This is a genomic window from Nostoc sp., assembly GCF_036916985.1.
Taxonomy (GTDB): Bacteria; Cyanobacteriota; Cyanobacteriia; order Cyanobacteriales; family Nostocaceae; genus Nostoc.
Genome location: NZ_JBALFD010000095.1, coordinates 1 through 57,671, shown reverse-complemented (window position 1 = coordinate 57,671; position 57,671 = coordinate 1). Strand labels below are relative to the sequence as shown.

47 protein-coding genes are annotated in these 57,671 nt (G+C 41.1%); 13 read left to right on the top strand and 34 right to left on the bottom strand.

What is annotated here, in order from left to right:
• Window positions 1-70 precede the first annotated feature (70 nt).
• Genes V7L07_RS30460 through V7L07_RS30450 form a run of 3 tightly spaced genes read left to right on the top strand, consistent with a single transcriptional unit; the run spans window position 71 to window position 4,581 of the window.
• Complete coding sequence (locus V7L07_RS30460) at window positions 71-415, top strand: CU044_2847 family protein (RefSeq protein ID WP_334703797.1); 345 nt, start codon at window positions 71-73, stop codon at window positions 413-415.
• A gap of 9 nt (window positions 416-424) precedes the next feature.
• Entirely contained in the window at window positions 425-1,093 is a 669-nt protein-coding gene (locus V7L07_RS30455) for an AAA-like domain-containing protein (protein WP_335063067.1), read from the top strand.
• Window positions 1,093-4,581: an AAA-like domain-containing protein gene (locus V7L07_RS30450; RefSeq protein WP_335063065.1), complete on the top strand. Its 3,489-nt coding sequence runs from the start codon at window positions 1,093-1,095 to the stop codon at window positions 4,579-4,581. Before V7L07_RS30455 ends, V7L07_RS30450 begins: the two co-directional genes overlap by 1 nt.
• A gap of 74 nt (window positions 4,582-4,655) precedes the next feature.
• On the opposite strand, the gene V7L07_RS30445 is transcribed toward V7L07_RS30450, so the two are convergent.
• From V7L07_RS30445 to V7L07_RS30410, 8 genes are all read right to left on the bottom strand, one after another.
• Window positions 4,656-4,865, bottom strand: coding sequence for a hypothetical protein (locus V7L07_RS30445; protein ID WP_442936099.1), 210 nt, complete (start codon window positions 4,863-4,865; stop codon window positions 4,656-4,658).
• Between the two features lie 235 nt (window positions 4,866-5,100).
• A complete protein-coding gene (locus V7L07_RS30440; RefSeq protein WP_335063062.1) occupies window positions 5,101-6,054 on the bottom strand; it encodes a transposase in 954 nt (317 codons plus the stop codon).
• Between the two features lie 3 nt (window positions 6,055-6,057).
• Window positions 6,058-7,773, bottom strand: coding sequence for an urease subunit alpha (ureC, locus tag V7L07_RS30435; RefSeq protein WP_335063060.1), 1,716 nt, complete (start codon window positions 7,771-7,773; stop codon window positions 6,058-6,060).
• Between the two features lie 13 nt (window positions 7,774-7,786).
• On the bottom strand, window positions 7,787-8,455 hold the full coding sequence (locus V7L07_RS30430) for a Coq4 family protein (RefSeq protein WP_335063058.1): 669 nt from the start codon (window positions 8,453-8,455) through the stop codon (window positions 7,787-7,789).
• A gap of 31 nt (window positions 8,456-8,486) precedes the next feature.
• Window positions 8,487-8,801 (bottom strand): urease subunit beta, encoded by a 315-nt coding sequence (locus tag V7L07_RS30425; RefSeq protein ID WP_335063056.1) that lies wholly within the window; start codon window positions 8,799-8,801, stop codon window positions 8,487-8,489.
• A gap of 14 nt (window positions 8,802-8,815) precedes the next feature.
• Window positions 8,816-9,118, bottom strand: coding sequence for an urease subunit gamma (gene ureA / locus V7L07_RS30420; protein WP_012407584.1), 303 nt, complete (start codon window positions 9,116-9,118; stop codon window positions 8,816-8,818).
• Between the two features lie 42 nt (window positions 9,119-9,160).
• Window positions 9,161-10,000 (bottom strand): urease accessory protein UreD, encoded by an 840-nt coding sequence (locus tag V7L07_RS30415; RefSeq protein WP_335063054.1) that lies wholly within the window; start codon window positions 9,998-10,000, stop codon window positions 9,161-9,163.
• Window positions 10,001-10,293: 293 nt separating this feature from the next.
• Window positions 10,294-10,764 carry a DUF4079 domain-containing protein gene (locus V7L07_RS30410; protein ID WP_334699787.1) on the bottom strand — a complete coding sequence of 157 codons (471 nt, stop codon included), beginning with the start codon at window positions 10,762-10,764 and terminating at the stop codon, window positions 10,294-10,296.
• A gap of 623 nt (window positions 10,765-11,387) precedes the next feature.
• Here V7L07_RS30410 and V7L07_RS30405 point away from each other — a divergent pair.
• Window positions 11,388-12,671 (top strand): ankyrin repeat domain-containing protein, encoded by a 1,284-nt coding sequence (locus tag V7L07_RS30405; protein WP_335063052.1) that lies wholly within the window; start codon window positions 11,388-11,390, stop codon window positions 12,669-12,671.
• A gap of 593 nt (window positions 12,672-13,264) precedes the next feature.
• On the opposite strand, the gene V7L07_RS30400 is transcribed toward V7L07_RS30405, so the two are convergent.
• From V7L07_RS30400 to clpB, 16 genes are all read right to left on the bottom strand, one after another.
• Window positions 13,265-14,650: a PP2C family protein-serine/threonine phosphatase gene (locus tag V7L07_RS30400; RefSeq protein ID WP_335063051.1), complete on the bottom strand. Its 1,386-nt coding sequence runs from the start codon at window positions 14,648-14,650 to the stop codon at window positions 13,265-13,267.
• A 1,131-nt stretch (window positions 14,651-15,781) separates the two neighbouring features.
• Window positions 15,782-17,389 (bottom strand): signal recognition particle-docking protein FtsY, encoded by a 1,608-nt coding sequence (ftsY, locus tag V7L07_RS30395; RefSeq protein WP_335063049.1) that lies wholly within the window; start codon window positions 17,387-17,389, stop codon window positions 15,782-15,784.
• A gap of 267 nt (window positions 17,390-17,656) precedes the next feature.
• Window positions 17,657-18,298: a transcription antitermination factor NusB gene (gene nusB / locus V7L07_RS30390; RefSeq protein WP_335063047.1), complete on the bottom strand. Its 642-nt coding sequence runs from the start codon at window positions 18,296-18,298 to the stop codon at window positions 17,657-17,659.
• 402 nt (window positions 18,299-18,700) lie between these two features.
• Entirely contained in the window at window positions 18,701-19,471 is a 771-nt protein-coding gene (locus V7L07_RS30385) for a DUF502 domain-containing protein (protein ID WP_335063045.1), read from the bottom strand.
• A 526-nt stretch (window positions 19,472-19,997) separates the two neighbouring features.
• Window positions 19,998-20,906, bottom strand: coding sequence for a glycosyltransferase family 2 protein (locus tag V7L07_RS30380; protein WP_335063043.1), 909 nt, complete (start codon window positions 20,904-20,906; stop codon window positions 19,998-20,000).
• Between the two features lie 127 nt (window positions 20,907-21,033).
• Window positions 21,034-21,876 carry a hormogonium polysaccharide biosynthesis protein HpsJ gene (hpsJ-B, locus tag V7L07_RS30375; RefSeq protein ID WP_335063042.1) on the bottom strand — a complete coding sequence of 281 codons (843 nt, stop codon included), beginning with the start codon at window positions 21,874-21,876 and terminating at the stop codon, window positions 21,034-21,036.
• A gap of 269 nt (window positions 21,877-22,145) precedes the next feature.
• Window positions 22,146-22,793: a TIGR04282 family arsenosugar biosynthesis glycosyltransferase gene (locus V7L07_RS30370; RefSeq protein WP_335063040.1), complete on the bottom strand. Its 648-nt coding sequence runs from the start codon at window positions 22,791-22,793 to the stop codon at window positions 22,146-22,148.
• Between the two features lie 35 nt (window positions 22,794-22,828).
• Window positions 22,829-23,395, bottom strand: a complete 567-nt coding sequence (locus V7L07_RS30365) for a pilus assembly FimT family protein (RefSeq protein ID WP_335063039.1) — start codon at window positions 23,393-23,395, stop codon at window positions 22,829-22,831.
• Window positions 23,361-24,434, bottom strand: a complete 1,074-nt coding sequence (locus tag V7L07_RS30360) for a glycosyltransferase (RefSeq protein WP_335063037.1) — start codon at window positions 24,432-24,434, stop codon at window positions 23,361-23,363. Before V7L07_RS30360 ends, V7L07_RS30365 begins: the two co-directional genes overlap by 35 nt.
• 4 nt (window positions 24,435-24,438) lie before the next feature.
• Window positions 24,439-25,431 carry a hormogonium polysaccharide biosynthesis glycosyltransferase HpsE gene (gene hpsE, locus V7L07_RS30355; RefSeq protein WP_335063035.1) on the bottom strand — a complete coding sequence of 331 codons (993 nt, stop codon included), beginning with the start codon at window positions 25,429-25,431 and terminating at the stop codon, window positions 24,439-24,441.
• Window positions 25,432-25,452: 21 nt separating this feature from the next.
• On the bottom strand, window positions 25,453-26,412 hold the full coding sequence (hpsE, locus tag V7L07_RS30350; RefSeq protein ID WP_335063033.1) for a hormogonium polysaccharide biosynthesis glycosyltransferase HpsE: 960 nt from the start codon (window positions 26,410-26,412) through the stop codon (window positions 25,453-25,455).
• A 187-nt stretch (window positions 26,413-26,599) separates the two neighbouring features.
• Window positions 26,600-27,271 carry a type II secretion system protein gene (locus V7L07_RS30345; protein ID WP_335063031.1) on the bottom strand — a complete coding sequence of 224 codons (672 nt, stop codon included), beginning with the start codon at window positions 27,269-27,271 and terminating at the stop codon, window positions 26,600-26,602.
• A gap of 37 nt (window positions 27,272-27,308) precedes the next feature.
• Complete coding sequence (gene hpsC, locus V7L07_RS30340) at window positions 27,309-28,301, bottom strand: hormogonium polysaccharide secretion pseudopilin HpsC (protein ID WP_335063030.1); 993 nt, start codon at window positions 28,299-28,301, stop codon at window positions 27,309-27,311.
• Window positions 28,302-28,671: 370 nt separating this feature from the next.
• Window positions 28,672-29,388: a hormogonium polysaccharide secretion pseudopilin HpsB gene (gene hpsB, locus V7L07_RS30335; RefSeq protein WP_335063028.1), complete on the bottom strand. Its 717-nt coding sequence runs from the start codon at window positions 29,386-29,388 to the stop codon at window positions 28,672-28,674.
• 30 nt (window positions 29,389-29,418) lie between these two features.
• Window positions 29,419-34,128, bottom strand: a complete 4,710-nt coding sequence (gene hpsA / locus V7L07_RS30330) for a hormogonium polysaccharide biosynthesis protein HpsA (protein ID WP_335063026.1) — start codon at window positions 34,126-34,128, stop codon at window positions 29,419-29,421.
• A gap of 1,150 nt (window positions 34,129-35,278) precedes the next feature.
• On the bottom strand, window positions 35,279-37,921 hold the full coding sequence (gene clpB, locus V7L07_RS30325) for an ATP-dependent chaperone ClpB (protein ID WP_335063025.1): 2,643 nt from the start codon (window positions 37,919-37,921) through the stop codon (window positions 35,279-35,281).
• Between the two features lie 326 nt (window positions 37,922-38,247).
• Here clpB and V7L07_RS30320 point away from each other — a divergent pair, with 326 nt between their 5' ends.
• The gene (locus V7L07_RS30320; protein WP_335063024.1) at window positions 38,248-38,475 is read left to right on the top strand and encodes a hypothetical protein; all 228 of its coding nucleotides are present in this window, start codon (window positions 38,248-38,250) and stop codon (window positions 38,473-38,475) included.
• A 226-nt stretch (window positions 38,476-38,701) separates the two neighbouring features.
• Here V7L07_RS30320 and gloA read toward each other — a convergent pair whose 3' ends face one another.
• Window positions 38,702-39,136 carry a lactoylglutathione lyase gene (gloA, locus tag V7L07_RS30315; protein ID WP_335063023.1) on the bottom strand — a complete coding sequence of 145 codons (435 nt, stop codon included), beginning with the start codon at window positions 39,134-39,136 and terminating at the stop codon, window positions 38,702-38,704.
• Window positions 39,137-39,405: 269 nt separating this feature from the next.
• Here gloA and eno point away from each other — a divergent pair, with 269 nt between their 5' ends.
• On the top strand, window positions 39,406-40,695 hold the full coding sequence (eno, locus tag V7L07_RS30310) for a phosphopyruvate hydratase (RefSeq protein ID WP_335063021.1): 1,290 nt from the start codon (window positions 39,406-39,408) through the stop codon (window positions 40,693-40,695).
• A gap of 72 nt (window positions 40,696-40,767) precedes the next feature.
• On the opposite strand, the gene argC is transcribed toward eno, so the two are convergent.
• Window positions 40,768-41,826: an N-acetyl-gamma-glutamyl-phosphate reductase gene (gene argC / locus V7L07_RS30305; protein WP_335063019.1), complete on the bottom strand. Its 1,059-nt coding sequence runs from the start codon at window positions 41,824-41,826 to the stop codon at window positions 40,768-40,770.
• A 595-nt stretch (window positions 41,827-42,421) separates the two neighbouring features.
• On the opposite strand from argC, the gene ribBA reads away from it, so the two are divergent.
• Window positions 42,422-44,095, top strand: a complete 1,674-nt coding sequence (gene ribBA, locus V7L07_RS30300; protein WP_335063017.1) for a bifunctional 3,4-dihydroxy-2-butanone-4-phosphate synthase/GTP cyclohydrolase II — start codon at window positions 42,422-42,424, stop codon at window positions 44,093-44,095.
• Window positions 44,096-44,187: 92 nt separating this feature from the next.
• On the opposite strand, the gene V7L07_RS30295 is transcribed toward ribBA, so the two are convergent.
• The 5 genes from V7L07_RS30295 to V7L07_RS30275 all read right to left on the bottom strand — a co-directional run bounded on the left by V7L07_RS30295 (window position 44,188) and on the right by V7L07_RS30275 (window position 48,815).
• A complete protein-coding gene (locus V7L07_RS30295; RefSeq protein WP_335063015.1) occupies window positions 44,188-44,601 on the bottom strand; it encodes a type II toxin-antitoxin system VapC family toxin in 414 nt (137 codons plus the stop codon).
• Window positions 44,601-44,828, bottom strand: coding sequence for a hypothetical protein (locus V7L07_RS30290; protein WP_335063013.1), 228 nt, complete (start codon window positions 44,826-44,828; stop codon window positions 44,601-44,603). The genes V7L07_RS30295 and V7L07_RS30290 overlap by 1 nt, the downstream gene beginning before the upstream one ends.
• A gap of 69 nt (window positions 44,829-44,897) precedes the next feature.
• Complete coding sequence (locus V7L07_RS30285; RefSeq protein ID WP_289796790.1) at window positions 44,898-45,140, bottom strand: hypothetical protein; 243 nt, start codon at window positions 45,138-45,140, stop codon at window positions 44,898-44,900.
• 108 nt (window positions 45,141-45,248) lie between these two features.
• Complete coding sequence (locus V7L07_RS30280; RefSeq protein WP_335063011.1) at window positions 45,249-46,961, bottom strand: diflavin flavoprotein; 1,713 nt, start codon at window positions 46,959-46,961, stop codon at window positions 45,249-45,251.
• Window positions 46,962-47,090: 129 nt separating this feature from the next.
• A complete protein-coding gene (locus V7L07_RS30275) occupies window positions 47,091-48,815 on the bottom strand; it encodes a diflavin flavoprotein (protein WP_335063009.1) in 1,725 nt (574 codons plus the stop codon).
• Between the two features lie 135 nt (window positions 48,816-48,950).
• Here V7L07_RS30275 and V7L07_RS30270 point away from each other — a divergent pair, with 135 nt between their 5' ends.
• On the top strand, window positions 48,951-49,757 hold the full coding sequence (locus V7L07_RS30270) for a pantothenate kinase (RefSeq protein WP_335063008.1): 807 nt from the start codon (window positions 48,951-48,953) through the stop codon (window positions 49,755-49,757).
• Window positions 49,758-49,766: 9 nt separating this feature from the next.
• Here V7L07_RS30270 and V7L07_RS30265 read toward each other — a convergent pair whose 3' ends face one another.
• The 3 genes from V7L07_RS30265 to V7L07_RS30255 all read right to left on the bottom strand — a co-directional run bounded on the left by V7L07_RS30265 (window position 49,767) and on the right by V7L07_RS30255 (window position 51,411).
• Window positions 49,767-49,994, bottom strand: coding sequence for a hypothetical protein (locus V7L07_RS30265; RefSeq protein WP_335063006.1), 228 nt, complete (start codon window positions 49,992-49,994; stop codon window positions 49,767-49,769).
• A 439-nt stretch (window positions 49,995-50,433) separates the two neighbouring features.
• Window positions 50,434-50,670, bottom strand: coding sequence for a hypothetical protein (locus V7L07_RS30260; RefSeq protein ID WP_335063005.1), 237 nt, complete (start codon window positions 50,668-50,670; stop codon window positions 50,434-50,436).
• Window positions 50,671-51,027: 357 nt separating this feature from the next.
• Entirely contained in the window at window positions 51,028-51,411 is a 384-nt protein-coding gene (locus V7L07_RS30255) for a hypothetical protein (RefSeq protein ID WP_335063004.1), read from the bottom strand.
• 213 nt (window positions 51,412-51,624) lie between these two features.
• Between V7L07_RS30255 and V7L07_RS30250 the strand changes: the two genes are divergently transcribed.
• From V7L07_RS30250 to V7L07_RS30230, 5 genes are all read left to right on the top strand, one after another.
• Complete coding sequence (locus tag V7L07_RS30250; RefSeq protein ID WP_335063002.1) at window positions 51,625-53,229, top strand: NB-ARC domain-containing protein; 1,605 nt, start codon at window positions 51,625-51,627, stop codon at window positions 53,227-53,229.
• Between the two features lie 8 nt (window positions 53,230-53,237).
• Window positions 53,238-54,863 carry a serine/threonine-protein kinase gene (locus V7L07_RS30245; RefSeq protein WP_335063001.1) on the top strand — a complete coding sequence of 542 codons (1,626 nt, stop codon included), beginning with the start codon at window positions 53,238-53,240 and terminating at the stop codon, window positions 54,861-54,863.
• Window positions 54,863-55,792 carry a tetratricopeptide repeat protein gene (locus V7L07_RS30240; RefSeq protein WP_335062999.1) on the top strand — a complete coding sequence of 310 codons (930 nt, stop codon included), beginning with the start codon at window positions 54,863-54,865 and terminating at the stop codon, window positions 55,790-55,792. The genes V7L07_RS30245 and V7L07_RS30240 overlap by 1 nt, the downstream gene beginning before the upstream one ends.
• Before the next feature lie 81 nt (window positions 55,793-55,873).
• Window positions 55,874-56,482, top strand: a complete 609-nt coding sequence (locus V7L07_RS30235) for a tetratricopeptide repeat protein (RefSeq protein WP_335062997.1) — start codon at window positions 55,874-55,876, stop codon at window positions 56,480-56,482.
• Window positions 56,483-56,570: 88 nt separating this feature from the next.
• Window positions 56,571-57,584, top strand: a complete 1,014-nt coding sequence (locus tag V7L07_RS30230; protein ID WP_335062995.1) for a tetratricopeptide repeat protein — start codon at window positions 56,571-56,573, stop codon at window positions 57,582-57,584.
• Window positions 57,585-57,671: the final 87 nt, after the last annotated feature.

Genomic DNA, 57,671 nt, shown 5'->3' with positions numbered 1-57,671 from the left:
TCTACCAATAAATTTATTTAAAAAATACTTTACTTACCTTTTTAACAGATAGCCACAAGCTAATTGAATTATGGCTCGTAAACTTCTAGAACTGAATACAGAGGATGGCGGCACGATTTTGGTAGCAGTTGAGCTACCAGAAGCATCAGTAGTTCGTGTATCGCCAACTGGCGAGTTACCTATAGAAAAAGTAGAGGCTAACTTCGATGCAGTTAAGGAATTGATTGTTCGCGGGTGTCGCCCAATTACAAAGGCCTTTCGTACCTTGCAACAAGAATCGCAACCCGTAAGCGGAGAAGTTGAGTTTGGCGTAAATTTTACCGCCAAAGGCTCAGTTTATGTAGTCGAATCCACTGGTCAGGCATCACTGAAGGTGAAAATAACTTGGAAACTGGCACTCGAAGAAAACAAGTAATAAATTTTCATGAATTGGGAATTAGTTAAAGCTTGTACCGTGGCGATTGCTACCCCAGAAGGTTACATCCAAGGCACGGGCTTTTTTATCTCACCCAATGGACATTTACTCACCTGCGCCCATGTAGTTGAGTCAGCAGGTGGTTGGGAAGAAGTGCGAGTCAATGGGCAAGGGGTTGAGTTGGTTTATTTAGGCGATCGCACCCGTGATGATTTCGCCATATTGCAATTATCCGGTTATCAAGGTGCTTCAGTTCCCTTAGCTGTTAATTTTCAGCCGATGGATCGATTTCTGTCTATTGGCTATGGACTCAATTGGAGTTTTCCCCAAGTTGAACAACTAATGGCAATGGTGGGAGGACATCCTTATCTTGTACGAGTAGCACTTTATCACATTGCCAGGCAGGATATTACGCTCAATCTGCTTTTGCAAACAGCCCCCACAGAATCTGGCCCTTATAGCGACCACTTACGTCGGCATTTGTGGAATTTAGAACAGCGTCCAGAATTAGCTGCTGCTATCAAAAAGGTAGTTGCCAATAGTAGCCCAGTTCGGTTGGATTCGATACAATGCTTTAAATTACTCAGCATGGGCTTATTACAACAGCAAGGAAATGATGTAACGCCACGTTGTGATTTGTATCGTCAATATTTTTGCGATCGCCTGAGAGTTAGCTGATGAACATAGAACAAAATCCAGCTTATGAATATCAAGTGGGAGGGAGTTTGCCATTTAATGCTCCCAGTTACGTCAAACGACAGGCAGACAAAGATTTGTATGAGGGATTAAAAGCTGGGGAGTTCTGTTATGTTTTGAATTCGCGGCAAATGGGTAAATCTAGCTTGCGAGTACAAACCATGCAACAGCTGCAAGATAGGGGGATTGCTTGTGCTGCGATTGACTTGACACAGATTGGTAGCCAGAATCTTACACCAGATCAGTGGTATGCAGGTATAGTACGTAGTTTGGTGAATAGTTTTTATCTTGCAGGAAAGTTTGATTTACGTAGTTGGTGGCGAGATCAGGATCATCTGTCTCCTGTACAGCGATTGAGTGGATTTATTGAAGAGGTACTGCTGGTTGAAGTTTCTCAATCTATTGTCATTTTTATAGATGAAATCGATAGCGTTCTTAGCCTAAATTTTTCGACTGACGATTTTTTTGCTTTACTCCGAAACTGCTATAACCAGCGTGCTGACAGTTCACAATATAAGCGTCTTACCTTCACTCTTTTGGGAGTAGCTACACCCTCGGATCTGATTCAAGATAAAAAGCGTACACCATTTAATATTGGTCGTGCCATTGAAGTCAACGGTTTTCTTCTACACGAAGCCGAACCATTAGCACAAGGATTAGTGGGAAAAGTGAGCAATCCCCAAGCAGTGCTGAGTGAAGTATTAGCTTGGACGGGCGGACAACCGTTTCTTACCCAAAAACTTTGTAAACTCATCCCAAATAAGATGGAGACATCAGGTGTTGAGAAATTAGTGCGATCGCATATCATTACAAGTTGGGAATCTCAGGATGAGCCAGAGCATTTGCGAACAATACGTGATCTTCTTCTGAGGAATAAACAGCGTACAGGTAGGTTGCTAGGACTTTATAAGGAAATCTTGCAACAACAAAGAATACCATCTGATGACAGTCTGGAACAGAAGGAATTGCCTTTGACAGGGTTGGTAGTCAAGCGACAGGGGCACTTAGAGGTCTACAACCATATTTATAAGGCAGTTTTTGATCAAAGATGGGTTAACAAAGAATTAGCAATTCTACGGCCACCTTTCTACCACGAAGCAATAACAGCTTGGTTAGCCTCTAACTGTGAGGATGAGTCACAGCTTTTGCAAGGAAACGACCTAAAAGATATACAAAAATGGGCAGCAGAAAACAACTACAGATTAAGTAGTGAAGATAGTAAATTTTTAAATGCGAGTCTGGAGCTTTATAACCGAGAACTGGAGAAAGTTGCAGAACCAACCAACTTAAAATTTAAACATGAAAAGGCATCTTCAGTTGTAGATTTAATTTCTTTATGTGATAAGTATCCAGACATTGCAGAAGATTACTTGTTCAACAGTAATTATCTCGAAGATTGGCTGTTCCGCCGTAGCGAGACAGATTTAGCATACCTGTCACGAAAGATTGCTAGTTCATACAAGCAGGAAAGACGTAGAGGTGTGGAGATGTTTGTGCGGGGACTATGTGAACATCTAAAGCGTGTTCCATATCCAAAAATATTGTTTGAACCACCTAAGATAGAGTTTGGTGAAATCCCCATCGGATGCCAAAAAAGGGTTTCCTTGAAAGTTAGTAACAATGGACGTGGGTTCGCATGGGGAGATGTAACTAACCCTAATCTCCCAGGTGTGAGTGTACCTGAACAATTTGATTCTTCTACTGACACAACATTCGATATTAATTTTGATGCTATTGAAGTTGAACCGGATGATTATCAAGGTACTATTGTCATTGACTTGAAAGAGATGGAGTATACCTGTCGAATTCCTATAAGTTACAAAATTAAAAAACTAAATATCAGCAAGCCAGAAAAATTAGACTTGGGAGTTCTTTCACATGGTAGGCATTCATTTCCAAGAACATTAGTAATTACTTGTGAGTCTTCTGGCGGAAGACTTAAGGGAATTGCTTCAACTAAGATGAATGAAATAGAAATAATACAGCATAGTTCGCAGGGAAAATTATTAGAATTTTCGTTGACTATAGATACCACTAATCTAGAGGCTGGTAACTATAATACTGAAATAATTATAAAAACAAATACTGGTAAATTTCAAGTACCTATTTGCTTCAAAAAATCTCTAAATTGGGACATTATAACCGCATTAACCGCTAGGATTTGTATCCCTCTAGGATTAGTCATGTTTTTAATCCGCCATATTTTGGGTAACTATTTATCAGTAGGTTTAGATGATAATTGGGTTTTGTCATACCCACCAGAAGTCAGTGGAGCTTCTTATTTACCAGAATTTTTTCCTTTTTTCCATCTAAGTATATTTGGGATACCAGAGGTGCAGATTATATGTTCAATTTTTGGTAGTCTAATATTCTTTATTTGTGCGTTTATATTTCGTGAGGATTTAAATTTATTAAAAGAAAAATTAAAATCAAAAGTAGGAATATTTTATAATTCGAGAAATCAAGTAAGAGAAAGATATAAAAATCGATCTGGTTGGAGTAATCAATGGGTTTATAACCTGCGATATTCTCCCAGTAAAGGAATGATTATTTTAGTTTGGCTAATCAAAACAACATTTTTATTATTAATACTATTATGGCTAATTATATTTATCATTAATTGGATAATAAACCTTCTAGCATGGCTTGGTTCAAGTTTTCTTCTCATTACTGACTTAACTACATATCCACTTAAGGCAATTGGCATCGAACAAGCAGCAATTGGTTGGTTAGTATTGGGTTGCTTTGTCGGTGGAGCTATAGGATTAATTCAATCTCTCAAACGTATAGAACAATATTCTTATTTAGATAAAGTTTATCTAATTGCTATTATCATACCTTCCCTACTATTCATAACTGGCTTGATAAACGCTAATTTTCAACATAATATAGACTTTTTTCCAAATGTTGTACTTGTCGATGATTTTAAATATCCATCACAAAATTGGAATAAAGATACATTGCTAAGTATAAAGAATGGAGGTTTATTCCATCCTGGAACTAAAAATAATAATTTTAAAGTATCTATTTGGGGCAATAAAAATCAGATATTTAAAGACTTTGATTTTTCAGTTGATGTTAAAAAGGTTAATGGAACTGATGATTCAGCATTCGGTATAATTGCCCGAACTAGCGAGAACAATAAATCTAGTGTAAGGCAGAATTTTTATTACTTACTAGTTAAAGGTAATGGCGAGTTTGCGATGGGAAAGCTCATAGGAAGTAAAAAATGGGAAGATAAATTGGGCTGGCAACATTCTACTAGCATCAAGCAAGGTAATAATATAAATCGATTAAGAGTTGTTTGCAATGGTAAAAAGGTAATTGGATGGATTAATGGCCAAAGAGTCGGGATATTTGAAGATGACTCTTACACTTCTGGAAAAGTTGGAGTTATTTCATTACGAGGCAGCGATGATGGGGCTGCTGTATATTTCGATAATGTTATTTTTAAAACAAAGCCAGAATAGAATGCCCCGCATCACAAAATTTGCAATGACTGAGTATTAATTTGTATTTATCAAAATTAAAGGTTGTGTCAACACTACTCATCCCTAATTTGCTGCTGATATTCCAAAGGATCTTGAGTTAGTTGAATTACACCTGCATACTGGTTTAAATTAAACTCTTGTTTTTTTTGTGATTGATGAGCTTCTAATATCTTCTCAATTTGCTGCCAGTCCTGATAATCAATCAACACTGCTACCGGACGCATAGCTTCATCAGTCACAATTTTTTTCTTATAAGGTAGCACGATTTTGTATATCAGATACAACGTTTTACTATATTGATCGTAACTCCAAAAAAAATTGATGAGGGCAACTTTACTCTCATCTTTAAGAGGGATATCTGGTAATCAACCGCTCGATATCTACGCTTATTTCTCAGAGGTGAGACTATCTAAAATTTGCTGAAATTCTGCCGTGGAAGGAATTGCGTAGGCGAAGCCCGTCGTAGACATCGCATCTCACCATCAAACAAGCTTACGCTCATTTCCCAGAGGTGAGATTATCTAAAATTTGCTGGAATTCTGCCGTGGAAGGAATTGCGATCGCACTTTTGTGAAGCATTTTTAGCACAGATGGTTCTTCTATCCTATTGATAACTTCGACAATAGGGCTTGGCACTTCTCCAAATCGCGTTTCTAGGACTGTAATGATGCTTTCTCTAGCATTTTCGACAATTCCTTCTTCTTTTGCTAGCCTTTCAATACTAGTTACGTACCGCATTCTATCTGCCTCCTCGTAACTTCTAACTTCTGTTTTAAAACTAAGCGCCAACTCTTTTGGCAAAACCATTATCCAGTCGATAAACCGAAATAATTCCTGAATATCTTCCCGGCTATATCCCCGTTCGTACAGCCGTCTGACTAGGCTTAGTTTCCACTGTAGCCGATTTTCTGGGTTTCGTTGCGTTGCTTTGGTCTTGAGATGCGCCATCACAATTACACCAAAGGGGTTGGTTGTTTGCTCTAGGGTTTCCCACCTTTGCTCATAGTCCAACAGTTTCGCCACAGGAAACTCTAAGCTGACGCGACATCCGCCCAGTTGATAGCTGTAGCTGGAAGGTCGCCAATTCGCTTGTTCATCTGCTAAAACTGCTAAACTAATGACTCGCTTTTTATGGCGGTCAAACAAGCGGTAATTATATGTGTACATCCGTTCGGCAAATTGGCTGTCATATTGCCCTTGGACTTCCACATAAACCAATACCCAAGCTTCTTCACCATCTAGTAGCCAAACTTTTGCGACTTTATCGACCAAACGCCGTCCAATTTCTGCATCCGGTTCTAGCTGTTGCAGTTCTGTGTCCAGAAATTCATAGGGTCGCGTCCAGTCAATTTCGGCATAAGCTTGGGTGAAAAAGAATTCCAGAAAGCGAGGGAAATATAGCTCAATGACTTCTTTCCAAGGACTATCATAATCAGTAAGTTGCTCGGTCATGAATTAAAACAAAAAGTACCTCTGTGCCATTGGTAAAACTGTCGCAGGTTCACAAATTAGCAACTCTCCATCTGCCCTAACTTGATATGTTTCTGGATCTACTTCAATGTGAGGTAGTGCATCATTCAGCTTCATATCCCGCTTACTCAATTGGCGTGTCCCAGAAACGGCAACTGCTGCCTTTTGTAAACCTAGCTGGCGGGGAATTTCTTTCTTTAAAGCTGCTTGTGAAACAAAAGTTAATGATGTGGCATGACGCGCCCCTGCAAAACTACCAAACATCGATCGCATATACACTGGTTGCGGTGTGGGAATGCTGGCGTTAGCATCGCCCATTTGCGCCCATGCAATCATTCCGCCTTTAATCACTATCTCTGGTTTCACGCCAAAAAATGCCGGACGCCACAAACATAAATCTGCTAATTTCCCCTCTTCCACTGAACCCACATATTCAGCAATTCCGTGAGTGATCGCCGGATTAATTGTATACTTAGCAACATATCTTTTTGCTCTAAAATTGTCTGCTTTTTGCTCAGTTCCCTGTGGGTTAAGACTTCCCCGTTGCAACTTCATTTTGTGAGATGTCTGCCAGGTGCGAATTATCACTTCGCCTACTCTTCCCATTGCCTGAGAATCAGAAGAAATCATGCTAAATGCGCCTAAGTCGTGCAAAATGTCTTCGGCGGCAATGGTTTCCCGACGGATGCGAGATTCGGCAAAAGCGACATCTTCGGCGATCGCAGGATCAAGGTGATGGCATACCATCAACATATCTAGGTGTTCATCTAAAGTGTTGAGGGTGTAGGGACGTGTGGGATTAGTGGAAGATGGTAGAACGTTAGCTTGGCCGCAAACTTTGATAATATCTGGTGCGTGTCCGCCGCCTGCGCCTTCGGTGTGGTAGGTGTGGATGGTACGATTTTTAAAAGCTGCGATCGTATCTTCGACAAATCCGGCTTCATTCAGGGTATCAGTATGAATCGCTACTTGCACATCATAAGCATCGGCAACACTAAGGCAAGTATCAATTGCTGCGGGTGTGGTTCCCCAGTCTTCATGCAGTTTTAACCCCATTGCACCGGCATTTACTTGTTCGACAAGTCCTTGGGGTTGGCTGGCGTTACCTTTTCCCAAAAATCCTAAGTTGACAGGAAAAGCATCAGCAGCTTGCAGCATTCGGTAAATATTCCAAGGGCCGGGGGTGCAGGTAGTGGCATTAGTACCAGTAGCGGGCCCAGTACCGCCGCCGATCATGGTGGTAATACCGGAAGCGATCGCCACTTCAATCTGTTGGGGACAAATAAAATGAATATGGGCATCAATACCGCCAGCAGTGAGGATCATTCCTTCCCCTGCTAGGGCTTCGGTTCCGGGACCGATAATAATATCTACATTGTCTTGAATATAAGGATTTCCGGCTTTACCAATTTTGAAAATCTTGCCATCTTTAATGCCAATATCTGCTTTGACAATTCCCCACCAATCGAGAATTAAGGCATTAGTAATTACTAAATCTACAGCACCATCGGCGTTAGAAATGGGGGATTGTCCCATTCCATCGCGGATGACTTTACCGCCGCCAAATTTGACTTCATCGCCGTAGGTTGTGAAATCTTGTTCAACTTCTATAAATAATTCTGTGTCTGCAAGTCGGATGCGATCGCCTACTGTTGGCCCATAAGTTTCGGCGTAGGCACGGCGATCCATTCTGTAACTCATTATCTCATTCCTCTTAATTTAAAATATCTGAATCAATTTCTAATTCAGTTCTCCATTCTGATAAAGCTTTATCCCAATTTTCTTCCCACTTTTGTGCTAATAATGGTTTTGCTTTTGACCCCATTCTGTAGCCGACAGCTATCTGTTCTAATAAATTAGGGAGAACATCTGGTGATTTTACAAGGATGGATAATAACCCCCCTCCTACTAAGAAAACAGCTAAATTTCTCCGAGTTTGGGCTAATTCAAAAGCTTTAAGACCTAGTTCTCCTAGTCCATCAGTTTTAAAACCTGTAACTACATGCCAAATATCATGAGTTTGACGGCTGCGTAACAGCACATAACTCACATCGTCTTCTACTTGCATTTGACGATAAAAACCGGGGTCAAAACCAGATTTTTTAATATAAGATGCGTAGGCATATCCTAATGAGTCTTCAGGATATTGCAGCAATACTTCGATATCAGGATATGGTGCAATATAACGTTCTTGAATCAACAGGGATACTTCAAGTTGAGTTTTTAACCACTCAACAGCTAATAAACTCGCCTGGGTGTAACGCAACTCATCTTCAAGATTGTAAATATAGTCTAGGTTAGCTGGTTCTCTAAACAGACATACCATTGATTTCAATATAGTTTTAAAATCACGGCTGATGCGTCGCTGTTCTGCTATTAACATATAAAATCCTCAATGAATGTCTGAGTCTATTTTAGATTAGTGGCAAGTTTCCGTTAATTTTAGCGTTGAAGCCGTAGACTTGACGAGTACCAACGAGAGGAACTAGAGTTATTTCTTTTTCATCACCTGGTTCAAAGCGAACTGCGGTTCCTGCGGGGATATCGAGGCGCATTCCTCGTGCTTGTTCTCTGTGAAAGTTTAAGGCGTTGTTAACTTCATAAAAGTGATAGTGGGAACCGACTTGTATAGGGCGATCGCCTGTATTTGACACTTGCAATTTTACAGTTGGACGACCAACATTTAGTTCAATTTCACCTGCTGGTGTGATAATTTCGCCAGGAACCATAATTAATTCAAAAATTAACGAATTGGATTATGTACTGTAACTAACTTTGTGCCATCAGGAAAAGTTGCTTCTACCTGCACATCATGCACCATTTCAGGTATCCCTTCCATCACATCATCCCGCGTCAATAGAGTTGTACCATAACTCATTAATTCAGCTACAGTTTGCCCATCTCTTGCACCTTCTAAAATGGCAGCAGAAATATAAGCGATCGCTTCGGGATAATTCAGTTTTAAACCCCTTCCTTTACGTCTTTCTGCTAATAAAGCAGCTGTAAAAATTAATAGCTTATCTTTTTCCTGCGGCGTAAGTTGCATTCGTACTTCCTCCTCTGAGTTCTCCGCGCCTCTGTGGTTCGCTTAAACCTGCCACACTCTTGGTATACAATTACCACGATTCAAAAAAGAAACTCGCAGCAATTGCCAAACATCAATAAACCAGTTTCTCACCTCAGGTGTAGAAGCACCGCGATATCGACACAATAATCCATGCTGTAACCTGCTAACACCCGCTTCTCCCTCCCCATCCCATAAATTTCGCGTTTTTTCGACAATTTCTGCTGAAACTGCGCCACAAACCCAAACTAGACTACCGACGATTGGTTTTCCAGCCAAGCCGTGAGAACTGTGGAAAATGTCTTCGCTACCGGGTAAGTATTGCCGATCAATCCACAAAGGAACACCTTCTTGCCAAATTTCCGTGTGCGATCGCCATTCTCCTTGCAAGAATTTCTCTCCTCTAGCACTACGACCAAATCGGGTAATTTCCCAACCTAACCAACTGCTCCCGGTTGCTAATTCTACCCGTAAATCTTGCCGATAAATTGCACCGTTAAATAAAATTGTCTCTTGCGGCAACCACTCCAAACAAGCACCAGCATCAACCTGCATCTGGATGTTTTGTCTCGCTTGTAAGCCATTGCTGCGGTATATCTTGCTTGCAGCCGCCGTGGTAATTAAAGCTTGGGCTTGGGGTTGGAGGTGGATGTTAGAGGATAAGCGATCGCCTCCCACCATTCCCCCAGCCGTCTGTAAAATGACGCTATGACAAACTTTTGGCCCTTCTGGATAAAATGGGCGTTGTACCTTCAGAGGCGCTTGTTGGTGATTGTAAATTAATTGGGTTGCACCCTGGCGATCGGCATAGACTAAATTAAGTTTGCCATGCCAACCTTCTGCTATTTGTGAATTACAGGTCATTTATAAATTCAAGATTAAAGTTCAGATACTTTATATTTATTATTTAATGCATTATTTACTGCTTTATCTGCAATTTATTCTTCACTTGTTGGTACAGTGTGGGGTAATTATCTTTAAGGCTCAAAACATAATCAGCATTTGCGGCTATAATTTTTTGGGCAGTCGATTTCTAAATATATTTGTTAACTCTTCCCCATACCCCATTTCCCATAACCAAAAACTCCACCACAAGGGGATGGAGTTTTTCATTACCAAATTACCTACTAGGTTTGATATGATTCCTAACTACTTAACTATGCTTTAGTAAGAATTCTTTGGACAATTTGCACACCAGTAACAGCCTGCCAAGCAAAAAGTCCCAAAAGGGTGAAATTTATCAAAATGTGAGTTGCACGCGCCCAATTTGCCCCTTTCTGCATATAGGGGGACAAAGCAGCAGAAAATGCTATTAGACTTGTCATGCCTAGTCCTGCTAACAGGTGAGGCTGGACAAACAATTTACCATTATTGATGTAAGTGACAGCCATCCCACCGATCGCACCTGTGACCATTAAAGCTAGGAGTATAGACCCGATTTGGTAGTGTCTGACGTTATATCTACCTTTAATCAGTTCTTTCTTTTCTTCTCCCTGAGCATTTCTGGTACGCTGTACTTGCAGCCCCAAGTAGGCAGCATAAATTGAGAATGCTAATAGCGCCCACATCAGCACCGGATGGAAGAAGTTCAACCAATATTTCACCGAGGCAGAAAGTTCCAGACTCATTGTGTTCTCGCCTAATTCTTAAATCTTCATAAAAATTAGCATAACTCTATTTTGTGTGCCTAATGTTGCTCAAATTAAAAGAGGTTGAGGAATCAGGACAGAAGACAAGAGTAAAGCCTCACCGAAACAGTGCTGAGTGCTGAGTAATGAGTGCTGAGTAAAAAAAGTAATAATCGCACTCAGCTAACGAGTGTCTGTTCACGTAGCGTTCCCGCAGACTAGCCCCAGCATGTGGTATGGAAAAAGAAATACATATTTATTATTTCGAGATGCGTAGCGCATATTTAATGCGTCCTTACTTCAATCCCCTAGATTTATCGTGAATTCGATTGCTCATATAATATCTACCCAATTTGCTCAATCAAAAAACCTCTAAGAAGGTTTTACTACGCAAAACCGTCCCTCTCCGAGTCGGAGAGGGACAGACTTGAACTTTAGTTCAAGGCAGGGAGAGGTTCGTCGAACTCACGTTACTTTAATTTGCATCCAGTAAAGAGATAAAATGCTTGCCAAGACTGCAATTTTGAATTTTGAATTGCATAACCCTCTTGCCAAAGTGGATAAACAATCTCAGACTAAATTTTGAGGGGATACAACAAAACCCCCAGCGTGGGATCTCATTCATGACTGAAAACAACGATACTTTGCTGCTAAAAGCTGCTAAAAGTGGTGATATCAAGGGTCTGTGTGCGCTGCTGGCTGCGGGTGCGGCGGTGGACGCGTGCGATCGCCAAGGAACCACAGCGTTAATGTTTGCTGCTAATTTAGGTTATACCGAAATTGTGCGATCGCTTCTGGATGCTGGGGCAGATATCAACTTGCCCAGAAAACTTTATGGTTTGACGGCTTTGATGTTGGCGGCTAGTGCCAAACAACTTGACATTGTGCAGCTTTTACTATCCAGAGGTGCTGATGTCAATGCCACGAATGAAGATGGCAGCACAGCTTTAATGGCAGCAGTCCTCAAGGGTCATATCGATGTAGTGCGAGTTTTATTAGCTGCTGGTGCCCAAGTTAATATCGCCGATAAAGATGATGATACGGCATTGAAACTCGCTGTTAAGCAGGGAAAAATAGAAGTTCTAGAAGCAATTCTCCAAACTGGTGTCGATGTTAATATCCCAGATGAAGAGGGCGAGACACTTTTAATGCTAGCAGCAGACTTGGGACATCTGAAGATTGTGGAAGCATTGTTAGCAGCAGGGGCTAACGTGAATGTGAACAACCCTGATGCTGGAACTGCCCTATCAGCCGCCGCGGCCGCTGGACACAGTGCGATCGCAGCAGCTTTACTAGATCGAGGTGCCCAGATTAATCTCCAAGACCAAGATGGTGAAACTGCCCTACATCTTGCCGTTGTGGAAGGCTACATTGATGTCGTAAAAGTTTTACTTAACAGGGGTGCAGATGTCCAAATTAGGAACCACCTGGGTGATACACCACTGCTTGTAGCAGCATTACAGGGACATAGCCAAATTGTCGAGGCATTGCTGCATTCTGGAGGAGATATTAATGGGAAAAATCTTGGTGAAGTACCTTTAACGTTGGCGGCATCACAGGGACACACCCAAACAGTGAAAGTGTTGCTAGACTACGGTGCTGATGCCAACATTCCGGGGGATGATAGCAAAACTGCTTTGATCAAAGCAACCGAACGCAAGCACACAGAGATTATAGGTTTGTTGCTAGCAAAGGGGGCAGATGTGAATTTTCAAGACTCAGCAAAGGCAACATCATTAATGTGGGCTGCCTCAGCAGGTTATAACGAAATTGTGCAGGTATTACTGGAAGCTGGGGCAAATGTGAATTTGAAAAACCGGGGCGGTTATACTGCTTTGATGATTGCAGAATTTAATGGTTATAAGAATGTGGTGCGGAATCTGCAAAAAGCTGGAGCGCAAGAATAAGTATCGGAATTTTTCATCTAAAATATTTTCAGAAAAATCTTGACAAATCATTAAATGAAGGTTAAACAATCTTAATATCAAGAAAGTTTAAAAAAACCAAGTTTAGATAGAAGAAACAAACAAAAGCAAAACTCCGTCGTAACTGTTGTGAACTTGCTACGGCGGAGAAAAGAAAAATTAAAACGCCAAGAGGGAACAGGTTAAATGCTTGTGTCACAAGGATAAAAAGAAAGCAAAAATGAAGAAGTAAATTTACCTTTTATTTTTTACCTTGTACCATTTTACCTTTCACCTGTTCTCCCCCTTGACGTTTCCTACTGTGCTAGATGTGCAAAATATATAGTTTTTACTTGAGCAGAAAAGTATTCTAAGGATCATTTTTTATGTATAATCTTCCAGGCTAAATAAAAACAAGTCACCAAAAAAGGTTGATGTGCGACGATTTAGGCGATCGCTACGGAAAAATAAATGAAAAATAAATAAAAAATTAAATTTAGTAGAATCACTGTAGTGAATTCCCTGTCACCATAACTTAGGCGCAGCCTCTCATAGAGAAGGAAAGTTTTCATTCATAATTTTTCCCCTGCCTCCTCCTATAAAATTTGCAGAACAACTAATGTCATATCATCGGTGTTTTGCTTGTCATCACCAATGAATTGCTGAACTTGGTCAAACAGGTAATCCACAATCTCCTGTGGGCCATTGCAGTACTTGCAAGCGGTATTGAAGCTAGAGACAAAATTATCTTCATCGAAGCGATCGCCACCAGCGGCAGCAGCATCGGTCAAACCATCTGTATAGTAAATAATTGTATCCCCAGGCTCTAACTGTACCTGGGCATCCTCATATTGGCTGTTAGCATCCAAACCGATTAGCATTCCCAAAGTATCTAAACGGCTAACAGTTTTTGTCGCTGCGTGCCACCACAAAGGAGGATTGTGTGCCGCATTGCTATAAGACAAAATTCGCTTATGGGGATTATATTCTGAATAAAATAGCGTTACAAAACGGTGGGAATTTTCCAAATCCGCATACATAACTCTATTTAAGTTTTGCAGAATTCCGGCAGGGGAATTACCATGTAGCACTTCTCCCCTTAGCATTCCCCGCATCATCGTCATAATCAGCCCCGCGGGGACACCTTTGCCCATGACATCTCCAATAACCAAACCCCAGCGACTATTTTCCGTACCGCCTTTGATCTTGGGCTGAATCTTATTATTACTGGTAGCAATAAAATCGTAATAGTCTCCACCAACCCGATTGGCAGGTTTACAACGTGCCGCCAGAACTGCACCAGGGATTGTAGGACATTGACGTGGCAAAAGTCGCCGTTGAATTTCTGCGCCAATTTCTAGTTCTTGGTCTAGGCGTTCTTTTTTTCTCAGTTCTACAGCTAGTTCATCATTTTCGATCGCTACTGCTGTTTGGTCTGCCACTAACCTAACTAACTTTTGCCTAGTTTCTGTCCAACTATATTCTGGATCGCGACTCAAGACGTAGAGCCATCCCCGTTCTGTATGCTTCACCAGAATCGCCGTACCAAAGATTTGCACATCTGGCCCCAAATAGCGATGCATTTGGTCATCCAAAATTCCCGTGGCATTCGCTAAAGGGGCAGCATTGGGTACAAGTGTGATTTGACTGCTAGCTATTTCTAGCGCTTTGCGGATATTCTTTCGCTGGCGACTATCTTGCCAATGTAACTGCTCTAACCTGACTTGACCATTAGGTTTATAGAGAAACAGGGCACTACCGTCTGCATCTGTCACCCTTGTTGCCATCAGCGGTATCAGTTCCAAAAACTGATTTAAATTATTGAAACTTCTCAGGGCAAATCCTAAAGAACTTAGCAAATCTTGAATTTTGTTTTGTTCCCGGTGCAACCTTGCCACGAGTTCTTTAAGCGCCACGACTGGTGTGACATCAGTTGCGGCACTACTATTGTTATCAGTGGGTTGAGAGGGAAGTTGAGACACAGGTACGGGTACTATTGCACTTTAATATTGGCGGATTTTAGATTACTTATAAATCTTTTGGCTTTGCCATTGCTAAACCATATTTAGACAAGACTTGTCATTTTAGCAAGAGTATAAAGACGTAATAGGCAAATTTCATCAGTATTCTATTTGCTTATTCTATTTTTGATGGAATATTTCGTCATTTCAAATCATGTATTTGTAGTCCAAACCCAAACCGTAAAAATTACTAGTTTCAGCGATCGTTCAGAAAGCTTTTCATAACTTAATTCCCAAAGCATATCTCTAAAGTCATAAAAATACTTTATTTAAAGAATAATTTATAACGCTTTCAGAGTGACTGCTTGAGCAGAAGCAACTACGAGACTAGAAGTCTTTTGAGTGAAAAGCTCTAGAAGCGCTCAAATCAAACCTGGTTTGGTAAAAACCGACTTACATTAATTTCCAAACCTGAAAATATGTAAATAAGTCTTCAAATACTTAATTTGTATACCATAATTGCCGGGATAATTGCCAAGATTGAGCTTTTGAGTTCACAATAGATAATTCTCCGAAGTTTTGATAGTCGGAAACCGTACTTTTGTTGAGATAGGTGCTGGGCAAATAGCTGACACTTTGCTTGCCCGTCAAATTGCTGTAAGGTGCAAGTTTACAGGCTTTTGTGTGTCACAAAATAACCGTATTGCTACATTGAAAAAGCCCATTTTGGGTATCCAAAAGGGCATTAGCTTGAAAAAGGAATTGGAGATTAGGGACTGGGGACTGGGAAAATTGTTCGGGGATTCAGACCACTACCCAAGTTTTGTTCGCGCAGCGTTCGCACGAGAAGAAAACTCTTCCCAGTCCCCAGTCCCCAGTCCCCAGTCCCGGAGTGCCAGGATTAAGAGACTTCGGCGCAGCAAGTCTCTTAATCCTGGCACGACCCGTTGAAATGCTAGCAAAAATCACCCATTTACTGAGAGAAGGTAGGAAGCAGGAGGAAAGTGCCTCCTGAATGTTACAAATTTATGGTTTTAGTACTTGAGCCGTTTCCAGCATTTTATTTCTAGTTAGTTCAAGTGATAATACCAGATCAGTTATCCCTAAATTTATCAGTTTGTCAAGAAAAATTTTTGACCCCAAATTTTTCAATTAGCCACTTAAGAGAGCTTCAACAAACTCATAGCTCGAAAATGGTCGCAGGTCTTCAATTCCTTCGCCAGCACCAATAAAGCGAATGGGTAAACCTAGCTGTTGTACAACGGCCAGGGCAACGCCGCCTTTGGCAGTACCATCGAGCTTAGTTAAGACAACGCCACTCAGTTGGGCCGCTTGAGAGAAAACTTCAGCTTGCCGTAGTCCATTTTGCCCTAAAGTGGCATCTAGAACCAAAAGAGATTCTACTTTGGCATTTGGGGCTTTTTTGTCGATAATTCGCCGAATTTTACCGAGTTCGTCCATTAAATTTTTCTTGTTTTGCAGTCGCCCAGCTGTATCTACCAGAAGTAATTCAGTTTGACGCGCTTGAGCGGCTGCGATCGCATCAAATACAACTGCTGCCGGATCTGTATTCTTTCCCGGATTGGCAATTACTTCTACACCACTCCTACTACCCCAAACCTTCACCTGTTCCACAGCAGCGGCGCGGAAGGTGTCTGCTGCCCCAATCAAACATTTATAACCAGATTTTTGTCCCAGGTGGGCAATTTTGCCGATGGTGGTAGTTTTACCAGCACCATTTACTCCAGTGATTAACCAAATATTTAAGGTTTCTTTTTCTGGCGTAAAGCTAGTTTTGTGGGATGTTTTGCTTGGCGCATCCAGCATATCTCGGAGGATTTTTTTCAGATAAGCGATCGCTTCTTCAGGTGCAGTAACTTCTTCTCGAAGTTTTTTCTGTAGAGCATCAATAATAAAGTCTGTTGCCTCTACACCCACATCAGCTTGCAACAGTAATGCCTCAATTTCCGTCACAGCAGCTTGATTAAGCGGCCCTTGACCTACGATCGCCTTCAATTGGTTAAGAATACTACGGCGAGTTTTGTCTAACCCTTGCCGGAGCTTTTTCAGCCAGGTAATTTCTTCAAGAGAAACGTCTTCTGCACTTCTACCTTGAGCTGCCAGGACTTTTGCTGACCAGACAAACCCATCATCAAATTCCAGTCCGAGAATTTCCTCTCCTAACTCTGAGGTTGCAGGTATTGGCTGCTGTACTACCTCCAGTTCTGGGACTTCAATAGCGGTGGCTATTAGCTGATCCAGCTTGGCTTGCCGTTCTGCCGCCGCCCGTTCTAAGAATGATAAGGCGGCTGGTGCTGTCTCTGGTTCGGTGGGTATTGGTTCAACCTCACTAGCTGTGAGTTCTGGGCTGGAGACATCTGGCTGCTCGGTAATTGCTGCCACTGAGGAATCTTCTGTAATTTCCTCAGTAGCAGTTTGGATTACTTCTGGCTGTGTAGCTTCTACGGTAGTACTAGCAGGTTCCTCAGTTGCTTCTGGTTCAGTGACTTCTGCAATTGGCGTTTCTGCGGTTTCAGGTTGAGCTGATGGTGCTGGGGTTTCTACTACCTCGGCTTGTTGTTTTTGCTGAATATTTTTGTAGGCAGCTTTAGCAAATGCCAACAAATCTGCCGTTGTGTCTGGTGCAGTTTCAACTGGCTCTGTTTGGGGTTCTTGTACAGGAGGTGTTTCTTCCTGCTTCTGATCCGAGGGAGTATCAGAGGAATCATTATGTTGACGACGGAACCAATTAAAAACCATTGCAGCAGTATTGGTTATATGAGTTATGAGTTATGAGTTTAATTTAACTTGGAGTATGGGGCATTGCTTATCGTAAATTAAAGGGTTTAAGAACCTGCAATCTACAGCACCCATTTCAGTCGGGGTTTGTCTTGAGAAATCGCTCCACTTGGGATGCATCCCAAGTGGAGCGTTTCTCGCTAAATCCCCGTCTGAAATTTCTTTAATTTTGAATTTTGAATTGTTAACCCCCTCATTTTGCTCATTTTTGGAAGTAAGTATAAAAGGCTACGCTGTTTGTTTCTGCTCAGTGACTCGGCGCAAAACACCATTAATAAACCGATGACCATCGTCGCCACTGTAGCGTTTGGCTAATTCCACAGCTTCGTTGATAGCGATACTATCTGGAACTCCTAAGAACTTCATTTCTGCCACAGCGATTTGCAAGATATCGCGGTCAATTTGGGCGAGGCGAGTTACTTGCCAATCTACTAAGGCATTAGAAATGAGTTCATCTATAATGTGTCGATTTTCGTTGACGGTAATCACAAGCTCTTTAGCGTAATTCCGAACTCCCTTGTCCTGATTAGCTAACTGAATCAATACTGGAAACTCAACTGCTGTACCCAACTGATTGATTGCTGTTTGGGTACAGGTGATGGCTTCTTGAAGCATCGTTCTGGCAGTATTTAGGTCAGAAGCACGAGTTTGACTGCTTAAGAGGCGATCGTTACTGCGTTGCAGTTCACCTGCGGCATTATCAAGAGTATCTTGCACTTCTGAGGTCAGAGTCCGTACTGCTCCGAGTACCAACTTGGATACTAGTTGATCGTCTTCCAATTTATCTAATTTTTTGGGGTTGACTGGCAATTGACTAAGGCTTAAAAGCGCCAATTCACGAGCAATTTGCTGGGGTTTACGGGGTTGCATACAAATGAGGGGTGATTTTGCGAGAACAGATTAATTAGACTGGACAAACTTTTAACTATACCAATTTTGGCACAGCCAAACAATAAAATTACGGATTTACTTGTGACTTTGCCAGATAGCTTTTAACAGGTTGCGCCCAGGATTCTCCAACTTCTCTACGAGACGCTACCTAAACAGCTAATAAGAAGGTACTGGGGATTGGGTACTAGAACTTACGCAAAATAAAAAACTAACCGCATAGACGCGGAGGGGTAGGACGCAAAAGCCACAAAGGAATAAGAGTTTCAGAGAGTTATTGCGTAAGTCCTACTAAAGAAGAAATTCTTTTAAGATTTGCTTAGTGCATGAATCCACACACTCATCTTCCCCAGTCTCCAGTCCCCAATCCCCAGTACCCAGTCCCTAGTCCCCAGTCCCAAATTCAGTAATAACCTGCTGCTTGGTTTCTTCGTGCGTGACTTTTAGTGCGGATTCTTTGGGAAAAATCAAGGGTGTATTGGGAGCAACGATGCCACCTGATACAACTATTTTAAAGGCGTCTTCAATAGACATGGAGAGGTTCACCACTTCGTCTTCAGGAACGACTGCATACCATCCAGTAGTTGGATTCGGGGTAGTGGGGATAAAAACACTTAGTACGGGGCGAGGCATCTGGGCTTGGATATCACTGCTGATTGCACCAGTGACAAAGGCGATCGCCCAAATTCCTCGGCGGGGATATTCTACTAAAATTACGCGGCGAAACTTGCCATTAGAATCCTTTAGGATTGTTTCTAAAAGCTGTTTGAGAGTTTTATATACCTGTCCTGCTAAAGGAATTGCCTGTAATAATCGCTCACCAAAATCTAACAACCATCGCCCAGCTATATTACGAGCCATTAAGCCCATTAATAATATACTTAGTAAAGGTACAGCCAACCCTACTAATAAATTCAGTAGATTTACTAGAACTGGGTTTAAGCCATCAAAGGGATTCAGTTGTTTGGGAATTTGGGTGAGGAAGTTGATTACCCAATTAGCAATGGTAATTGTCAGCCAGATAGTGGTTGCTAGGGGAATTATTACCAATAAACCAGCAATCAGGTCGTTTTTTAAATCCTGTTTTAGGCGATCGATTACCAAGCCCCGATTCTCCTGTTTTAAGCTAGAGGAACTTTTGTTATCGGTATCCATACCAGCAGATTAGTCAAATTCCGAAGACTTTAACTTTAGGCAGTTTATGCCGCAAGTAACTTCCAAAATGCTAGCAGCTTGGATGCTGCCGCAAAAATACGTAGGGCTTGCTGAAAATCAGCTATTTTCCTATAAGCATACACATAGACGTTAACCAATCCGATGGCGACTGGTTATTCTCAAAGGATGTTACTTTTCTTTGTTAGACTTGTAAATGATTGTTGCAAGTCCTTGGTTATTACTAATCTACCGCGCTTAATCAAAAGCTGCTGATGATTGTGAAAGTCTCACCAGGTAAACTAAGGAATTATTTTATCTGGTCAGTCAGATTTAAGCAGGAGCGGCTTTTATGAAAATGTTCTGTTAAAAATATTAATTTATGATGGTGGGTTTATTTAGATGTAACACGCATTAGGGTAGCACAGCTGGCTGTGCTACCCTAATTCTGACAATTCTGATTTTGCGATCGCGCACCCTCTCGCTGCTTGTTGATCTTACTAAGAATCCTTCTGATCTCCAGCTTACTTTATACCACATCAACATGAGTTGTTTCAGAATCCCTGCACTGTAACTGTTGTGTACTATCTTGTGCCAAAATTACTGTTGCGTCTAAATTAGGTTTTGGTAGATACTTCATTTCCCAGACTTTGAGCAAAATCAGATATTCGTAGAATGCCTGCAATGTACACCAAGCGATTCCAGCGCGTCCATCTAAACATCCGCCTAAGATAAAATACATATATATAAACCGTAGCAACGGTCTGGCGGGCAAACGCAAAGACAAATCTTTCAAGGCGCGACGTTTTTCAACTTCCGATTTACCAAAGAATAAATCTCGCCAGTTAACCGTTCCCTGTTCTAGTTGATAAAGTGTTTCTTGAGCTTCATCTGTAGAATAACGATTATGCTTGTCAATCCAGCGGCTCAAGCCTTTGCTACAAGTGTAATGTGGGTATGTTTCTTTTAAAAAGCTAGTTGCCCCCTCACAAACTTCTCGCTCAGTATGACCATAGTCTGTAAACCATACTTTACCGTGGCGGAAGAGTCGCATTTGGTAACGGGGATATTGTGTGCTGTAGCGAATCCAACGATTCATAAACATCACACGTTCAGCCACATAGTAACCGATGTAGTCTGGATTTTGACTTGCCCTTTCACATTCCGCGAACAGTTCTGGTGTCATACGCTCGTCAGCTTCGAGAATGTAAACCCATTCGTGCTTCGGGGTGACAGACTCTAACATCCAGGTGCGTTGGCGTCCGTGGCTTTCAAAAGCGTGTTGGACAATGCGGATGGGATAGCGATTGGCAATTTCCACAGTGCGATCGCTACTGCATGAATCCACAACAATGATGTCATCCGATAGCATCGCCGATTCGATACAAGCAGCAATATCTATTTCTTCGTTATATGTCAGTATGTAAATTGAGAACATTACCCAAGTTTTATAGTGATTTTACTCAGTGATAATTGCTTTTTTATTGTTATGAGCTATTAGCTGCATGGCAGTGTCAGCCGTCAATAATGTTTAGATACGTTATTACTGCCATGCCAATGGTGGATTAGCGTGCGGCAACTCTAGGTTTACCACCTTGTACAGTACCCCTACCTCTTAACCCTGTCCAGCCAATAATAATGTAACCAATAGCCAACAGCAAACTGCTAATCCCAATCCGCAGTCCAGATTTCCAAGCAGTATCTTTAGCTTGTTGCAGCGCTTCGTCTCTGCGCTGGCGAACTTGGCTCAGTTGTTGAGTTTGCAACGTCTGAATATCTGTTTGTTGTTCGATAGCTTTGTCAAGTGCTTGGGGATTTGTTTTAGCCTTCTTCAGTAACTCTTTAATATTTGCAGGAATTTGAGGGCTTTCAAGTGCTTGCTTATATTTTTGGTCATCTTTGAGGATTTCACTAAACTGAGCTTTGGTTTGGTTTCGCAGCTGTTCTAGTTGGGCTTTTCCTTGCTCAGTATTCAGTTGTGCTTGCAATTGCGATAACCGAGTGTTCAGTTGATTTTCTGCTTGATCTGCTTCTTGAGTTATGCGGTTAAGTGTTTGAGCCTTAGCTTGATTGACATTATTCAGGTGCAGGGGAAAAATCAGCAAGAACATCAACCCTAAAATACTTGAGAGGATCAGGGCGGGAAATCTTAAATCGATACCTTGGGGGCGATCGCTTCCGGCATCAGCATTACCAACCCAATAGGCAGCAAACAGAAGCCCTAAACCTACTAAAGGAACAATTCCCCGATCGACGAGTGCTGTTGCCAAGTTGATTTGCCATACCCGATCAGTCGGTTGAAAGGGTAACAATAGAATCAAAAAGTCAACGAAAAAAGACAAAATGCAGATTATGCCAACTACCTTAAGTGTGAGGGCAGGACTTACGGAAGCAAAACGGTTAACCATAGTTTTTCAAACTGGCGGTGAATACGAGTGATTTTCATATTTCAAGCTACTTGAATATTGTGCCCATGACCGTGACTATTGTGTAAAAACACAAAGCAGATTCAATAGTAGTAAAGGCTATCTGCCTCTTGGTTTTCAACTAGACCACAGTAACATTTGTTATGTATAGTGTCTTCAGGAAATCCCTGGTGTTTTAAGATACGAAACTAATTCGGGGATTTAATATATCTTGCATCCATACAAAAATTGCTATATCTCTACTCTCTCCTTCATTTTTCCATCTGACTTGCAAGAGCTTGTTCCCAAATCGGTAAATCCTCCGGTCGGTCAACATCAGCTAAAGGCAACAAGTTCACGTATGATAAATTAAGTTTCTGAGCAATGTCCACGGTTTCCTGGAATACTCGATCGGTTCCCCAGTCGATGTTAACGAATAACTCCAGGATGGGTTGACGCAAACCAATTAAGTAATATCCACCATCGATCGCAGGGCCAAGTACTAAGTCAAAGGCGTGTAGCTTCTCAAAAGCTGTCGCGAGAATCTGGGCATTCACTCCAGGACAATCTGTACCGATGATAATTACTTCTTCCATACCAGATTGAAAAGCCTCAAAAAGCGATCGCGCCATCCGCGAACCTAGATCCCCTTCACCTTGAAACTGATAAACCAAATCCAACCCCAGCCAGTCTTCCATGAGTTGCGAATCGCCACCTGTAAATCGCACTTCTAAAGATATGTCAATAGACTTTTGCAATTCTTGAACCTGAAATATCGTATATTCACTCATTTGGCGTTGAAGATTAGCAGCACCAACACTTCCCAAAACAGGTATCAATCTGGTTTTTGTCTTACCTGGTTCTGGATAGCGAGTAAAAATAATCAGGTGCCGTTTTGGGTTTCCTGGTAAGTTCAGCACAGAATACCTTGTCTTTTGAATAAACTAAAAATATTTTAGTAACAATACTTATCGTTACTGCTTGTAGTATGCTCCTTTGCCGTTCGCATTGCCCCTAAAATTGTAGAAACTATGACACAACGTTTAACTTTACCACCAGACTTGCTAGATAGAGTGAGCCGTCCCAATGGTGGTTTAGTGACACTACCCTTGTAATCAAATTGGATTTGCTTGATGCCATTTGACTCTGATAAGGTTGTTTCCTCATCCAAGCGCACATTGGAATCTAGATTATTCCAGTTAGCGTTAGATGGGTGTACTGTAGCTGGATGAACCGCCCATTGAACTACCCTGTTTTGTTCACGAAAGCTGGCTTGCCAAGTCAATTTTTCTTTAGTGGCTTGCCTTTGGGCTTGGCGCATAGCATAATGAACCTGGTTTTGGGCAGTGTTGAGACGGCGAGTCTCCACAAAAGCTAGCCAGTTGGATATTCCCAATGTGGCTAATATACTAATTAATACAACAGCTACTAACATCTCTAATAAGGTAAAACCACTATTAGAGTGCTTATTCCAGAGATTTTTTGTATTAGCTAGAAATCGTAAATGCACGTGGGTATCCATTTTTTCTTTCTGGCCGATTTTCAACTACCCAAATGTTGAGCAATCTTTCAGGTTCTTGGTTTCTTGCATCGCGCCGATTAATAATACTGTAGAACAGGGTCGGCGAGATAAAAATTATGACAATTTTCAATAATAATTTTAAAGTGAAATTTATATTCTCAAGTTTTGAAGGATCGTTAAGAAAATATTTCCACAGAAATCTAACAGATGATAGAGATTTTTGACGATTAAACGGCTTTTGTAGGGCTTTGCAAACCAGATATTTGTATAAATTTGCTAGGCTTATATCCCAACTATTTCTAAGAGTTGTTCGCGCAGCATCTCGTAGAAAAGGTCTTTCTTTATATGCTCTCCCAAGCACTTGTAAGCAGGCTTTTTCCTGCCTGGCAAGATTGGAAGAAACTGAATTAGCACTTATGCGATATAAAATTTGTACAGATGGTACACATATAAAACCAAACTTAGAGGCTAATCGCAGCCACATATCCCAATCCTGAGCCGCATTTAGAGATTCGTCAAAGCCACCTAATGTAATTAAAGCTTTTTTACAAATTAAGGGATTGGAACCATTCTCTAAAAAGTTATTTAGTAATAATTCTTCATAAACATTTCCATTTAAATTAATGCGCTTACCTGAAAGGATAAATTTACCGTTGGTGTCAATATAATCAGTCCAGCTGTAAGCAACTTTTGCAGTAACGTTTCCTTGCAAAGCTTTTAACTGAGACTGAAGTTTATGAGGTGTCCAAATATCATCTGCATCTAAGAAACTAACAAATTCTCCAACTGCATGGTTTAGCCCTCGGTTACGGCTGACATTACCCCCAGCGTTGGCATAGGAAAATACTTTTATTCGTGAATCTTGAAATTGTGTAACAACTTCTAAAGTTGAGTCTTGTGAGCCATCATTAATTACAATTAATTCTAAGTCAGTAAAAGTTTGATTTAAAACAGATTGAATTGTCTGCCTAATAGTTTTCTCACTGTTATAAGCAGGGATGATTACAGAGATTTTTGGTAATTTTTTTCTAGCTTTCATTATTTTATAAGACTAATTTATTTTTTAATACTCTGCGTATATTAGATTTTAAGTAGTAAAAAGGACTCATCATACTAGCCAGGTAAAACTCCATCTCAAAAAGTGCAATAAGATTACTTTTCAATTGCCCTCTATATTGAATGAGATGCTGTAATGCCCGGCGTAAATTACCTAAAATAGTTTTTACAAACACTATTGGTTTTTGCCAATTTTTAGTATTTATCAAGCGTAACTGGAAAATACACAAGCCACAGCCGCGTGCCAAAGTTAGAAGGTAATCTCTCTCAAATCGCCAACGTGGTATTTGATGATAAGTATGCATGGTGGGGTTATACCAAATTTCCCAACCTGCATAATGTATATAAAGCAGTGGTTCATAGTCATCACCCTGCACCAAAATCCCAGGTAACTTACCGCTTAAATTAGGTCGCAGAGGTACATTTTCACTCCATACTTCTTTCCGAACAACAAGCGCCGCACCCGGAGGAAGTCTTAAATTATCCGCATCAAATAAATGTGGATTTGAACCATGTTCTCTGATAGCTAAAAAAGCTTGAATTCTTTCAAAATTTTCTGGCGGCTTTACTTCAAAATCACCATGAATCTGTCCACTCCAAGCACCTGCTTGAGGGTGATTTAATCCAAAATTATATGCTTCTGATAACCAATTAGGATCGGGTAAATTATCATCATCTAAAAATGCGATTAGCTGCCCTCTGGCTTCACGCACTGCCCGCAATCGTGCAAAAGCGGCTCCCTGTTCGGGTTCTAAAAAATATCTTATATGACATCTTCCATCATATATTTTTTGATAATTCTCGATTACTTCAGATGTGTTGTCAGAACTATTATTATCCACAATAATAATTTCCCAGTTAAGTTTTTCTACTCCTGTCTGGGTTAAAATTTTATCCAAAATTTTAGGTAAACGAGTTGCTCCATTATATGCAGGAATGGCTACACTAACATCTAATTTTGCAATTGGTAGTTCAGTCATAATACTTAAGGCTTTGATAATTTATTTTTTAAAATATCCATTTTTCCATAGATAAAAAGGGCTAATGAAACTGCTTGTAAAAAGTTCCATTTCGCAAGCAAGCACCAAATCTTTTTTGACCTTAGTTCTATATTTTATTAAGTGTAAAGCGATTTTACGTAGGTCATTTATCATGTAAGATAAAAGAGCAATCGGTCTATACACATTTTTTATATTTACCGTTCTAGTTACATAGCGGCTAAGTCCAATACCTCGAAAGAACGGAATTAAATAATCTTTTTGTAAACGAAATTTTGGGATTTTGTGAGAAATCTCCATTTCGGGGTTATACCAAATTTCCCATCCTGATTTTTGGATGTAAGACAACATTTCTAAATCTTCACTGGTGAGCATATTGCCTTTAACTCTCCCAGTTAAAATAGGCTTATCTGGTACACTTTCTAACCACGCTTGTTTACGGACAACAAGTCCAGCAGAAGGAGGTAGTAGTTTTTTGGCTGGTTCATATAATAGCGGTAAATCACCTCGCTCTGTAATTGCCAAAAATGGAGCAATTCGCTGAAAATTTTCTGGTGGTTCTACTTCCCAGTCAGGATGAATTTGGCTGCCATAAGCTCCGGCTTTAGGATATTTTTCACCAAAAGCATAAGCTGCGTATACCCAATTTGATACTGGATAGTTGTCGTCATCTAGAAAACCAATAAGTCTACCTTTAGCTTCTGCTACTGCTCTTTTTCGTGCATAAGCTGCTCCCTGTCGCGCTTCAAAGCAATACTTTAAAGGGTAAGGACACTGCCAATTTTTTTGATATGTTTGAACAACTTTAGCTGTGTTATCAGTGCTGTTATTGTCTACAACTATAATTTCCCAAGATAAATTTTCGGTGTGAAGTTGATTTTGTAGTCGCTCTAGTAGTTCAGGTAAACGACTTTCACCGTTATAAGTTGGGATAGCTACAGTAAAGTCAAGATTCTCAGTCATTTTCTGAAAAGAATATTTTGATTAGGACGCTTTTTATATATTCAGCCAATGGCTAATTGATGAGCGACTCTTAAATAAATCTATCAAACATTAAAACTGCACCTGATGTTTCAATTTTGCGATCAACGTGCAGTTTTATGTACAGTGTTATTACGTGTTTTTAAATAAAGATTACTACATAAACTACCTAATCGCATTTATTGTCTTTTGCTGTGAGCATTGAGCCTAAGAGAGTTGTCACAATGACGCATCGCTTTACGGTACTAGGGGATGTAGAATTTGTAGCGCTTGGTACAGCTACCACTATTTTTAACCCAGATGGATTACCTGTTCCAAGGTTTGGAGTTGGTAAAGTTGGTAAAGCCCCCATATAGTCAAAGGTAATTTTTGTTGGCGTACTTGAAGGAGGGTAAGATACAGGAGAATTAGCAGTAGAATTAGCAGCGTTTTCGCTACTGAGATTTGCGCCTAGCAGTAATTTATTAGAGCTAACGCCTATATCTGCCCCTAAAGGTTTCCATGTAGGGATTCCAGGATTGGTACGATAAACAGCAACCTCTACATTTTGGGTTGTGGTATTTTTCTGAAAACTAACACTATAGCTAAGTTTACTTTTTTTAGCTTCGCTCTGTGCATCTTGTAATGCAGCTAAAACGGCGTCATTAGCCTTATTTACTTGCTGTCGATTTACAAAGGCAAGCCAGCTGGGAGCTGCGATCGCTGATAAAATTCCGATCATTAGCACCACAACAAGCATTTCTATTAAAGTAAAACCAGCATTGTGTTCAGGATTAAATCGCTTCTCGGTGTCTTTATTACACATCCTAGTGTGGAATAACTTTAAAGTTAGGTTGCCCATAATGCCCCACTATTAGTTGTGCTGTTTATTGTGAAGTTTATTTAGTATATAAATATCCACGTCCTTGCACGCGGACACTTGCCGTCGGAAAGTAAGTTTGGTTAGTTGAAGAGTAATCAAAATTGCTATTTTGCAACCTAGCTAGTGCATTACCTCGTAAAAACACCTGTGCTGTTGTGTTGGCAACATCAACGCAAGTATAAAAGCCCATAAAACTCCCCTTGCTAAGTGTTCCAGTGGGGCAAGTAGGATATTTTGGATCTGTTATATCTGTCGGAACAGAGGTTTGATCGATATAATCAATTAGTACCGAAGCTTGTTGGTCGTAAGCTGACGAGGCTGTTTTCCATGAATTCATTTGATTCTTTATACCTGCTGCACCTGGTAAATTTAGGTTAAAACGCTGAAAACCTGGATTTGGGCAGGTAATATATGTATCATTAGGATAGTCAGTACAATTTCCATTAGTACCACTAGAAGCCAGAACTCCATCACGAATTTCAAATCTGGCAATACGAGCCGCGTTTGACCAAGTAGTACTACTATCTTTGATTAAATAGTAGGCAACTAGTGAGTAAACAAAAGTGTCGTCTGTAGTGCTGCTGGGAGCGGTAATCGCACCTGAAAGAAACTTGCGTTTCCAAAACACGAGAATTGGTTTACAAGTAGCATTAGAACTGCAACCAGTAGCACTTTTAACAGGAGGTATTTGATCTTGAATTCCTGAGCTTGCTGGGGTAGTGTTTGAAGGACGAGTCAGTCCATCTGTATCATATATATAGACAGCTTGTTGTAAATCATTGGCGATGTAATCAATTGCTGTCTGGATTTCTTGTTCAGAATTTGCCTTTGCTTGCTCTTTCTGATCTGTAGTGAGAATATTAACCATAAATCCTAGCAGTGGTGTCAGCACAAGGAATGCCAGCAATAAGGCTACCAAAAGCTCTATCAGGGTAAAACCATGAACTTGCTGAACAGACTTAGAGTGTTTCAGCTGAATGTTGAGAAGAAATCTGAGTGCATTCTTCATAACTACGGTATGCCCCTTAGTGATAGAAATACATATATTGAATGATGGTGTAAATATCCAATGTTGTAGCGTGAGTATCTTGCCTACTCGTAGCCAAAGGCGGGCAAGATGCCATTGGTGTCAACTTAAGCTGGAAATAGCTTAACTGTTGGCTTCCATGCCCGCCCAGAAATTTATTTCCGGGCTAATAGGCTAAAGTCTACTGAAGTAGACTGGAGATTTTTGGCGATATTTAGTCATCTTCAGATGACTTTAGCTATGAGACGGGAATTTCAATTCCCGGCGGACGAGCGGTTTCACGTTAAGTTGATACCAATGGCAAGATGCCCACCCCACAAAAAGTAGTTGAGTATTTTTTATTTGGAAATCACTAATTACAAGTGGTGTTACTAGTAGTGCTGCCACTAATAGCAAGACGCTGACACAGAGCATTGAAAGAAGTGTTTCTAGAACCAATTTCAGTGGTCATTTCCACTAGTGGGGACTGGGTATTTCCCAAAGTCCCAGTGAAAGCGTTTTGTTTTTTATTGATACTACTATCGCTAAGACCAGCGTAGACAGGTTTAGTAACGTCAATATCTGATCGATAAACCCGAATTGCCAAACGGTAGCCATCCTTTGGTAGACCTGTGCTATCAGTTGGGGTACTTCCTGTTGCTGTAATTCTTACAGCCTGAATGTAAAATATTTTGCTTGTGTTGCTTGTACAATCTGGGTTAGTAATAGCCAGACTGTTGTTTGCATCTTTTGTCACGCAATATAGCGATGTTAGCGATGCTGTTGTTTGAGGAATTGGCATACTTGTAGTATTAAGTAAATTATTGCCAGCTAATGTTCCAGTGGGTGCAGTAGTGGTAGCAGGAATTGTCACTGCTCCCGTTTTTACGCCGTCAATGAAAGTTCTGGCAGCTTGTGTGGCTAGTTCTACGCGTTTTGATTGGACGCGAGTTGCTGTTGCAATGACGATGGTGGGTGCGATCGCTGCTAGTAAAATAGCAACTACTAGCATTGCGACCAATGACTCAATAATCGTAAAACCAGACTCACCAGATGGTTGACTTACTTGCTGTGGTTTGAGCTTAATCATAGTTACTCACCAGTTTCTAGAAATTAAAGATTAACTACAGCTAGGACGTTGATCGGCATCGACGGCATAACTACTATCTGAGGCTTTTTTGGCACACAATAAGGTTTGCACCCAGATATCATCTCGGCCAACTTCCCGGAAGTATTCATTGGGTTTGTCATCTGGCGTTATCGCTAATTTTTGCGAAAATGCATCTGGTGATTGCGACAGCAAGGCGACATCATAACCCCACTGCCGTTTAGGAGCTAGATAAAAAGGTACTAGACCACCAGAGTTAGCGATCGGATATACTGCGCTAGATGAGGTATTTAAGAATGCTACAAATGGCCCAGTAGCATAGACACTACGGCCTCTTTGGATAAAAGAGCCGTTAATTTTAGCTGCAATAGCTGCATTTAAGTCGCTAGTTGGGTTCCAATTTTCCAGTAAGCGGACAAAGTTGTGTAAACCACCATTATCTTCTGTCGGACGAGCTGGCGTGTCTCCCCCTGCTGCGGCTAAATTAAAGGTGGTAGCTGTGGCCTGTTGCAGCCAGTTACTATCCTGTGTATTACCAGGGCCTATTCTGCTACTTGATGTTGGTGATGCATTTTCATCAGTACCGAAAGCCACTTGAATTTGTAAAACTGGCGATAAAGCTGGTTGATCGCTTGTACCTGAGCCTAGAGTAACCTTTGGAGGTTTAGTATCGTCATTAGCAGTAGTTGTTCGGAACCATAGAGCATTATCTTGGGAAGTTGGTCTATTGCTAGAACCGATAGTAAAATCGCTTAATGGAAATTCGTATATTTTTCCACCTTGGATACCTAAAATGATGGGCTGAGTATTTTTTAATTGCACCACACCACTGCTGTCACGCTTAAAGGCTACTCGACGGGGGTAAGGTTTAAATGAATCGTCAGGAAGTTTAACTGTACTACCAGATTCCATATCTAAAGTAGTATTGTCTGATTTTAATAAACTCACACTACCATCAGTTAGAATTTCCCAAGAGCGTTTATTTTTGGTTGTATCCGATATATTGTTGATATCATTTATGTCTACATACCAATCAGTACCCGGATTGCAAGCTGAAACAGGTAGTTTTGGACAGACCTCCATTAAATACTCTGGGGCATTTTTCCTTCGTTGAATGGGTGTAACAAAGTTATTGAGGTAAGAGCTACCTTGAGTACCAGTTTTAGTAGTATCAAAGTCTTTAGGCAAGCCGTCAGTACCATACCAGGCAGCATTGATGGTATTAATATTGTTAGTAGTAACTACAGCATTACTACTATTGATAAAAGCAAACCCATTTTTCTGAAATGCGGTAATAGAAGAAGTATCCCCCAGGTTATTATTTAGGTCATAGTCTCCATCACTCCGGTAGCCGCTTTGGAAGTTGTTAGAAAGAAGTGTGATGGCATCTGATAACACGCTGGCAGGTCGCCATGCGTCCCCAGTGGTACAGTTTGGTAGTCTAGCGTCACCAGTACGACAAGCAAAGTTTTTATTACGGTCTGTTGCAGCACGAGAGTAGAAATTGCTCAAATCACTAGCTAGAGCTGTATTAAATTCTTCTCCGGTATGTATATTAAAGTCGCCTTTAATATACACAGGCAAGTTAGAGGCTAAAATCAAGCCTTTTTCTGCATCTCTGTAAGCCTGAACACGCCAGAGTGGGTTGCCATTGATTAACATGATGCCGTTAGGACGGCGAGTTGGGTCAAGTATAAAGTCTACAGGGCTACTTGATTTTTGAGTATCTTTTTTGTTCTGTTTTTGTGTATCCGTGTCTGTTGATGTAATGGTAGAAGCAGCACTCAAATCTAAAAGTGCATCATCCCGCGTAGCGTAAACAATACCGCTATTGGGGATTAAGTATTCTTGTGTTGTTGCAGTACCATAAGTTTTTGTCCGCAACTTATTAATGTCTAATACAGTGGTGCGAATTTCCAGAGGTTGGCGGGTTTCTTTGGCGAGTTCGTAGGGTGAAGTCGTTGAGATTCCTACTGTCTGATTATTTGCACCAGGAACGATAGTACAGGCATATTGAAAGTAACAAAGCGTTGGTGGTGTTCCAGTTACATTTCCATTTCCATTTACACCATCAGCGTTAGTGAACGTATTTACACCAACTATTGTCCCGTCTTTATGAATTGCCTTAATCTGCCTTCCATCTAAAAAAGCAGTTTCGTAAATTGCGCCGTGAGGGATAACGGTATCACTTGGATCGCCAATACTACCGTCTAGTATTTGGATGGCACAGATAGCAGCATCAATAGCAGACTGCTCTGAGAGTGTCCGAGAGGCAGCTGCTTTTAACAGAGCATTGCTGAGTACTTCATTTACCAACCGCCCATTGGGATACATTAAACTAGCTTGGTAGTTTAGTAAATCTGAATAGTCAGAAACTCCTTTTGTTGGAGGTGCGTAGACAATACCATTATGGGATTTACCACCTGTGGCTTTGTCATAGATAAAACCAGTCGCAGATGGAAGACTATTGAGGTTCTTAGCTGTATTGCTATTAGTGGGATCGTAGAAGCTACTTATACAAGCAATAGGTGTAGGAGTTGCCGCAACGTAACCACTCGCTTGGTAGTGATAAACTGCTGTAGCCCGCATCCGTAAATACGGTGTATAAGTAGGATTGAGCAAATATATATTGCTGCTATTTTGGGTATCTTGGATCGATTTATCAGCTTTGATGGCAATAGTATTAGGTACAGGCATCATATCTGACCAAATTCTGTTTGTAGCTGCTGCCGCTGTGTTCAAATCAGTTTGGCTACTACTAACAGTGTAATCTTTAGGCAAATAAATCCCTGCACCAGTAATTACCCGTAAGCCGCCTACAGGATCTTGGGGAGTAGTTGGTACTTTAGAAGCTGCTGATTCCCAGTCTCCATCTCGGTCAACGGTTCCTAAATCAGCTAGTTGCTGTACACGACTACGACGATTGCGAGTTCCAGTTCCGTCGTCCCAGACAATACCTGTAATATTTTGAGTATCTGTGCTATCTGAACCAATAAATGTCGTTCCGTTCCACCACAATGCAGGTAGGTTATTGCCAAGCAAAACGCGATCGCCAACGTATTGTTCTTTACCTACTTGTTGCTGCTTAGTTGTCTCTGTAGCGCTAGGTAACAGCTTAGTACTATCAGAACTATTAGCTTTGAGTGTTAAATTGGCATAATTAGTCTTAGTTTTACCATCACTAGGATCAAAGGGATAAACCCAAGTGTCTGGTGGACGCAGTGAGTCACCACTTCCTTGTAGGGGTTTATTATCAGTAATATTATAAGTTCCTACCGCATCTGTACCAGAAGAAATTTCATTATAGGGTACACGGCGGGTACGTTTTTTAAAGTAGAGTCCTAACTGGTTATTACGAATACTAGCTTGTTGTGCTGTAGAAGCAGTCGAGGTGGTTAGATTTAATACTTTTAGTTGCTGTGTAATGCCATCTTTGACTTCCTGGGGGTCAGTAGATGCATCGTAAGATGCCTGCGCTTGTACTAAGAGATTGATGCGCTGTACATAAGCGGAACTATTATAGGCAATATTAGTCGGTACTCCGGCAACTGATTTGTTATCTTTAACACCATAACTGGTATTAGGATCAGATCCTTGCCCTTGGAATAAATGCACTCCAGTACTGTTACCTAAATCACCACTATCAGTGAAACCACCTGCTGCTAAATTGCCACCGACAATAATTTTGGAATTGTCTTGATCGTAAAAACAGGAATTTTTACTACTAACCTGATAAAGTGTAACAGTTTGAAAGCCGCTACCAGTCAGGAAGTTACTATTAGTCAAGATCCGTCCATTGAGGTTAAATGCAGGACCAGGGGTAAGTTCTACATCATCTTCATAAACCACCGCATTGTTAACTAGGGGTAGTTGTACGCGGTCTTGTTGATACTCTAAAGCTGAAAAACCTTTATTACCTTTGAAAGGTTCGTAATTACCAGTGGCAGATTGGTCAGTGATGGGAACATTAGCAGTGTAAACAAAAAAGCTTTTTTTGAGTTTACTAGCAATATTAAACCAGCCCGTACTCCCCACCAAAGTAGCACTGGTTCCCAAAGTATCTTGACAACCGTTGCTTATACTACCAGAGGTCATGGGCGGAGTTCTGGCCTCTAGAGGATTTCTAGCACGATTATATGCGCCGTTAGTTATAGGCGGATTTCGGAAATAAATTCCATAAAGAGTATAGGTATCAAATTTCCCATTGTTATCTGTATCAATCGGGTACATCCATGAAGTTGGTAGTGGATCTTGACGGGTTGGTGTTGCATTTGGATCGGTATAATTCAGATTTAGTTGAGTTTCATCCCCAAAAGTATATTCATTCAAATAATTTTTGAAGGCACTCTCTAAAGCTGCATCTGAAGGTGTAGCTCGTGGGAGCCGATGGTCATCAAATAGCTTGTCTAATTTTGCTCTAGCCCTGTCAAGGGCAGGTGATGCGGCGTTAAGTACAGCCTCATTCACTCGGACATTACTAGCATTTTTGGAGCGTTCAAAAGACCGAAATAAAATAACAGTGGTCAACAAGACGACTACTATTAACACCATTGCCACTGTCGGCAACAAAAACCCAGCATTCTCTGAGCCGCGTTTTCTTCGAGTGCCAAAAATAGCCCGCAGAAGCCAAATAATTTGCTTGTTAATTGTAGATAAAAACTGCTTGCTAATTTGTTTGAAGGTTTTTTGAATTGCCTTGACTAGCTGACGTTTTCGAGACATAGCTGCTTCCCTGTCAAGTGGTCTTTAGTGAGGTTTCTATTTTTTGATATCTTCGTTTATGACTGTCAAGTATTTTCACAGACATAAGATGAGGCTATATTTATGTGACTACTGCATCTGGTTTTACGAAATTCCAAATGAAGTAGATATTGCAAAAGAGAATTTGTTTAAAGTTATATCATTAATGAATTTTTGATTTTATCCGGTAAACACTGATTTTTTCAGAAATATTTAATTCAAGTCCGGTCAATAATAAAAGCATAACGTCACAGTAAAATTGCGGAAATGTATTTCATTTGAAGGCAAATTTATGAAGATGTTGTTAGCAGAGTAGACTTATAATACCCATCTGTTAAAAGAAAAATATCAGTTATTGCAAAATAATCAGATGTTAAGCGAAAATTCCCGGCTTCTCTAAGAAGAAGTCGGGAATTTTGCTGTTCACATTGTTTTTATGAAGAGGTCATTTATAAAGAAAGCCAGGGCAATCAATACGCTTAGGTTAAGGGCTACTGGCAATAATTTTGAGTTGTAGAGATGGCGATTTATCGCCGTCTCTACAAGTGTTTTGGGCTTATCTGAACTGTATTGGGGTAAATGGAATGATGCCTTCGGCACGCCAAGGCAAAGGTATGTACACAAACATAGACGCTTTGCGGCTTCCCGTAGGGTATAGCGGTTCTTAATTGCACATTATTTGTAGGGGCACAGCATTGTTCATTGGTGTCAACTTAACGTGAGCTCGTCCGCCGGGAATTGAAATTCCCGTCTCATAGCTAAAGTCATCTGAAGATGACTAAATATCGCTAAAAATCTCCAGTCTACTTCAGTAGACTTAAGCTATTAGCCCAGAAATTTATTTCCGGGCGGGCATGGAAGCCAACAGATAATCTATTTCCAGCTTAAGTTGACACCAATGGCATCTTGCCCACCCCACAAGAGTTTTAATTCCAGGCAATATGCAGGTTAAACGTCCAACAGCTTAACCGAATGGCACTAAGAAAAGCTCGAAAGCTTGTGTAGCCTCGTTCCCAGCCTCCAGGCTGGGAACCAGTTAGGGCAAGGGCTGTGTCTTAACTTAGTGCCATTCCAACTTAACCAATGTAAGTTGACATTAAAGAGAAATGTCTCTCATTGAATTTGCCAGATGCTATGTAGCAATCTGTGGTACTGACACCTTCACCAGCACTTTTTTACTAAAAGACAGACCGTTTTCATTTTTGTCAATGATAATCGTGTCTCCAGAGATAAAAGTATTCTCCAATAACTTAGTGGCGAGGGGGTTTTCTACTTCTCGCTGAATTGCCCGTTTGAGTGGACGGGCACCGTAAACTGGGTCATAACCTGATTCAACAAGGTGATCGCAAGCTGATTGGGATATCTCAAAGAAGATTTTTTGTTCGCGGAGGAGATTTTCTACTCGCTTGAGTTGAATACGGATGATCTGCCGCATTTCTGTGCGATTTAAGGTATGGAAGAGAATAATATCATCGACGCGGTTGAGAAATTCGGGGCGGAAATGCGATCGCAACCCATCCATTACCCGCTTCCGCATCGTTTCATATTTGGAATCATCACCAGATACATCCAAAATATGTTCGCTACCTATGTTACTGGTCATGACAATGACGGTGTTACGAAAATCTACTGTCCTTCCCTGAGAGTCAGTAATTCTCCCATCATCTAACACTTGCAATAAAATATTAAACACATCGGGATGCGCTTTTTCCACTTCATCTAGCAGCACCACTGAGTAAGGACGGCGGCGAACTGCCTCGGAAAGTTGACCGCCTTCTTCATAGCCTACATATCCTGGAGGCGCACCCACTAACCGAGAAACTGAGTGTTTTTCCATATACTCAGACATATCTAAGCGCACCAAGGCATCATCAGAATCAAAGAGAAACTGAGCTAATGCGCGGGCGAGTTCGGTTTTGCCTACACCTGTGGGGCCCATGAACAAAAATGAACCAATGGGACGAGAGGGATCTTTCATCCCCGCACGGGCCCGACGAATTGCGGCTGCTACTGCTTCTACAGCCTCTTCTTGTCCAATGACTCGTTGATGCAAATGACTTTCTAGTTGCAGTAATTTTTGCCGTTCTGATTCCAATAGGCGATTAACGGGGATTCCTGTCCACTTGGCGACGATTTCAGCAATATCGGCTTCGGTGACTTGTTCTCGCAGCAACGTGGAACCTTGGTTTTGAATTTCTAAAAGGCTCGCTTCTTTGGCTTCGCGATCGCGTTGTACTCCCTCTAATTTGCCATACTTCAATTGGGCAGCTTTATTGAGATCATAGGCACGTTCCGCCTGTTCTATTTGCACTCGCAGCGCATCTTCTTCTTTCTTTAAGGCGCTGATAGCCTCAAGTATCTGCTTTTCACCTTGCCATTGCTCGTTAAATGTCAGCTGTTTTTCGGTTAAATTGGCGATTTCTTGCTCAATTCGTTCTAAACGTTCTTTAGTTTGGGGAGTACCCTTTTCTTCGCCAGCTAACGACAGTTTTTCCATTTCTAACTGCATGAGGCGGCGATCGATGGTTTCCAATTCGGCTGGTTTGGAAGTAATCTCCATTTTTAACTGGGCTGCTGCTTCATCTACTAAGTCGATGGCTTTATCTGGTAGGAAGCGATCGCTAATATAACGCGCTGACAGGGTTGCTGCTGCTACCAAAGCCGAATCAGAAATTTTGACGTTGTGATGCACTTCATAGCGTTCTTTCAATCCCCGCAGAATGGAAATAGTATTTTCCACCGTTGGCTGATCCACAAATACTTGCTGAAAGCGGCGTTCTAGGGCGGCATCTTTTTCTATGTGTTTGCGGAACTCGTCGAGGGTAGTAGCGCCAATACAACGCAGTTCTCCCCGCGCCAGCATCGGTTTGAGCAGATTTCCGGCATCCATTGCCCCTTGTTGGTTGGAACCTGTACCGACTACGGTATGCAGTTCGTCAATAAACAGGACGATTTGCCCGTTAGATTCCGTAACTTCCCGGAGAACAGATTTTAGACGGTCTTCAAATTCACCCCGGTATTTGGCTCCAGCAATCAAACTACCCATATCTAAAGAGATGAGTTGGCGATTTTTTAGCGATTCGGGAACGTCACCGTTTACCATCCGCTGTGCCAAAGCTTCGGCGATCGCAGTTTTACCTACCCCAGGTTCACCAATCAATACGGGGTTATTTTTGCTACGACGAGACAAGACTTGAATTACCCGTCGAATTTCGTCATCCCGCCCAATCACCGGGTCGAGTTTTCCCGCTTTTGCCTGTTCTGTCAAATCTCTGCCAAATTTTTGTAAAGCTTCATAGCGGGATTCTGGGCTTTGATCTGTCACCTTTTGGCTACCGCGAACGGCTTTGATCGTAGCTTCTAGTTTAGCGGCATCCGCACTAAAGCCTTTGAGGATCTTTCGTCCAATGCGATCGTCTTCAGCAAAGGCTAATAGTATATGTTCTACGGAAATGTAGGAATCTTTCATCCTAACTCTAGCTTCTTCAGCTCGGTCTAGTAGAATATCCAAATTGCGGCTAAGGTAAAGTTGATCGCTTTTACCAACTTTGGGCTGACGTTGGGTAAAGGCTTCTAGCTGCTGTTGCAAGCGGATTGGATCGACCTCAGATCGCGCCAGGATGCGTATTGCTAGACTAGTGGGTTCTTCTAACAGGGCAATAATTAAATGTTCAACATCTAGTTGCTGTTGTTGATAAGCACGAACTATATCCTGAGATTTAACAATTGCTTCCCAGGCTTTATCAGTAAATTTATTCGGATCTGTAGGTTGCATCTTTAGAATTTTGAAATTTGAATTTTTAGTTTAGGAGTAGGGATTGGGAATCGGGGATTGGGGATTGGGGATTGGAAAAATCTTTCCCTAGTACAATACGGCGTAAATAAACCACCTATTCAAAATCAATGAAACGCTTACGCTGTATTAATTTTGAATTTTGTTAGCGCAGCGTAAAGCCTTCTCTATGAGAGGCTCCGCCAACGGCATGGCTTCTCTACGAGACGCTGCACGAACGCTTAGAGCGAGTGTGCGGCGAGCGTCATTTTGAATTCCGCCTTGCGGTACTAGTCCCCAGTCCCTAATTATCCAAACATTCTCAGCGTATGTCCGCGTGTATCTCCGGTGGCAATTTTAGATTGGTAATTGGTGATAGTTTAATCGATTACCTATTTTCTAATTTAAAACGAAAATACTGTTATGAGTGGACTTTAGCAGATGATGTTGTGATTGGAGTGATGTCTACGATGGGCTACGCCTACGCGATTAGTGTTACTCATCAACGACAGTATGGAGGTAATACTAATAGGATTTACGCAGAAGAGATCCCCTAACCCGCCAAAAAAGGGTAAGTCTCGCGCTTCGAGGTTTGACGACAGTGGGCGGGAATAATCAATCTCGCGGCGTCTAGTTCAACTTTTTAATATATCTCTTAAGCAAAACTTACTGCCCAGATCCCCGACTTCTTCAAGAAGTCGGGGATCTAAACCCAGCTTGGTAAGTGACATTCCACCCTAGCGGATAATTGATTTTTTGGAAATCCTTTATACCTTATAAGAATTACTGACTCACAAGTTGCTCTTGTGATTCCTGTTTGACTGCTGATCCTTGAGTTCCCAGTTGAATCAGTTCAATTTTATATCCATCTGGATCTTCCACAAAAGCAATTACTGTCGAACCATGTTTCATCGCCCCTGGTTCACGCACGACTTTACCGCCCTGACTGCGGATTTCGTCACACGTAGAATAAATATCATCAACGCCAAGGGCAATGTGACCATAAGCATTACCCAATTCGTACTTTTCCACTCCCCAGTTATAGGTTAGTTCAATCACCGCCTCGTTGCTTTCATCACCATAGCCAACAAAGGCGAGAGTAAATTCTCCTCCTGGATAATCTTTTCGTCGCAGCAGTTTCATTCCTAGAACTTCACAGTAGAACTTTAAGGACTCTTCAAGATTGACCACCCGCAGCATTGTGTGTAGTAATCGCATATTGACCTTTTCTCTGTAATTGATTTAGTGTTATTCTCTGCCAACATTTTACCTAGCTCAAAGTCTTAAGGTAAAAATGCTGTCACAGAAAGAATTAAAAGTCTAAAGGACAGGATAAACAATTACCCATTCTTGGCATTGCTCCCTATCCCTATAATGGAAATCTTCTTTAATCTCAGCCAAGAAAGCCTCTTAACAGCATAAGCTAACGATTGGGTTAGGCAACTGGACTGGATGCGTAACACACTCGAATAAAGGATAAACTACAGATGAGTAAATTTCTAGATACTGCCATTGAGGCGATCGCAGCCCGTGAAATTCTTGATTCACGCGGTAGACCGACAATTGAAGCCGAAGTACATTTAGCCAACGGTGTTGTAGGACTGGCGCAGGTTCCCAGTGGTGCATCTACTGGCACTTTTGAAGCTCATGAACTGCGTGATGGCGATAAAAGCCGTTATGGGGGCAAAGGTGTACTCAAGGCAGTACAAAACGTCAAAGAAGCACTTGCACCGGAATTGTTAGGCTTGGATGTCCTAAATCAAGAATTGCTAGACCGCACAATGATTGCGATCGATGGTTCTGCTAACAAATCCAATTTGGGCGCTAATGCGATTTTGGGGGTTTCTTTAGCAGCTGCTAAAGCTGGTGCCGAATCTCTAGAAATTCCTCTATATCGCTATTTGGGTGGTCCTTTAGCGAATTTGCTCCCAGTGCCGTTGATGAACGTGATTAATGGTGGCGCACACGCATCAAATAACGTGGATTTTCAAGAATTTATGATTGTCCCAATTGGCGCAACTTCCTTCCGGGAAGCATTGCGCTGGGGTGCAGAGGTGTTTGCTACTCTTAGTCAGGTATTAGATGAAAAGGGTTTGCTTACTGGTGTGGGCGATGAAGGCGGTTTTGCCCCTAATTTAGAGTCCAATCAAGTAGCTTTGGAATTGTTGGTTGCTGCCATTAAGAAAGCTGGTTACAAACCAGGGGAAGAAGTCGCTTTGGCGTTGGATGTAGCGGCTAGCGAATTTTACAAGAATGGGCAGTACGTTTACGATGGTAAACCTCACGCCCCGGCTGAGTTTATTGATTATTTAGGACAACTAGTTGACCAATACCCCATTGTGTCAATTGAGGATGGCTTGCACGAAGAAGATTGGCAAAGTTGGCAATTACTCACCCAGAAGTTAGGTTCGCGGGTGCAGTTAGTAGGGGATGATTTGTTTGTTACCAATGCCACCCGCTTACAAAGAGGCATCCAGGAAAAAGCTGCTAATGCCATTTTGATTAAACTCAATCAAATTGGTTCACTTACCGAAACCTTAGAAACGATTGATTTGGCAACTCGTAACAGTATCCGTTCAGTAATTAGCCATCGTTCTGGTGAAACCGAAGACACAACGATCGCTGATTTAGCTGTAGCAACCCGTGCCGGTCAAATCAAAACAGGTTCTCTGTGTCGCAGCGAACGCGTAGCAAAATATAATCGCTTGCTGCGAATTGAAGATCAACTAGGCGATCGCGCCGTTTATGCTGGTGCTGTGGGGTTAGGGCCAAAGTAAGTCCTGAGCAATGAGTGCTGAGTGCTAAGTAATTTTTTCACTCAGCACTCAGCACTCGGTACTCAGCACTGATTAAGGATAAAACCCCAACTTGGGCAACCCCAAGGTTTCATCCCAGTCCATCATCAGGTTTAGACACTGAATAGCTTGGCCCGCCTGTCCTTTAATTAGATTGTCAATTGCTGACATGACAATTACGCGACCTGTGCGCGGGTCAACTTCTACACCGATATAACAAAGATTGCTGCCGTTAGCCCATTTGGTTTGGGGGTAAATACCACTACCACAAACTTTTACCCAAGGAGAGTTACGGTAGAAGGCTGAGAAAATTGTGATTAAGTCATCTCGCACTAGACCAGGATCGCTCATTTTCGCATATACCGTTGCCAAAATCCCGCGTACCATTGGGATCAAGTGCGGTGTAAATTGAATCATGAGTTCGTGACCAGCTAAATCACTGCAAATTTGCTCAATTTCTGGGGTATGACGGTGACGACCGACGTTGAAAGCTGCGATTGAGTTGTCTGCTTCAGCTAGTAATAAGTTGGTTTGAGGCTGTCGTCCACTGCTAGATGTGCCGGACTTGGCATCGATAATAGCTGTTTCTGGTACGATTAAACCTTGCTTTAAGAGTGGCGAAAGTGCAAGAAGACTAGCAGTAGGATAGGAACCAGGACAGCCAACGAGTTGAGCTTCGGCAATGCGATCGCGATAAAGTTCTGGTAATCCATAAACTGCTGTCGCTGCAATTGTGCGATCGCTTCTCTCAATGCCATACCAATTTGTATAAGTTGTCAAATTACTAAACCGATAGTCTGCACTCAAATCTATGACTTTACATCCTTTTTCCAACAGTTTCGGCGCGATTTGGCAAGCCAGACCATTTGGTAAAGACAGGAAAACTACTTCACAGCGGTGAGCAATTATTTCTGGTTCTACAGCCTCTATTAGCAGGTTAGTTGCATGAGCTAGATGCGGGTAGAGATCCCCGAAGGATTTCCCGATACTACTCTCACCACCTAAATAAACCAGTTCGACTTCTGGATGATCCATCAGTAGTCGTACTAACTGTACTCCGCCATAGCCCGACGCGCCAACAATCCCAACGGGTACGCGTCTAAATTTGCCCATGATCTGAAATCCTTATCCCATGAATGGTTAATTCGTTCTCAGCTATCAACAATATCAGCGACTAGACGCGTAGCGCACAAAACGGGGAGATGAGGGAGCAGAGGAAGTAAATTATTCTTCATCCATCTCATCCTTTACTGTCGCTGCACTTTATCCCTACTTTTAATGACATAAATTCTTGTCACGCGATCAAATTATTGTAAATTAAAGGGTTTAAGACCCCTATATCTACATGTAGCAGCCATTTCAGTCGGGGTTTATCTTGAGAAATCGCTCCACTTGGGCAAAGCCCAAGACCGCGTTTCTCGCTAAATCCCCCGTTAGCGCTAGCGTAAAGCCTTCTCTACGAGAGGCTGCGCCAACGGCATGGCAACGCTATGAGCGACGGAGGAGCGTCAGTTGCCACAACGCGGGGAACCCGTGCAAGGCACTTCTCTTCTCTACGAGACGCTACGCGAACGTCTGGAATGTCTTTAATTTTGAATTTTGAATTTTGAATTGTTAATGCTAGTCTACTTCTCTGCCTTATAAAGGAGCTACAATCTAAAAGGAGAAATTGTAAAAAAAATTTACGTTTATAGCTGGAAATCTTTCTGTGTCACAGCCTAATACTACCCAAGCTTTTAAATTTGATTCGATTGATGCCGCCTTAGCAGACCTAAAAGCTGGTCGCGTCATTGTAGTGGTAGATGATGAAAATAGAGAAAATGAAGGCGACTTGATTTGTGCTGCCCAATTTGCCACACCCGACACGATTAATTTCATGGCGGTGGAAGCCAGAGGGCTGATTTGTTTGGCAATGACAGGCGATCGCCTAGACGAGCTAGACTTACCTTTGATGGTAAGCAACATTACAGATACTAACCAAACTGCTTTCACTGTCAGTATTGATGCCGGGCCAGAATTAGGCGTCAGCACAGGCATCTCAGCCGAAGACCGCGCCCGCACGATCCAGGTTACTCTCAATCCAGCCACAAAACCCACCGATTTACGTCGCCCTGGTCATATTTTTCCCCTTCGAGCTAAGGCTGGAGGCGTACTTAAACGCGCAGGGCATACGGAAGCGGCTGTAGACTTATCTCGACTAGCAGGGCTATACCCAGCTGGGGTAATTTGTGAAATTCAAAACCCCGATGGTTCAATGGCGCGGTTACAGCAGTTAGTTGAATATGCTAAACGTCACAATTTAAAAATTATTAGTATTGCGGATTTAATCAGTTATCGCCTACAGCACGATCGCTTAGTGTATCGTGAGGTGATTACCAAACTTCCTAGTCAATTCGGCCAGTTTGAAATTTACGCCTACCGCCATACTCTGGATAATACAGAACACGTTGCAATTGTCAAGGGCGATCCAGCTAACTTCAAAGATGAGCCTGTGATGGTGCGGATGCACTCAGAATGCTTAACTGGTGATGCTTTGGGTTCTTTGCGCTGCGACTGTCGGATGCAGTTACAAGCTGCACTAAAAATGATTGAGGCTGCTGGTCAAGGTGTAGTTGTATACCTACGCCAAGAAGGACGGGGAATCGGCTTGATTAATAAGCTGAAAGCCTACTCGTTGCAAGATATGGGGCTAGATACAGTAGAAGCAAATGAGCGTTTAGGATTTCCCGCTGACTTGCGAGACTACGGGATGGGGGCACAAATGCTCATGGATTTGGGCATCAAAAAGATTCGCCTGATTACCAATAATCCTCGTAAAATTGCTGGAGTCAAGGGCTATGGTTTGGAAGTAGTCGATCGCTTACCGTTGTTAATTGAGGCAACCGAGTACAATTCCTATTACCTGGCAACCAAGGCGAAAAAGCTGGGTCACATGCTGTTACAAACTTATCTAGTAACAGTAGCAATCCACTGGCAAGATGACCCGGAAGCGGTGACGGAACGCTATGAACGCTTAGAAAAACTGCGACACTTAGCGACAAGTAATGATTTATTATTGCAGGAAGAAGCACGTCCCTTAGCGATCGCTATATTTGACGAGCCATCTTTAACAGTACACTTGGGTTTTGATCAGGCAAAAGTTGCTAGCTGTGATTGGTATCGCCAAGATGGTCATCCTTATGTACAGGCGGTCTTTCAAATTCTGGATAACCTCGCTACTTTGCCATACATCCAGAAACTAGAATTTCTGATTTCTTCTGGTTGCGATCCTTTGAGTAATTTACAAGTCCAACTAGATCGGCAGATATTCACCGATGGTACACTGCCTTCATCGATTAGCGATCGCTTGGAAACACAGCAAATTTACAGCTTTAGCAAATAACTACAGCCCTAAGAGCTAACTTTTTTTTACGGGGGTTGTAGGATCTCTTATGCGTCAGTCCTACCTTCCCCCAAAACTTCTCACCCATTCTGTTAGATTAATCGATTTCTCATATCTTTAGGTGAAAGTACTGGAATCGGCGAACCTATGAATCCATCTAGATCGCGGGTAATGATCGCCTCCAACCCCAACTTCATCGCAGATGCTACCTGCACTGCATCTTCAAAATCAGTCAACCCCAATGCGATTGCCTGGTCTAGCACACTGCGATCCACCGCACAAATTTCCATCAGTATCAACAATTGAGTCACTGCGGCAATTGCAACTTTAGTACTCTTGGTCTGCCGTCCAACCAAATAATGTACATCCGTAACCGTTGTTGCCGATATAAATCCTTCAACTTGCCCCGATTCAACTGTCTCTAGCAAAAAAGCAGCATCTTCAACAAAAGGTTCACGCGCTAGCAAAGCATCTAGCAGAACATTCGTATCAAATAAAACTCGCATTACAGATACTTTTGCACCAACCGCTCATGTAGCATGGCTTTCACTTCTTCATCTGTAGGTGGCACGGTGTCAGTCTTGGCAATGCCGATTAAACTTGCAGCTAAACCTTTCGGCTTTGATGTTGGCTGAAGTTTTGGTTGGAGCGATCGCACTAATGTATTGATTAACTGCCAACGATCCTCGGCAGATAATTTCAGTGCTTGATCTTCAAGTTCACGTAAAGTCATGGCAATAATTTCTAACAGAGAGCGTTGGATTATCAAAATAAGACGGCTTCTTGCGATGCAACGAGATTATTATGCTGTCTCACCGTTTGCTGCTTGTGGCATTGACTCAATTAACGCCCTTAACACTTTGTTAACCGATTCTGGTGTGGTGAAAACCTGAGCCACATCTTCATCTAAGACCACAACTGTTAATTGTTGCGTTCCACTACGGGCAGCAAAGCGATTAGGCTTTGCCTTTTGATAATCGAAGCGATACTCAGCCTGAAGCTCATCGTCAGAATTTTGTGATTTTTCAAAAGGTGTTTCGTTCATAATCTTCACGTTCCTTTCGAGTAGCTAGACGGGCACTGATGATACGGATAGCATTGGAATACTAGCTATCCGCTATCGGAACTGTTTTGCCCAATGCCCCATGTCCAATTAATAATGAGTTGCCGACTTGCGATGATGCACAGCTGTAACGCCATCAGTATCTAGTAATTTGCCACTCTCCACAGTCGCATAAACTAGCCAGTGGTCGCCAGATTCCATCCGGTTTTGTACGGAGCATTCGAGATATGCTAGGGCATCCGTAAGTATGGGAGAACCGCTTTCAGTTTCTTGAGTGGCGACATCAGCAAATCGGTCTTGTCCTGGGCCAAAAGGTTTGAGGAAGTGCTTCATCAAGCCCAAGTGATTGCCTTCTTTAAGAATATTGAGGACAAATTTGTTCCCTGTATGTGTCAGTGTTTCTACTGCGCGGTCTTTGGCGACGGCGATAGTTAAACCAGGTGGATTAAAGCTGGCTTGAGATACCCAAGAGGCTAACATGGCACTGGAGCGATCGCCTTCTTTTGCTGTGAGAACGCAAAGAGAACCGACAATCCGACCAACTGCTTGTTCTACAGTTGTCGCAGGAAGACTCTGCGATCGCACTTTTCTTGCTTTCTTCAGTGCTTGGGCAAAGTCAGTTCCAGCTTCTTCACATAATTGTAAAGTGGCATCGTCGGGTTTGAATTTTACGCGGATGGTATCAAAACCAAATCGATAGCCAGCATCTTTTAATTTACTCTCAATTAAATCAACCGCTTCTCCACTCCAGCCAAAGGAACCAAAAGCACCGGCGAGTTTATTGTTAGTAGCGGTGGATAAGACAATTCCTAAAGCTGTTTGTACAGGTGTTGGTGCATGACCGCCAAGGGTAGGAGAACCGATGATGAAACCACCAGCTTTTTCCACAGCTGCCCGAATTTCTTCTGGTTCAGTAAATTCGCAGTTAATTGATTCTACAGCGACACCAGCTTTGGTGATGCCACGAGCGATCGCTTGGGCTAATGTGGCTGTATTACCATAAGCTGATGCATAAATTAACGCCACTGTCAAGTCAGCAGATGTTTGCTGTTGACTCCATTCCCGATAAGCTTTAGTCAGTTCAATTAAGCCATAGCGCACCAAAGGCCCATGCCCATTGGCATACATTCTCACGGGAAAATCGACAAGTTTATCTAGCGCTGTTTCAACTTGACGGGCGTGGGGAGCCATGAGGCAATCAAAATAATAGCGCCGATCCTCGTTATATACTTCCCAACCTTCATCAAATACCTGATCTCCACAGACGTGCGCCCCAAATAACTTATCTGTGTACAGAATTTCTGTTTGTGGATCGTAGGTGCAAAGTTGATCTGCATAGCGGGGATTGGGGGTGGGAATAAATTGTAAATTATGCCCATTACCTAAATCTAGGGTTTCTTCGCCCCGCATCACAAGAATTTGCAAATCTGGATTTTCCAGCGCTGCACGTAAATTTATCGCCCCTGGATTAGAACACACAAAGGTGATTTGCGGGGCAATTTCCAACAAAGCTTTTAAAGTTGCGGCGCGGTTAGGATTTACGTGTCCCAAAATTACATAATCTAAATCTTCAAAATGGAAACGTTGCTGTAAAGCTTCTAAATAAATTTGCGTAAACGTTTCCCCAGGAGGATCGATAATGGCAGTTTTATCGCTTTCGATTAAATAAGAATTAGCAGTTGTACCCTTAGCAAGAGCGTATTCAATTTCAAATCTGAGCCTTGACCAACTGCGCGATCGCAGTATTCTCGTATCTGTAGCTATTGGACAAACTTGAACATCACGGGGTTTATTTTGTGACATAGCTTTCTTGGGGATTGGGGATTGGGGATTAGGGATTGGGTACTGGGGAACTCGGCGTACCTAAAGGGGATAAGGGTCAATGAAGATTAGGTATTTGGAAACTTTTTCCCAGTCCCCAGTCCCCAGTCCCTAATAATGATTACCAACTTTACGGTGATGGACAGCAGTCAAAGCTTCTGGCTTAGAAACCCGTCCAGCGTAGACTGTGCTGTATACTGCCCAGTGGTCGCCACAATCCATTCTACTGGTGACTTCGCACTCCATGTAGGCGAGAGCGTCGTTGAGTATAGGCGCACCATTTTCGGCTGGCTGAGTTCTCACACCTTCAAAACGATCTGCACCAGGGGCGAACCGTTTCAAAAAGTGCTTCATTAATGGTTGGAAATTGCCTTCTTCTAAGATGTTAAGAACAAAGCGATCGCCTACCTGCATAAGTGATTCAATTGCCCGATCTTTGGCGACTGCAATGGAAAATCCCAATGGTTTGAAGCTAGCTTGAGCAACCCAGGAGGCTAACATAGCACTGGATACATCGCCTTTTTTGGCAGTGATGATATATAGTCCGCCGCTAATTCTACCTAATGCTTTATCTAAGTCAGCACCAAGAGATTTCATCGCTTTGATGCTGCGATCGCGTGTTACCCATTGAGCTAAGTCTGTACCCGCTTCTTCACACAGCTTGTAAGTATTTTCCGTAGGTGTTTCTTTAATCCGAATCGCTGGAAAAACTGTTGTCAAACCCAAATTGCGGAATTTACTCACCAAAGGATCTATCGGTTCATCATCGCCACCGCCAGTTTCAAATATGCCGATGGCTTGCTTTTCTTTAGCAGATCCTAAAACTGTGCTGAGTGCAGCTTGAATACTCGCAGCACCAGAAGCCGGAGGTAGACCAACGATTAGCCCAGCACAGCGGCTAACTAGTTCCCGTAGTTCTTGTAAATCGACTTCAGATCCCAAATCGACAATTTCCACGGCAACACCAGTTTTACCGATACCGTTGGCAATTGCTTGGGCGAGGCGATCGCTATATCCGTATTCGGAAACGTAAAATATTCCAACTGCTGTTTCTGGCTTGCTTTGGCTTTGGCTCCAAGTGCGATAACGTCCAACTAGTTCTTCAACATTATGAGATAATAACGGCCCGTGTCCTGTGGCAATCATGTCGATGGTTTTCAGTTCCGCCATCCGCTTCAGAGCAGACAAAACTGAGCGTGCATTTGGCCCCATCAAGCAATCGTAGTAATAATGAAAGTCTTCTTCGATCGCTGCCAAGTTTTCATCAAAGGTGCTATCTGAGCAATAGTGCAACCCAAAAGCATCACAGGTATAGAGAGTTTTGGTTTTGTGGTCAAAGCTGAAAATAGTATCCGGCCAGTGTAAATTTGGGGCAATCACGAATTCAAATTCATGACCATTACCCAAATCTAAGCGATCGCCATTTTTCACAATCCGCCGCTTAAATGGCTGATGTACCAAATCCTCAAGAAACTGAATTGCCACTTTAGAACCGACAACGGTTATTTCTGGAGCGATTTGCAGCAAATCTTTAACTAAACCGCTATGGTCTGGCTCGGTGTGGCTGATAATCAAATAATCTATTTCTTTTGGGTTAATTAATCCCGTGAGCGTATCAAAATATAGTTGACGAAACTTTTCGTGGGAGGTATCAACTAAGGCTGTCTGCTCTCCACGAATGAGAAACGAGTTATAAGTAGTACCGTTTTGCAGACCAAACTCAATATCGAAGCGATCGCGATCCCAATCCAAAGAGCGAATAGCCGTCGTCTCTTGAGCAATCTCTACAGTCTGTATGGTGAGCCGTTTTTCAGTTTTTTCGGTGAGCGCTACCATAACTCCCCTCCTTAATACAATGAGTATTTCTTCCTCTTATTTTATTGTGACACGGCTTGAATGTTAATTTTTATTAAAAATCCTATGGCTTGCTTAAAAAAGTTAAAAGTGTGAAACCGCAGAGGGATTGGGGGCATGGGGAAGATTTGGCTAGCATTGGAAATTGGGAACTCTCGGCTACATTGGGCGTTGTTGATTGGCAAAAAGCTTTACTCAACTTGGGATAGCGACCATCTAGCTGAGTCTGTTATACAACAGTTAGCTAAATGTCAAACCCTGGATCATTTACTACTGGCAATTTCTCCATCCCATCAGAAAATTAGGGTAGAAAATACTTCTTCATCCCCCCCTCCTCTCCTCCTCGCCTCTGTAGTTCCTAGCCAAACTGCTATTTGGCAAACTTACCCAAATACTCACGTTATTACATTAGAGCAAGTACCACTCAAAAATGTTTATCCCACACTGGGAATTGACCGCGCTTTAGCTTTGTGGGGTGCGGGGAAAACTTGGGGTTTCCCCATGTTGGTGATTGATGCTGGTACAGCGCTGACTTTTACAGCTGCGGATGCTAATGAGTCTCTAGTTGGAGGTGCAATTTTGCCAGGATTAGGTTTGCAATTTGCAAGTCTCGGTCAACAAACAGGACAATTACCATTTGTAGAAACGGGAAAATTTGCATCTCTACCACCACGTTTTGCGCTTAATACTACAGAAGCAATTCAAAGTGGAGTAATTTACACTCTCTTAGCTGGAATTAAAGATTTTATTGATGCGTGGTTGCAATTATTTCCTGATGGGAAGATTGCAATTAAAGGTGGCGATCACACTTTATTAGTAAACGTGCTGCAAACCCGATTTCCGAAAATAGCAGCACGTTTAATTATTGAACAAAACTTAATTTTTTGGGGAATGCGGGAAATAGTAATGGGTGAGCCTATTTAAGCCAGACCATCAACTACTACCAACTAGATGACCCGATATCTTGCGGCTTGGTTGCTTTTGATCAATAGTTCTACCGTTATCTACTTTAGACTCAGCATGTTTGTTGTTATTGACTTTGATGCTGGTAGTTCGGCTGTTACCAATTCTAGTTGTTGCTTCTGCTGAAATATCAGGTACGACTACTAAAGTCAATACTAGAGCTACTAAAATCTGTGCTAGAGAATGAGATAGAATCATAATTACCTCCAAAAAATTATTGTGAATCGCCAAGTTATTGGTTGGGTTTGCGATCGCTCTACCGAGTTTAGAATTATTTTCATCAAATCAAAGGACAATCCATTACATAAAAGTCCGGCGCTCTAGGTGGTATTTATTTTGGATACGCTGAATATCTTCAGTTAAACTACTTTGATAATTTCGATTTATGTTTTCTTGTATTAGCATTGTTTATTGCCTATCAAGATTTGTTTGTTTCTGCATTAATCTAATTACAAATTTAACTAAAAAATTATTAGTTTGTAAATTTAATTTCATAAATCACCTCATATATATTTAAATAATAAGTTTGAAAATGGATATCGCCCATATTAATTTGTAAAAAACCGCCTTAAATTTGCTAATTAATGATGCAATTTTCTAGGCGGTTAATTTCTAGCTTAGACTTCAAATTGAAGTTTTAAGGATATGCTGCAACTACGTGGCATTTATTTGGATCTTTTTTGGCTCGGTTAGCCCAGGCTTTACATTTACCTAGAGCCTCCTCTGATGTACTTCCCTCAAATGGATATGCATAATTATCATGAAAAACGATAACTCTTGCAGCCAAGGCAGGAAATTGAAAGCTGATAAATCCTGCGAATAAAACACCGCTTGCTGTCATTAAAGGCAAAGTGTTATTGTTGATTAATTTCATCTTCTTTCTCCGAATAAAGTTTGACTGTTTGGTTTAAATTGATTGGTAAGAACTCTTTATGTTTACCATCCAGGTTTTATTGTTAATTACAGGGACATTCTTTTGGAATTTACGCTTGAGCAGGTTCAACAAGAGTGAACTTATTAAAACCATTCATCATCGTAAGTATAGAGACTGTAGCGATAGCGGCCGACAAAGAAATAATAGTCAATTTTATGGAAGTCTTCATGTTCTGTATCCTATTTTGATGATTGATGTATTCAGACATTGGTTTGACATTAGCAGTTCCAGAAAAGTGAGCGAAGTTCAGCAACTTTAGCTACTGTAGATTGAGTTTTTTAGAACTAAATTTAAAGTTTAGTCTTCTGGACATTTACCTCTGCTTACACCAAAGCTTTGAACACCACACGCTTTAAATCCTGCATCTACTTCTGTATATGCTTTGACGCTTCTTCTACCACCTGACTGACATTTAACACACCACCAAATTTTTTTAATGGGAAAACCGATCTCTTGTGTTTTATCTCCAAGATTATTAGCATTCCTCTGAAGCTGTTTTGAATACAGACTGTTTATTAAGCTATTTCCAGTTTTCTGAATTTTCTGGTGTGAGATAGCTGAACAACTGCTTTTCTCTCTGACGATTGATGTTTGTACCTCAGCTTGAACTGGAATCTGTGCCGATAGAAAGCCAATTGTTACTAAACCGAATACAGGAATTATTTTTCTGAATGTAGACATAAATGTTGTACCCCTGAGTTTTGTAAAGAGTTGAGTTTAGTTGATTTCAAAAAAATAAACTTAATTCAACTCATGTACTAAAGATAATTAAGCATTTTCAATTTGTCGGTGATAAAAAATTATCTAAAGTTATGATGTTTAAAGTTATAATTTTTTAATCTAGCTTTAAAAAGTTATAAAAAGTTATTTTGTGAGAGTAAAATATTTATTAATATGAATTCAGAAGACGCATTTATTAGAGTTGACGAAGCCATAGAAATTATAGAGTCTGCCCTGAAACCAGAATCTCTAAGCGATGTTCAGCAGGATATGTTTAGCAAAATATGGGAAGGGAAAACTTACGATAAAATTGCAGAAGAGTTAGATTATCAGCCGGAATACATTAAATATGTTGGATTTCAATTGTGGCGATCGCTCACAAATGCTTTTGGTGAAAAAGTGACCAAAAGTAATTTTCGGTCAGTGTTGCGGCGCTACAAACGGGATGTCAATATCCAAGAAGTTGACAATGAAGAAAGTAATTTAAAATCAATCACTTCTCAAACCAAAAGCTGTACAGATTGGGGTGAAGTTATTGACGTTTCTGTATTTTTTGGTCGTGTTGATGAACTAACTACCCTCAGCCAATGGATATTACAAGATGAATGCCGTTTAGTAGCATTGTTGGGTATGGGAGGCATCGGTAAAACAAGTCTTGCAGCTAAACTTGCAGCACAAACTCAAGGTGAATTTACATATTTGATTTGGCGCAGTGTGCGTTATGCACCATCTTTATTAAGATTACTAACTGATATCAACAATTTTTTTGCAAGTGTATCGCAAACAGAGATACCAGCAACAATAGATGCTCAACTATCTCACCTAGTGCATACGTTACGTACTCATCGCTGTTTGCTCATACTTGATGATTGGGAGATGATTTTACGAGATACAGATATAGCTGGATATTATCGTCAAGGTTATGAAGGTTATGGAGAGTTGCTCAAACGAGTGGGACAAGAACGCCACAAAAGTAGTTTGTTGTTACTTAGCCGAGAAAAACCTATAGAAATAGCGTCTCTGGCTGGTGAATCTTTACCTATTCGGGCGCTACAACTTAAGGGCTTGAAATTAATCGATGCTAAACAGCTGTTAGTCACAAAAGGTTTTACTGGTACAGAGAATGCTTTGGATGAACTTATTCAACTCTACCGAGGTCATCCGGCTGCTTTAAAAATTATTGCCACCACAATTAAAGATTTATTTAACCGTAATGTCTCTGAATTTATGGGACAAAGTTCTTTAGTAATTGGAGATATTTTTGCTAATCTTCTTCAACAACATTTTGAACGTTTATCAGATTTAGAACAGGCAATTATGTACTGGTTGGCAATTGCACATCAACCGCTTTCACTAATTCAATTAAAAGCAAACTTTCAGGTGGGGGTGTCGAGTTCGGAACTGTTAGCAGCTTTAGAATCTTTGGGACGAAGAGCGCTGATCGAAAAAGAAGCAGCATCATCTGATACTAATATTTTGTTTGTCTTACAACCTGTTGTAACTAAATATGTTACAAATATCTTTATAGAAGAAATTTGTCAGGAAATCAATGAAGCCATAGCAACTACCTCTATTGAAAAATTCAGGTTACTCAGAAACCACCCTTTAGTTAAGGAAGATGATAACATCCACCTCAAACGGATTCAAGAACGTCTATACTTACGTATGGGAACTAAAGCGGTGGAAGTGCATCTACAAAACTTACTTGCACAGGTAAGTGAAAATATTTTTGCTAACGTGGGATACGCAGAACATAATTTACTTCTGCTACTAGAATAAACAAAGCAATGATTACATCTGCCGTGATTCGTCCAGGAGTACTACTTCAAGGTCGCTACCGAGTTATTTGTCAAATTGGTGGCGGTGGTTTCGGTCAGGTTTTTGAAGTGGATGATAGTGGTGTTCCCAAAGTATTAAAGGTTTTGAAGTTAGAGCGTTTTCAAAGTCTGACAATTAAACAAAAAGCGATCGCTTTATTTCAACGAGAAGCAGAATTACTCAGTCGGCTTAAGCATCCTGGGATTCCCAGTGTAGAACCAGAAGGATATTTTACTTGGTCTGAAGGCGGTGAGCCATTGCACTGTTTGGTGATGGAGAAGATTCCCGGCTGTAATTTACAACAGTGGCTAACAGCACAAAATAATCAACCCATTACCACGCAAACAGCCCAGGAATGGTTAATCCAACTGGTAGAAATTTTGGAGAAGTTGCATCAATATCAGTATCTCCATCGTGATATCAAACCTTCTAACATTATGCTCAAACCTGATGGGCAACTAGTGCTGATTGATTTTGGTGCAGTACGGGAAGTTACTGAAAGTTATCTACAAAAACAAAAAGGTAACGAAACTGGTACTGTCCTTATTTCCCCAGGTTACACTCCAGCAGAGCAAGCGGAAGGTCATGCTGTACCACAGTCAGACTTTTTTGCGATTGGACGTACCTTTGTATACTTACTTACTGGTAAATCGCCGCTTGATTTCCCCAAGAATTCCCAAACTGGTGAATTAATTTGGCGTAATTATGCAACGCAAGTTTCACCTGAATTTGCCGACTTGATAAATCAAATGATGGCACCTTTCCCCGGACAGCGATCGCAAAGCTGCCAAGAAATTTTAGAGTACTTAGGAAAAAGTACACAAAATACACTTTTCTCAAAGCTTGTTGCTACAATACCAGGCTTGAGTCGTTTAGACACAAAGCACAAAATCAGCAAGAAGAAACCTCTTCAACGTAGATTGCAATGGATAGTAACCAGTTTGTTATTATTTGCAGGTTTTAATTTGTGGAAATCTTCCCCCGATATAGCTTTTGAACTAAACGAATGGGGAATGGATAGTAAAAATTTGGTGAATGCCGAATTGTATTATCGTTTAGCGTTAATTTTTGACCCAAAAATGCCAGAACCTAGTTACAACTTGGGTTTACTTTACGAAGACCAAAAGAACTTCAATCAAGCAGAAATGGCATACAAAAAAGCTATAGAGCAAGATTGGCAAGAAGGATATAAGGCATATAATAATTTAGCGCGATTATATATTCTACAGAAACAATCACTAAAAGCAGTATCATTGCTAGAAAAAGAACTTCCTTTTGCCTCTGAAGATAAAACTAAATATGCCATGCTCAAAAACTTAGGCTGGGCAAACATAGAACTAGGACGCTACAAAGAGGCACAAACCTATCTTAAAAAGGCAATTACTGTACCATCTATGCGGCCTTCCGCCTACTGTTTAAACGTCCAGATTCTTCTAGAATTACAACAACTAAAACAGCAAGCACTACCTGATTTACATAAATGCCTTAATTTGGAACCAAAAACTCCAGAAGAATATGAGTGGAAAAATAGAGCGCAAAAAATTCTAGCTACTTTACAACAGACTTCCAAATATGAAAATACTGGGATTGAGTGATGAAGTTAAAAAAACTACTAAAAAACTGGGAAAATAAAAGTCGAATTACCAAAACTTTTGTTTGGTTTGCAGCTATTTTATTGTTGTTGGTAATGTTGACAACACTACCTAACATTCACACAGCATTTGGCTTTGATCGCAGTGAAATAATACTTGCTCAAAGTAGGACATGCAGACGTGCTAGGACTGGCGATCCTCGCGATCCCAGTTTGGCGAATGTTCCTTATTTGATTAGCCCCCGCCATACTTCACTTTTAACTAATAAACCAAAGCTGCGTTGGAATTCTGTCCTTGGGGTTAAACAGTACACAGCTAGCTTGGTTAAGGGTGACAAAACAATTTGGCAAACTACACTCGACCAACATGAGGTTGTTTATCCTGGAGAACCTAAACTGGAAGCGGGTGCGGAATATTTGCTAATTATCAAAGCTGATAATGGTAAATCATCCCAAGATGAAGAAGCATCTCAGCAAGAGTTTAGGTTATTACCAAAAGCAGAAGTGGGGATTGTTAAAGCAACACTAAATAATAAACAACTTCCAGATAAGAATAAAGCGTTAGCGAGAGCTTACATTTACAGTGGTTTTGGATTGAAAGCTGAGGCAATTGATACGCTGGAAAAAATAATAACTAGTGGTATTGAAGAAGCTGCTTTATACAAAAAACTCGGCGATCTTTACTGGGAAACAGGTGTTAATGTACTGGCAGAAATTAAATATCTTCAGGGTGTTAAACTAGCGATCGCAGCACGAGATATCCCAGAACAAGCACACATTTCCGCAGCTTTGGGAGAGTTGTATATAGAAATTGGTGATGAGAAAGCAGCCCTCAAATACTTTATCCAAGCGCGAGAAAGTCACAAAACATTGGGTAACGCGCAGCGAGTCAAGGAACTGGATGCAGAGATAGGAGAACTCAAATCTCTTTGAATTGTAGCAATAAAACTTATTGTTGTAGTTGCTACGTAAATTATAGAATTACTTAAAAATATTCTCAAAAATAGTTAAATTATGGAAGATATAGAAAGCTCTCAAACTTCTTCTATCAAGAATGCAGAGCAATTATTAAAGCAAGGTAAAGATAGTTCTGATTTAAATGCTGCTTTAAATTTATACGAACAGGCATTAGAAATTTATAAAAAGCATAAAGAGAAAGCTGGTATTGCCAGTGCTTACAATAACATTGGTGTAACTTATGCTCGCTTGCAACAACAAGAATCAGCATTAAATTATTTAGAAAATTCTCTAGCACTATGGGAAGAAATAACTGATAAAGAAAAAGAAGCAATAGCCTTATTAAATATTGGATGGGTATATAAAACTTTTAATCAAATATTCCAAGCTTTAGAATTCTACTACAAAGCCTTAAATATTCATCAAGAAATTGGCAATCAAAAAGAGCTTGCTGACACATTACAAATTATTGGCGCAGCTCATGAAAAAAAAGCAATTAAATTTTATCGCCAAGCCATAAAAGTTTATAAAGAAATTGGTGATAATCAAGCCCTCGAAGATATTTTTAATAATACTAAAATTGCTGAACTTGAAGAGACTCCCGTAGAAAGTGACGATGGGGATAAAGATCCAATAATAATAATACCTGATCCCGATCCAAAATAGACGTTTCTGAATTAACAGATAATTTTGTAGGATGTGGATATAGCAATTTCAAGAATAACCTGAGATTATCTGCTTATGCTAAATAATTATGCACTTCTTTATCTTTAAATATTTTAATATTATAGCAGCAATACTGTTAATTTTTACTATTCAACCACTGTATTCATTACAAGCTAAAACACTAATATCGGCTCAAGTTAGCTTATTAAAATCGAACAACAAAAAAGAAGCAGACCGATTATATAAGCAGGGGGTTAATGAATATCAAAATAGTCAATTTCAACAAGCTTTGATAACCTTTCAAAAAGCGTTAGCAATTTATCAGAAAATAGCATCTTTTTCGGATGTAGCAAAATGTTTAAGAACAATAGGTAATACTCACTATCAAATTTCTAATTACTCTCAAGCATTAAATTCGTTAAACCAGGCTTTAATTATTTATCGAGATATAGGTAATAGCCAAAAGGTTGTGTATACATTGAATACTTTGGGGGCAGTATACAATCAACTGTCTCAATATTCCCAAGCAATAAATTCTTATCAGCAAGCTTTGGTAATTAGTCAAAAAATTAATGATAGAAAAGCTACACTTATTACCTTAAATAACATAGGGACTATATATCAGTCTCAAAGTCAATATGATGAGGCAATTAAATATTATTACCAAAGCTTTAAGATTAGTAAAGAAATTGGTGATTCAGAATATATTGGAGCCAGCTTAAACAATATTGGAATCATTTATGATTTGACGGGAAAGTATTATCAGGCAATTGATTTTTATCAGCAATCTCTAGCATTTACTAAGAGTGCAAAGAATCTGAAAGAGCAAGGTCAAATTTTAAATAATATTGGACTAGTGTATCACAGTCTTGGTCAATATGATGCAGCACTGAAATATTATCAGCAAGCACTAGCAATACGCAAAAAGGTTAGCGATCGAGTCGGTGAGGGGCGAACTCTTCATAATATAGGTTTCACCTATAGTAACAAAAAGCAATATTTTAGAGCTATATCTTCTTATCAGCAAGCCATAGTTGTTTTTAGAACAATAGGTAAGCAATCAAGTCTGGGTAATAGCCTTAATAATATTGGCTATAAGTAGGTGGTTACAATTAAATATAAGATAGAGAAGGTCTAAAAAACAGGTACTACAAGATGTCTGCTCCATTGCGAGTTAGATTAACAGATT

What these genes read in the sequence shown, in the direction of transcription:
- V7L07_RS30460 (WP_334703797.1), top strand. Translation starts at nt 71, where the DNA reads ATGGCTCGTAAACTTCTAGAACTGAATACAGAGGATGGCGGCACGATT.
- V7L07_RS30415 (WP_335063054.1), bottom strand. Translation starts at nt 10,000, where the DNA reads ATGACCTGTAATTCACAAATAGCAGAAGGTTGGCATGGCAAACTTAAT.
- V7L07_RS30290 (WP_335063013.1), bottom strand. Translation starts at nt 44,828, where the DNA reads ATGACTTTACGTGAACTTGAAGATCAAGCACTGAAATTATCTGCCGAG.
- hpsJ-B (WP_335063042.1), bottom strand. Translation starts at nt 21,876, where the DNA reads ATGGTTAACCGTTTTGCTTCCGTAAGTCCTGCCCTCACACTTAAGGTA.
- nusB (WP_335063047.1), bottom strand. Translation starts at nt 18,298, where the DNA reads ATGCAACCCCGTAAACCCCAGCAAATTGCTCGTGAATTGGCGCTTTTA.
- hpsA (WP_335063026.1), bottom strand. Translation starts at nt 34,128, where the DNA reads ATGTCTCGAAAACGTCAGCTAGTCAAGGCAATTCAAAAAACCTTCAAA.
- ureC (WP_335063060.1), bottom strand. Translation starts at nt 7,773, where the DNA reads ATGAGTTACAGAATGGATCGCCGTGCCTACGCCGAAACTTATGGGCCA.
- V7L07_RS30295 (WP_335063015.1), bottom strand. Translation starts at nt 44,601, where the DNA reads ATGCGAGTTTTATTTGATACGAATGTTCTGCTAGATGCTTTGCTAGCG.
- argC (WP_335063019.1), bottom strand. Translation starts at nt 41,826, where the DNA reads ATGGGCAAATTTAGACGCGTACCCGTTGGGATTGTTGGCGCGTCGGGC.
- V7L07_RS30265 (WP_335063006.1), bottom strand. Translation starts at nt 49,994, where the DNA reads ATGATTCTATCTCATTCTCTAGCACAGATTTTAGTAGCTCTAGTATTG.
- eno (WP_335063021.1), top strand. Translation starts at nt 39,406, where the DNA reads ATGAGTAAATTTCTAGATACTGCCATTGAGGCGATCGCAGCCCGTGAA.
- V7L07_RS30455 (WP_335063067.1), top strand. Translation starts at nt 425, where the DNA reads ATGAATTGGGAATTAGTTAAAGCTTGTACCGTGGCGATTGCTACCCCA.
- V7L07_RS30380 (WP_335063043.1), bottom strand. Translation starts at nt 20,906, where the DNA reads ATGTTCTCAATTTACATACTGACATATAACGAAGAAATAGATATTGCT.
- ureA (WP_012407584.1), bottom strand. Translation starts at nt 9,118, where the DNA reads ATGCAACTTACGCCGCAGGAAAAAGATAAGCTATTAATTTTTACAGCT.
- V7L07_RS30425 (WP_335063056.1), bottom strand. Translation starts at nt 8,801, where the DNA reads ATGGTTCCTGGCGAAATTATCACACCAGCAGGTGAAATTGAACTAAAT.
- V7L07_RS30345 (WP_335063031.1), bottom strand. Translation starts at nt 27,271, where the DNA reads ATGGGCAACCTAACTTTAAAGTTATTCCACACTAGGATGTGTAATAAA.
- V7L07_RS30320 (WP_335063024.1), top strand. Translation starts at nt 38,248, where the DNA reads ATGTCCGCGTGTATCTCCGGTGGCAATTTTAGATTGGTAATTGGTGAT.
- V7L07_RS30410 (WP_334699787.1), bottom strand. Translation starts at nt 10,764, where the DNA reads ATGAGTCTGGAACTTTCTGCCTCGGTGAAATATTGGTTGAACTTCTTC.
- V7L07_RS30250 (WP_335063002.1), top strand. Translation starts at nt 51,625, where the DNA reads ATGAATTCAGAAGACGCATTTATTAGAGTTGACGAAGCCATAGAAATT.
- V7L07_RS30360 (WP_335063037.1), bottom strand. Translation starts at nt 24,434, where the DNA reads ATGAAAGCTAGAAAAAAATTACCAAAAATCTCTGTAATCATCCCTGCT.
- V7L07_RS30285 (WP_289796790.1), bottom strand. Translation starts at nt 45,140, where the DNA reads ATGAACGAAACACCTTTTGAAAAATCACAAAATTCTGACGATGAGCTT.
- V7L07_RS30405 (WP_335063052.1), top strand. Translation starts at nt 11,388, where the DNA reads ATGACTGAAAACAACGATACTTTGCTGCTAAAAGCTGCTAAAAGTGGT.
- clpB (WP_335063025.1), bottom strand. Translation starts at nt 37,921, where the DNA reads ATGCAACCTACAGATCCGAATAAATTTACTGATAAAGCCTGGGAAGCA.
- V7L07_RS30450 (WP_335063065.1), top strand. Translation starts at nt 1,093, where the DNA reads ATGAACATAGAACAAAATCCAGCTTATGAATATCAAGTGGGAGGGAGT.
- V7L07_RS30440 (WP_335063062.1), bottom strand. Translation starts at nt 6,054, where the DNA reads ATGACCGAGCAACTTACTGATTATGATAGTCCTTGGAAAGAAGTCATT.
- V7L07_RS30240 (WP_335062999.1), top strand. Translation starts at nt 54,863, where the DNA reads ATGAAGTTAAAAAAACTACTAAAAAACTGGGAAAATAAAAGTCGAATT.
- ftsY (WP_335063049.1), bottom strand. Translation starts at nt 17,389, where the DNA reads ATGGTTTTTAATTGGTTCCGTCGTCAACATAATGATTCCTCTGATACT.
- V7L07_RS30385 (WP_335063045.1), bottom strand. Translation starts at nt 19,471, where the DNA reads ATGGATACCGATAACAAAAGTTCCTCTAGCTTAAAACAGGAGAATCGG.
- hpsC (WP_335063030.1), bottom strand. Translation starts at nt 28,301, where the DNA reads ATGAAGAATGCACTCAGATTTCTTCTCAACATTCAGCTGAAACACTCT.
- hpsE (WP_335063035.1), bottom strand. Translation starts at nt 25,431, where the DNA reads ATGACTGAACTACCAATTGCAAAATTAGATGTTAGTGTAGCCATTCCT.
- V7L07_RS30260 (WP_335063005.1), bottom strand. Translation starts at nt 50,670, where the DNA reads ATGAAATTAATCAACAATAACACTTTGCCTTTAATGACAGCAAGCGGT.
- gloA (WP_335063023.1), bottom strand. Translation starts at nt 39,136, where the DNA reads ATGCGATTACTACACACAATGCTGCGGGTGGTCAATCTTGAAGAGTCC.
- V7L07_RS30280 (WP_335063011.1), bottom strand. Translation starts at nt 46,961, where the DNA reads ATGTCACAAAATAAACCCCGTGATGTTCAAGTTTGTCCAATAGCTACA.
- hpsB (WP_335063028.1), bottom strand. Translation starts at nt 29,388, where the DNA reads ATGATTAAGCTCAAACCACAGCAAGTAAGTCAACCATCTGGTGAGTCT.
- V7L07_RS30245 (WP_335063001.1), top strand. Translation starts at nt 53,238, where the DNA reads ATGATTACATCTGCCGTGATTCGTCCAGGAGTACTACTTCAAGGTCGC.
- hpsE (WP_335063033.1), bottom strand. Translation starts at nt 26,412, where the DNA reads ATGACTGAGAATCTTGACTTTACTGTAGCTATCCCAACTTATAACGGT.
- V7L07_RS30235 (WP_335062997.1), top strand. Translation starts at nt 55,874, where the DNA reads ATGGAAGATATAGAAAGCTCTCAAACTTCTTCTATCAAGAATGCAGAG.
- V7L07_RS30230 (WP_335062995.1), top strand. Translation starts at nt 56,571, where the DNA reads ATGCACTTCTTTATCTTTAAATATTTTAATATTATAGCAGCAATACTG.
- V7L07_RS30275 (WP_335063009.1), bottom strand. Translation starts at nt 48,815, where the DNA reads ATGGTAGCGCTCACCGAAAAAACTGAAAAACGGCTCACCATACAGACT.
- V7L07_RS30270 (WP_335063008.1), top strand. Translation starts at nt 48,951, where the DNA reads ATGGGGAAGATTTGGCTAGCATTGGAAATTGGGAACTCTCGGCTACAT.
- V7L07_RS30430 (WP_335063058.1), bottom strand. Translation starts at nt 8,455, where the DNA reads ATGTTAATAGCAGAACAGCGACGCATCAGCCGTGATTTTAAAACTATA.
- V7L07_RS30365 (WP_335063039.1), bottom strand. Translation starts at nt 23,395, where the DNA reads ATGGATACCCACGTGCATTTACGATTTCTAGCTAATACAAAAAATCTC.
- V7L07_RS30255 (WP_335063004.1), bottom strand. Translation starts at nt 51,411, where the DNA reads ATGTCTACATTCAGAAAAATAATTCCTGTATTCGGTTTAGTAACAATT.